This is a genomic window from Pseudomonas alkylphenolica (assembly GCF_000746525.1).
GTDB lineage: Bacteria > Pseudomonadota > Gammaproteobacteria > Pseudomonadales > Pseudomonadaceae > Aquipseudomonas > Aquipseudomonas alkylphenolica.
Genome location: NZ_CP009048.1, coordinates 215172 through 270866, shown reverse-complemented (window position 1 = coordinate 270866; position 55695 = coordinate 215172). Strand labels below are relative to the sequence as shown.

53 protein-coding genes and 2 pseudogenes (2 of these 55 running past the window's edge) are annotated in these 55695 nt (G+C 61.7%); 18 read left to right on the top strand and 37 right to left on the bottom strand.

Annotated features, from left to right (window positions below; all coding sequences use genetic code 11):
* The 4 genes in view from PSAKL28_RS01235 to PSAKL28_RS01220 are tightly spaced (at most 1 nt apart) and all read left to right on the top strand, a layout consistent with a single transcriptional unit that may run on beyond the window.
* Positions 1-488 carry the end of an LLM class flavin-dependent oxidoreductase gene (locus tag PSAKL28_RS01235; RefSeq protein WP_038605556.1) on the top strand. 898 nt of this gene lie to the left of the window's left edge, so 488 of the gene's 1386 nt are visible here — the last part of the coding sequence; its start codon lies beyond the left edge, outside the window; its stop codon occupies positions 486-488.
* A complete protein-coding gene (locus PSAKL28_RS01230; protein WP_038605553.1) occupies positions 481-1284 on the top strand; it encodes a MetQ/NlpA family ABC transporter substrate-binding protein in 804 nt (267 codons plus the stop codon). The genes PSAKL28_RS01235 and PSAKL28_RS01230 overlap by 8 nt, the downstream gene beginning before the upstream one ends.
* Position 1285: 1 nt before the next feature.
* Positions 1286-2413: a methionine ABC transporter ATP-binding protein gene (locus PSAKL28_RS01225; protein WP_038605550.1), complete on the top strand. Its 1128-nt coding sequence runs from the start codon at positions 1286-1288 to the stop codon at positions 2411-2413.
* On the top strand, positions 2403-3047 hold the full coding sequence (locus tag PSAKL28_RS01220) for a methionine ABC transporter permease (RefSeq protein ID WP_038605546.1): 645 nt from the start codon (positions 2403-2405) through the stop codon (positions 3045-3047). Before PSAKL28_RS01225 ends, PSAKL28_RS01220 begins: the two co-directional genes overlap by 11 nt.
* Before the next feature lie 100 nt (positions 3048-3147).
* On the opposite strand, the gene PSAKL28_RS01215 is transcribed toward PSAKL28_RS01220, so the two are convergent.
* Positions 3148-4203 (bottom strand): HAD family hydrolase, encoded by a 1056-nt coding sequence (locus tag PSAKL28_RS01215; protein WP_038605542.1) that lies wholly within the window; start codon positions 4201-4203, stop codon positions 3148-3150.
* 241 nt (positions 4204-4444) lie between these two features.
* On the opposite strand from PSAKL28_RS01215, the gene PSAKL28_RS01210 reads away from it, so the two are divergent.
* Complete coding sequence (locus PSAKL28_RS01210) at positions 4445-5836, top strand: L-cystine transporter (RefSeq protein WP_038605539.1); 1392 nt, start codon at positions 4445-4447, stop codon at positions 5834-5836.
* 74 nt (positions 5837-5910) lie between these two features.
* Here the strand turns inward: PSAKL28_RS01210 and PSAKL28_RS01205 are convergent, their stop codons facing one another.
* Positions 5911-6429 carry a dihydrofolate reductase gene (locus PSAKL28_RS01205; RefSeq protein WP_038605537.1) on the bottom strand — a complete coding sequence of 173 codons (519 nt, stop codon included), beginning with the start codon at positions 6427-6429 and terminating at the stop codon, positions 5911-5913.
* Between the two features lie 75 nt (positions 6430-6504).
* On the opposite strand from PSAKL28_RS01205, the gene PSAKL28_RS01200 reads away from it, so the two are divergent.
* Complete coding sequence (locus tag PSAKL28_RS01200; protein ID WP_038605534.1) at positions 6505-7884, top strand: DUF2868 domain-containing protein; 1380 nt, start codon at positions 6505-6507, stop codon at positions 7882-7884.
* Positions 7877-9241: a GTPase/DUF3482 domain-containing protein gene (locus PSAKL28_RS01195; RefSeq protein ID WP_038605533.1), complete on the top strand. Its 1365-nt coding sequence runs from the start codon at positions 7877-7879 to the stop codon at positions 9239-9241. The genes PSAKL28_RS01200 and PSAKL28_RS01195 overlap by 8 nt, the downstream gene beginning before the upstream one ends.
* Positions 9242-9328: 87 nt before the next feature.
* Here the strand turns inward: PSAKL28_RS01195 and PSAKL28_RS26635 are convergent.
* The 7 genes and pseudogenes from PSAKL28_RS26635 to PSAKL28_RS01160 all read right to left on the bottom strand — a co-directional run.
* A pseudogene (locus PSAKL28_RS26635) lies at positions 9329-9874 on the bottom strand (phosphonate degradation HD-domain oxygenase); the annotation flags it as partial.
* Between the two features lie 10 nt (positions 9875-9884).
* Complete coding sequence (locus PSAKL28_RS01185; protein ID WP_038605528.1) at positions 9885-11012, bottom strand: TIGR03364 family FAD-dependent oxidoreductase; 1128 nt, start codon at positions 11010-11012, stop codon at positions 9885-9887.
* A gap of 89 nt (positions 11013-11101) precedes the next feature.
* On the bottom strand, positions 11102-12127 hold the full coding sequence (locus tag PSAKL28_RS01180) for a putative 2-aminoethylphosphonate ABC transporter substrate-binding protein (protein WP_038605526.1): 1026 nt from the start codon (positions 12125-12127) through the stop codon (positions 11102-11104).
* Between the two features lie 41 nt (positions 12128-12168).
* Positions 12169-13893 (bottom strand): putative 2-aminoethylphosphonate ABC transporter permease subunit, encoded by a 1725-nt coding sequence (locus tag PSAKL28_RS01175; protein ID WP_038605523.1) that lies wholly within the window; start codon positions 13891-13893, stop codon positions 12169-12171.
* A 1-nt stretch (position 13894) separates the two neighbouring features.
* Positions 13895-14959 (bottom strand): putative 2-aminoethylphosphonate ABC transporter ATP-binding protein, encoded by a 1065-nt coding sequence (locus tag PSAKL28_RS01170; RefSeq protein ID WP_038605521.1) that lies wholly within the window; start codon positions 14957-14959, stop codon positions 13895-13897.
* 189 nt (positions 14960-15148) lie between these two features.
* Complete coding sequence (locus PSAKL28_RS01165; protein WP_038605520.1) at positions 15149-16018, bottom strand: LysR family transcriptional regulator; 870 nt, start codon at positions 16016-16018, stop codon at positions 15149-15151.
* A gap of 7 nt (positions 16019-16025) precedes the next feature.
* The gene (locus tag PSAKL28_RS01160) at positions 16026-18269 is read right to left on the bottom strand and encodes a heavy metal translocating P-type ATPase (RefSeq protein WP_038605519.1); all 2244 of its coding nucleotides are present in this window, start codon (positions 18267-18269) and stop codon (positions 16026-16028) included.
* An 82-nt stretch (positions 18270-18351) separates the two neighbouring features.
* Here PSAKL28_RS01160 and cadR point away from each other — a divergent pair, with 82 nt between their 5' ends.
* From cadR to PSAKL28_RS01145, 3 genes are all read left to right on the top strand, one after another.
* Positions 18352-18795 (top strand): Cd(II)/Pb(II)-responsive transcriptional regulator, encoded by a 444-nt coding sequence (gene cadR, locus PSAKL28_RS01155; protein ID WP_038605518.1) that lies wholly within the window; start codon positions 18352-18354, stop codon positions 18793-18795.
* Positions 18796-19197: 402 nt separating this feature from the next.
* The gene (locus PSAKL28_RS01150; protein WP_038605516.1) at positions 19198-19458 is read left to right on the top strand and encodes a hypothetical protein; all 261 of its coding nucleotides are present in this window, start codon (positions 19198-19200) and stop codon (positions 19456-19458) included.
* Positions 19455-19718, top strand: coding sequence for a DUF3077 domain-containing protein (locus PSAKL28_RS01145; protein ID WP_051939128.1), 264 nt, complete (start codon positions 19455-19457; stop codon positions 19716-19718). Before PSAKL28_RS01150 ends, PSAKL28_RS01145 begins: the two co-directional genes overlap by 4 nt.
* A 110-nt stretch (positions 19719-19828) precedes the next feature.
* On the opposite strand, the gene PSAKL28_RS01140 is transcribed toward PSAKL28_RS01145, so the two are convergent.
* From PSAKL28_RS01140 to PSAKL28_RS01130, 3 genes are read right to left on the bottom strand one after another with little or no spacing between them, the layout of a single operon-like run.
* Positions 19829-20800, bottom strand: coding sequence for a thymidylate synthase (locus tag PSAKL28_RS01140; RefSeq protein ID WP_038605514.1), 972 nt, complete (start codon positions 20798-20800; stop codon positions 19829-19831).
* Positions 20801-20847: 47 nt separating this feature from the next.
* Positions 20848-21657, bottom strand: a complete 810-nt coding sequence (lgt, locus tag PSAKL28_RS01135; RefSeq protein WP_038605512.1) for a prolipoprotein diacylglyceryl transferase — start codon at positions 21655-21657, stop codon at positions 20848-20850.
* A 14-nt stretch (positions 21658-21671) separates the two neighbouring features.
* Positions 21672-22454, bottom strand: a complete 783-nt coding sequence (locus tag PSAKL28_RS01130; RefSeq protein ID WP_038605510.1) for a sulfite exporter TauE/SafE family protein — start codon at positions 22452-22454, stop codon at positions 21672-21674.
* Between the two features lie 129 nt (positions 22455-22583).
* Between PSAKL28_RS01130 and PSAKL28_RS01125 the strand changes: the two genes are divergently transcribed.
* On the top strand, positions 22584-23330 hold the full coding sequence (locus PSAKL28_RS01125; protein WP_038605508.1) for an NRDE family protein: 747 nt from the start codon (positions 22584-22586) through the stop codon (positions 23328-23330).
* Between the two features lie 75 nt (positions 23331-23405).
* Here the strand turns inward: PSAKL28_RS01125 and ptsP are convergent, their stop codons facing one another.
* Together ptsP and PSAKL28_RS01115 are read right to left on the bottom strand one after the other, a co-directional pair.
* The gene (ptsP, locus tag PSAKL28_RS01120; RefSeq protein ID WP_038605506.1) at positions 23406-25685 is read right to left on the bottom strand and encodes a phosphoenolpyruvate--protein phosphotransferase; all 2280 of its coding nucleotides are present in this window, start codon (positions 25683-25685) and stop codon (positions 23406-23408) included.
* Between the two features lie 22 nt (positions 25686-25707).
* Positions 25708-26187: an RNA pyrophosphohydrolase gene (locus tag PSAKL28_RS01115; protein WP_010222140.1), complete on the bottom strand. Its 480-nt coding sequence runs from the start codon at positions 26185-26187 to the stop codon at positions 25708-25710.
* 140 nt (positions 26188-26327) lie between these two features.
* Between PSAKL28_RS01115 and PSAKL28_RS01110 the strand changes: the two genes are divergently transcribed.
* On the top strand, positions 26328-26984 hold the full coding sequence (locus tag PSAKL28_RS01110; protein ID WP_038605503.1) for a histidinol-phosphatase: 657 nt from the start codon (positions 26328-26330) through the stop codon (positions 26982-26984).
* A gap of 109 nt (positions 26985-27093) precedes the next feature.
* On the opposite strand, the gene PSAKL28_RS01105 is transcribed toward PSAKL28_RS01110, so the two are convergent.
* Both PSAKL28_RS01105 and ilvA read right to left on the bottom strand, forming a co-directional pair.
* On the bottom strand, positions 27094-27522 hold the full coding sequence (locus tag PSAKL28_RS01105) for a DUF2269 domain-containing protein (RefSeq protein WP_038605500.1): 429 nt from the start codon (positions 27520-27522) through the stop codon (positions 27094-27096).
* Positions 27523-27560: 38 nt separating this feature from the next.
* A complete protein-coding gene (gene ilvA / locus PSAKL28_RS01100; RefSeq protein WP_038605497.1) occupies positions 27561-29075 on the bottom strand; it encodes a threonine ammonia-lyase, biosynthetic in 1515 nt (504 codons plus the stop codon).
* Positions 29076-29210: 135 nt separating this feature from the next.
* Between ilvA and rpiA the strand changes: the two genes are divergently transcribed.
* Positions 29211-29882, top strand: coding sequence for a ribose-5-phosphate isomerase RpiA (gene rpiA / locus PSAKL28_RS01095; RefSeq protein WP_038605494.1), 672 nt, complete (start codon positions 29211-29213; stop codon positions 29880-29882).
* Positions 29883-29940: 58 nt separating this feature from the next.
* Here rpiA and PSAKL28_RS01090 read toward each other — a convergent pair whose 3' ends face one another.
* From PSAKL28_RS01090 to PSAKL28_RS01075, 4 genes are all read right to left on the bottom strand, one after another.
* On the bottom strand, positions 29941-30852 hold the full coding sequence (locus tag PSAKL28_RS01090) for an SdiA-regulated domain-containing protein (RefSeq protein ID WP_038605493.1): 912 nt from the start codon (positions 30850-30852) through the stop codon (positions 29941-29943).
* 68 nt (positions 30853-30920) lie between these two features.
* The gene (locus PSAKL28_RS01085) at positions 30921-31853 is read right to left on the bottom strand and encodes an SdiA-regulated domain-containing protein (RefSeq protein ID WP_038605491.1); all 933 of its coding nucleotides are present in this window, start codon (positions 31851-31853) and stop codon (positions 30921-30923) included.
* 149 nt (positions 31854-32002) lie between these two features.
* Positions 32003-32668, bottom strand: a complete 666-nt coding sequence (locus PSAKL28_RS01080; RefSeq protein ID WP_038605490.1) for a fumarylacetoacetate hydrolase family protein — start codon at positions 32666-32668, stop codon at positions 32003-32005.
* Between the two features lie 41 nt (positions 32669-32709).
* Positions 32710-34107: a D-2-hydroxyglutarate dehydrogenase gene (locus tag PSAKL28_RS01075; RefSeq protein ID WP_038605488.1), complete on the bottom strand. Its 1398-nt coding sequence runs from the start codon at positions 34105-34107 to the stop codon at positions 32710-32712.
* Positions 34108-34279: 172 nt separating this feature from the next.
* On the opposite strand from PSAKL28_RS01075, the gene serA reads away from it, so the two are divergent.
* Positions 34280-35509 carry a phosphoglycerate dehydrogenase gene (gene serA, locus PSAKL28_RS01070; protein ID WP_038605485.1) on the top strand — a complete coding sequence of 410 codons (1230 nt, stop codon included), beginning with the start codon at positions 34280-34282 and terminating at the stop codon, positions 35507-35509.
* A gap of 91 nt (positions 35510-35600) precedes the next feature.
* Here serA and PSAKL28_RS01065 read toward each other — a convergent pair whose 3' ends face one another.
* On the bottom strand, positions 35601-36077 hold the full coding sequence (locus tag PSAKL28_RS01065) for a DUF4399 domain-containing protein (protein WP_038605482.1): 477 nt from the start codon (positions 36075-36077) through the stop codon (positions 35601-35603).
* A gap of 225 nt (positions 36078-36302) precedes the next feature.
* Here PSAKL28_RS01065 and PSAKL28_RS01060 point away from each other — a divergent pair, with 225 nt between their 5' ends.
* On the top strand, positions 36303-37070 hold the full coding sequence (locus tag PSAKL28_RS01060; RefSeq protein WP_038605479.1) for a transporter substrate-binding domain-containing protein: 768 nt from the start codon (positions 36303-36305) through the stop codon (positions 37068-37070).
* Between the two features lie 47 nt (positions 37071-37117).
* Here PSAKL28_RS01060 and PSAKL28_RS01055 read toward each other — a convergent pair whose 3' ends face one another.
* Both PSAKL28_RS01055 and PSAKL28_RS01050 read right to left on the bottom strand, forming a co-directional pair.
* Entirely contained in the window at positions 37118-37600 is a 483-nt protein-coding gene (locus PSAKL28_RS01055) for a 2-thiouracil desulfurase family protein (RefSeq protein ID WP_038605475.1), read from the bottom strand.
* Position 37601: 1 nt separating this feature from the next.
* Complete coding sequence (locus PSAKL28_RS01050; RefSeq protein ID WP_038605473.1) at positions 37602-38234, bottom strand: 2OG-Fe(II) oxygenase; 633 nt, start codon at positions 38232-38234, stop codon at positions 37602-37604.
* Positions 38235-38347: 113 nt separating this feature from the next.
* Here PSAKL28_RS01050 and PSAKL28_RS01045 point away from each other — a divergent pair, with 113 nt between their 5' ends.
* Entirely contained in the window at positions 38348-39097 is a 750-nt protein-coding gene (locus PSAKL28_RS01045; RefSeq protein WP_038605470.1) for a DUF2059 domain-containing protein, read from the top strand.
* Here the strand turns inward: PSAKL28_RS01045 and bipL are convergent, their stop codons facing one another.
* Positions 39098-40039 carry a phospholipase BipL gene (gene bipL / locus PSAKL28_RS01040; RefSeq protein WP_038605467.1) on the bottom strand — a complete coding sequence of 314 codons (942 nt, stop codon included), beginning with the start codon at positions 40037-40039 and terminating at the stop codon, positions 39098-39100. It lies immediately after the preceding gene.
* 99 nt (positions 40040-40138) lie between these two features.
* Between bipL and PSAKL28_RS01035 the strand changes: the two genes are divergently transcribed.
* Both PSAKL28_RS01035 and PSAKL28_RS01030 read left to right on the top strand, forming a co-directional pair.
* Positions 40139-40708 (top strand): DUF6436 domain-containing protein, encoded by a 570-nt coding sequence (locus tag PSAKL28_RS01035; protein WP_051939125.1) that lies wholly within the window; start codon positions 40139-40141, stop codon positions 40706-40708.
* Positions 40709-40790: 82 nt separating this feature from the next.
* Positions 40791-43160, top strand: a complete 2370-nt coding sequence (locus PSAKL28_RS01030) for a penicillin acylase family protein (RefSeq protein ID WP_038605465.1) — start codon at positions 40791-40793, stop codon at positions 43158-43160.
* Positions 43161-43281: 121 nt separating this feature from the next.
* Here the strand turns inward: PSAKL28_RS01030 and PSAKL28_RS01025 are convergent, their stop codons facing one another.
* The 13 genes and pseudogenes from PSAKL28_RS01025 to PSAKL28_RS00965 all read right to left on the bottom strand — a co-directional run.
* Complete coding sequence (locus tag PSAKL28_RS01025; protein WP_038605462.1) at positions 43282-43779, bottom strand: hypothetical protein; 498 nt, start codon at positions 43777-43779, stop codon at positions 43282-43284.
* A gap of 422 nt (positions 43780-44201) precedes the next feature.
* Complete coding sequence (locus tag PSAKL28_RS01020; protein ID WP_038605460.1) at positions 44202-45080, bottom strand: transporter substrate-binding domain-containing protein; 879 nt, start codon at positions 45078-45080, stop codon at positions 44202-44204.
* Positions 45077-45850, bottom strand: a complete 774-nt coding sequence (locus PSAKL28_RS01015; RefSeq protein ID WP_038605457.1) for an amino acid ABC transporter ATP-binding protein — start codon at positions 45848-45850, stop codon at positions 45077-45079. The genes PSAKL28_RS01020 and PSAKL28_RS01015 overlap by 4 nt, the downstream gene beginning before the upstream one ends.
* Positions 45847-46506, bottom strand: a complete 660-nt coding sequence (locus PSAKL28_RS01010) for an amino acid ABC transporter permease (protein WP_038605454.1) — start codon at positions 46504-46506, stop codon at positions 45847-45849. Before PSAKL28_RS01010 ends, PSAKL28_RS01015 begins: the two co-directional genes overlap by 4 nt.
* Positions 46487-47152, bottom strand: a complete 666-nt coding sequence (locus PSAKL28_RS01005; RefSeq protein WP_038605451.1) for an amino acid ABC transporter permease — start codon at positions 47150-47152, stop codon at positions 46487-46489. The genes PSAKL28_RS01010 and PSAKL28_RS01005 overlap by 20 nt, the downstream gene beginning before the upstream one ends.
* 267 nt (positions 47153-47419) lie before the next feature.
* Positions 47420-48205 (bottom strand): MetQ/NlpA family ABC transporter substrate-binding protein, encoded by a 786-nt coding sequence (locus PSAKL28_RS01000; protein WP_038605448.1) that lies wholly within the window; start codon positions 48203-48205, stop codon positions 47420-47422.
* 160 nt (positions 48206-48365) lie between these two features.
* Positions 48366-49307 carry a sigma 54-interacting transcriptional regulator gene (locus PSAKL28_RS00995; RefSeq protein WP_038605443.1) on the bottom strand — a complete coding sequence of 314 codons (942 nt, stop codon included), beginning with the start codon at positions 49305-49307 and terminating at the stop codon, positions 48366-48368.
* A gap of 65 nt (positions 49308-49372) precedes the next feature.
* Positions 49373-49954 carry an alpha/beta hydrolase gene (locus PSAKL28_RS00990; protein WP_038605440.1) on the bottom strand — a complete coding sequence of 194 codons (582 nt, stop codon included), beginning with the start codon at positions 49952-49954 and terminating at the stop codon, positions 49373-49375.
* A 249-nt stretch (positions 49955-50203) separates the two neighbouring features.
* The gene (locus PSAKL28_RS00985; protein ID WP_038605438.1) at positions 50204-50605 is read right to left on the bottom strand and encodes an ExbD/TolR family protein; all 402 of its coding nucleotides are present in this window, start codon (positions 50603-50605) and stop codon (positions 50204-50206) included.
* Between the two features lies 1 nt (position 50606).
* Positions 50607-51329 (bottom strand): MotA/TolQ/ExbB proton channel family protein, encoded by a 723-nt coding sequence (locus PSAKL28_RS00980; RefSeq protein WP_038605437.1) that lies wholly within the window; start codon positions 51327-51329, stop codon positions 50607-50609.
* Positions 51330-51356: 27 nt separating this feature from the next.
* Positions 51357-52126 (bottom strand): annotated as a pseudogene (locus tag PSAKL28_RS00975) (energy transducer TonB).
* 245 nt (positions 52127-52371) lie between these two features.
* Positions 52372-54714: a TonB-dependent receptor gene (locus tag PSAKL28_RS00970; RefSeq protein ID WP_038605435.1), complete on the bottom strand. Its 2343-nt coding sequence runs from the start codon at positions 54712-54714 to the stop codon at positions 52372-52374.
* Between the two features lie 302 nt (positions 54715-55016).
* On the bottom strand, positions 55017-55695 hold the 3' portion of the coding sequence (locus tag PSAKL28_RS00965; RefSeq protein WP_038605432.1) for a sulfate/molybdate ABC transporter ATP-binding protein. 311 nt of this gene lie beyond the right edge of the window; the window shows 679 of its 990 coding nt (coding positions 312-990); its start codon lies off the right edge, out of view; the stop codon is at positions 55017-55019.

Here is a 55695-nt window from a genome sequence, read left to right as displayed (position 1 = left end):
ACCTGCGTTACGCCAGCGCCGAAGCAGGGGTTGCGCACTTCGCCAGCTCCACGGGTATCGACTTCTCGGCCTACGCACTGGACGAACCGATCCAGTACGTCAAAAGCAACGCCATCCAGTCGGCAACCAAGACCTTGCAGAACAACGACTGGACCCGGCGCAAGCTGCTCGACCAGCACGCCCTCGGCGGTCGCTACATCACCCTGGTTGGCTCACCGACCCAGGTCGCCGACGAGCTGGAAAGCTGGATCGCCGAAACCGGTCTGGACGGCTTCAACCTGACCCGCACCGTGACCCCGGAAAGCTATGTCGACTTCATCGACCTGGTGATCCCCGAGCTGCAGCGTCGCGGCTCGTACAAGACCGCCTACGAACACGGCACCCTGCGCGAAAAGCTCTTCGCCAGTGACCAGCCCCTGCTGCCCGCCGAGCACCCCGGCGCCAGCTATCGCCACACCACCCCGAGCGGAGCGCTACAGCATGCTTAAGACCTTTCTTGCCCGCCCCGTCGCGGCGCTGGCCCTGACCCTCGGCCTGTTTTCCACCACCCAGGCCGCCGATGCGTTAAAGGTCGGCACCACCGCAGCCTTCGCCATCCCGCTGGAAGCGGCGGTCAGCGAAGCGAAGAAGCAGGGGCTGGATGTCGAACTGATCGAGTTCAGCGACTGGATCGCGCCAAACGTCAGCCTGGCCAGCGGCGACATCGACGTGAATTACTTCCAGCACATCCCGTTCCTGGAAAACGCCAAGGCGGCGGCCGGTTTTGACCTGGTGCCCTATGCATCGGGGATCATCAACAACGTCGGCCTGTACTCGAAAAAGTACAAAAGCTTTGACGCGTTGCCACAAGGCGCCAGCGTGGCCATCGCCAATGACCCGATCAACAGCGGCCGCGGCCTGCAGCTGCTGGCCAAGGCCGGCCTGATCACCCTCAAACCCGGTGTGGGCTACAAGGCCACTGAAGAGGATATCGTCGCCAATCCCAAACAGTTGAAGATCCTCCAGGTCGAAGCCGTGCAACTGGTGCGGGCCTACGATGATGCCGACCTGGTCCAGGGTTATCCGGCCTACATCCGCCTGGCCAATACCTTCGATGCCACCTCGGCCCTGCTGTTCGACGGCCTCGATCACAAGGAATACGTAATCCAGTTCGTCATCCGCCCGCAGAACAAGGACGATCCGCGTCTGGCCAAATTCATCGACATCTATCAGCACTCGCCAGCCGTGCGTGCCGCGCTCGACAAAGCCCATGGCAAGCTTTACCAACCGGGCTGGGAGAGCTGAGATGAGCGCCGCCACCGCCCTCCTGGCGCCGGAGGAGTCCTCCTTTGCGCCGCTGCAGCAGGCCCGGCAACGGGCCCTGCACCCTGAGCTGGGCAACGCCCATGTGCGCTTTATCGGCCTGGGCAAAACCTATCCGGGGCAAACCGCCCCGGCGCTGGAAGGTATCGACCTGAACATTCAGCGCGGCGAAATTTTCGGCATCATCGGCCGCAGCGGCGCGGGCAAGTCGTCGCTGATCCGTACCATCAATCGTCTTGAGCAGCCTAGCGCCGGTCGTGTGCTGATCGATCAGGTCGATATTGGCGAGTTCGATGAAGACCGCTTGGTGCGCCTGCGTCGGCGCATCGGCATGATCTTCCAGCACTTCAACCTGATGTCGGCCAAGACCGTGTGGCAGAACGTCGAGCTGCCGCTCAAGGTCGCCGGCGTACCCAAGGCGCAACGCCAGCGCAAGGTTGCCGAGTTGCTGGAACTGGTCGGCCTTGAACAGAAGCAGCATGCCTATCCCGCGCAATTGTCGGGCGGGCAGAAGCAGCGCGTCGGCATCGCCCGGGCGCTGGTTCACGACCCGGACATTCTCCTCTGCGATGAAGCGACCTCGGCCCTCGACCCGGAAACCACCGCGTCGATTCTTGAGCTGCTGCGCGACATCAACCAGCGCCTGGGCCTGACCATCATCCTGATCACCCACGAAATGGCAATGATCCGCGACATCTGCCAGCGGGTGGTGGTACTGGAACGCGGACGTATCGTCGAGCAAGGCGCGGTCTGGCAGGTCTTCGGCAATCCCCGCCACGCCGTCAGCAAGACCCTGCTCGCGCCCTTGCAAGCCGCCGTGCCGGCCACGTTGCAGGCCCGCCTGCAGCCGCAACCGGGCAGTGCCGAAGCGGCGCTGGTGCTGAACCTCAAAGTCAGCGGCACTGAACGCCAGGCACCGGAGTTATCCACATTGTTCGCCAGCCTCGGTGGCCGGATCAGCTTGCTGCAAGGCGGTATCGAGCCGATCCAGGGGCGGCCGCTGGGGCAATTGCTGGTGTCGGTGGCGAACTCGCCGCACAGCCATGAACAGGTCATCGAACGTGCCCGGCAGTGGGCCACGCAGGTAGAGGTACTGGGTTATGTGGACTGATCGCTTGCTCCAGGGCGTACTCGATACCCTGTTGATGGTCGGGGTGTCGTCGCTGATCGCCCTGCTGGCCGGGATTCCGTTGGCGGTGATCCTGGTCACCAGCGGCAAGGGCGGGATTTACCAGGCGCCGACCCTGAACCGGGTGCTCGGGGCCTTCGTTAATCTGTTCCGCTCGATCCCGTTTCTGATCCTGATGGTCGCGCTGATCCCCTTTACCCGCCTGATTGTCGGTACCACCTATGGGGTCTGGGCGGCGGTGGTGCCACTGACCATTGCCGCCACACCGTTCTTTGCGCGGATCGCCGAAGTCAGCCTGCGCGAAGTCGACCATGGCCTGATCGAAGCCGCCCAGGCCATGGGCTGCCGACGCTGGCATATCGTCTGGCACGTACTGCTGCCCGAGGCCCTGCCGGGCATCGTCGGCGGTTTCACCATCACCCTGGTGACCATGATCAACTCCTCGGCCATGGCCGGTGCCATCGGTGCTGGCGGCCTGGGCGATATCGCCTACCGCTACGGCTACCAGCGTTTCGACAGCCAGATCATGCTCACCGTGATTGTCATGCTGGTGGTGTTGGTGGCCTTGATCCAGCTGGGTGGTGACCGGCTGGCCAAGGGTTTGAATAAACGCTGATCCCCCTGTGGGAGGGGCTACCGGTGGGAGCGGGCTTGCCCCGCGATAGCGGTCTGTCTGCCACACAGCATCGCGGGGCAAGCCCGCTCCCACAGGGTCCCTATTGAATCTGCTCAGGAGTAACAATCACCCAGTTCTTGTCCGCCGTCACCGGCAAGCCCTCTTTGGCCTGGGCGGCCGCGTTCTGGGCGATCATGCCGTTGAGCTGGTCCATGTACTTGGCTTTGCGATTTATCCACAGGTGAATACCGCCCTTGCCGACATCGACACTGTGGAACTGCATGTAGCCGTCACTGGTGGGTGTATCGCCACCAACCAGTACCGGCTTCTTCCATTGATCGATGTAGGTCAGGATCGCCGCCTGTTTGCCCGCCATCCAGGTTGCCGGGGTCCATAGATAAGGGGTCAGTTCCAGGCCCAGGTTGGCCTGCGGGTCATAACTGCCCGCGCTGATCTGTTTGCGCGCGGTGGTCAAAGCGCCATTCTCGCGATCCTTGAGCAGCAGGCTGACACCGATGACATTCTGCGGTTTGACGTTGTAGCCGTATTTGGGGTCGGAGGCGACCATGCGCACCAGCTCTTCGGAGGCGGCGGTCATCACATACACCTCGATGCCGCTGGCCATCAGCTTGTTGAACAGCTCGGTCTGGCCGGTGAAGATTTTCGGTGGCTGTACCTCGATGGTCTTGACCTGATCGCCCTCGTAGTAGGTGCTGGGGATCGGTTTGCCCGAGGCCATCAGCTCATCGACATAGCCCTTGAGCTGCTTGAGAGTGAAGCCGGAAAACACCTGGGCGACCCAGGGATAGCAGACCATGTCGTCGATTTCACAGAGCCGGTAGTAGTAGCTGAACAGGCTTTCCTTATGTTCGGCAGTGTCTTTGAACGGCATCAGCTTCAACGACGGATCAAGCTTTTCCCGGCTGAGCAGGCCCTTGTTTTCCATGAACGGCAACAGCGACTCTTCGAGGTCGAAGCGATAGCTGGTGTTGTCCATGTCGAACACCGCGTAGTTACCCTGGTTGGCATTGGCCGCGATCATCGTGTCCAGCTGCCTGGCAGCGTCAGCAGGCCAATGCTTGAGTTCGCTGGCCCAGGTTTGACCGGTCAGCAGCAGTGCCAGACCGGCAGCGAGTACTTTCGGAGCAGACGTCATGTGCATTTCTCCAGAAAAGAGGCTCGCCCACGCTAGCCAAAGCAAAGCGCTGAGGACGACCTGACAACGACGCCAACACACTCCTCAGCGGCGTTGCACATGCCATTTGCGACATTCCTATATTCCAAAAACGACTATGCAAATTACCTTTTGATATAAATTCGTTCGTTTTCATGCTGTTAGCATTTCTGTTCGCAATCGCACACAGAGGCGATGCCCCCGCCTTTTCTCTGGAGCTTCAATGAATCTGCCGCTGTCACTCAATCTGCTGGCGTTCCTGGCATTGCTGCTAGGCCTGGCTCAAACCCGTCATGGCAACTGGAGTCTGGCCAAGAAAGTTCTGGTCGGCCTGGTCCTCGGTGTGCTGTTCGGGGCTGCCCTGCACGCCATCTATGGCGCGGGTAACCCGATCCTCAAGGCCACCATCAGCTGGCTCGATCTGGTCGGTAACGGCTATGTGCAGTTGCTGCAGATGATCGTCATGCCGCTGATCTTCGCCTCGATCCTCAGCGCCGTGGCTCGCCTGCACAACGCCTCGTCGCTCGGCAGAATCAGCTTCCTGACCATCGGCACCCTGCTGTTCACTACGGCCATTGCCGCGCTGATCGGTATCGTCCTGACCAACCTGTTCGGTCTGACCGCCGAAGGCCTGGTTGCCGGCACCGCCGAAACCGCGCGGATGCAGGCGATCCAGAGCGACTACGTGGGCAAGGTCGCCGAGCTGAATATCCCGCAACTGCTGCTGTCGTTCATCCCCAGCAACCCGGTAGGCGACCTGGCCCGGGCCAAGCCGACGTCGATCATCAGCGTGGTGATCTTTGCCGTGTTCCTCGGCATGGCTGCCCTGCAGCTGCTCAAGGATGACGCGGAAAAGGGCAACCGCGCCCTGGCCGCCATCGACACCCTGCAAGCCTGGGTGATGCGTCTGGTGCGCCTGGTGATGAAGCTCACCCCGTATGGCGTGCTGGCGCTGATGACCAAGGTGGTCGCCAGCTCGAACCTGGACGACATCCTCAAGCTCGGCAGCTTTGTCGTGGTGTCTTACATCGGCCTGGGCCTGATGTTCGTGGTGCACGGCGTGCTGCTGGCGATCAGCGGCGTCAATCCGCTACGTTTCTTCCGCAAGGTCTGGCCGGTACTGACCTTTGCCTTCACCAGCCGCTCCAGCGCCGCCAGCATCCCGCTGAGCATCGAGGCACAAACCCTGCGCCTGGGTATTCCGCAGTCGATTGCCAGCTTCGCCGCTTCGTTCGGCGCGACCATCGGCCAGAACGGTTGTGCCGGTCTGTACCCGGCAATGCTGGCGGTGATGGTGGCTCCGGCCGTCGGCATCAACCCGCTGGATCCGCTGTGGATTGCCACGCTGGTGGCCATCGTGACCCTGAGTTCGGCCGGCGTGGCCGGGGTGGGCGGCGGTGCGACTTTCGCCGCGCTGATCGTGTTGCCGGCCATGGGCTTGCCGGTCGAGCTGGTGGCGTTACTGATCTCGGTTGAACCGCTGATCGACATGGGCCGCACGGCGCTGAACGTGAATGGTTCGATGACGGCGGGGGCGATTACCAGCCAGATGCTCAAGCAGACTGACAAGTCAGTGCTGGAGACTCAGGAGCATGCGCAGCTGACGCATTCCTGAGGAAATCGCGGGGCAAGCCCGCTCCCACAGAGATCATCAACCTCCTGTGGGAGCGGGCTTGCCCCGCGATGCTTTCAAACCTTCTCCCAAACCTCGAAGTGATACGCCGGCTTCTCTCCCTCCGCCGGATTCTCCTGGCTCGACGCCAACGTCCACTGCGCCGCATCAAACTCAGGGAACCACGCGTCCCCTTCCGGGCTCAATTCGACCCGCGTCAGATACAGCCGATCCGCCAGGCCACGCTCAATCGCCTGGGTATACAGCTGCGCGCCACCAATCAGCATCAGCTCATCGACACCCTGCGCCAGCGCCCACTGCTCGGCGCGCAGCATGGCCTCGTCGAGCGAAGCGAACACTTCGGCACCTTCGAGCTGCAGCCCGGGCTGGCGGCTGACCACCAGGTTCAAACGCCCAGGCAATGGCCGGCCCAACGAATCCCAGGTCTTGCGCCCCATGATGATCGGCTTGCCCAGGGTGGTGGCCTTGAAATACTTGAAATCCCCCGGCAGGTGCCAGGGCATGCTGTTGTCGATGCCGATTACGCGGTTCTCGGCGAGCGCCGCGATCAGGCTGAGGGGGAGTGATGTTTTCATGTCGGCGAGGATAGCAAAGCCCGATCTTCGATGCCTGGGTTATGCTTTGGGCTGACTTGATCAATGGAAGACTGTGTGACTGCACTGACTGACCTGGACAAACGCTGGCTCACTGAGGCGGTACGCCTGCGCGAGGAACATGCAGGCCCCCTGGAGGATCAGGAAGCCAATCGCCGCGCCCGGCAACTGGGTGGCGATCTGCCGATGCGCATCGAACAGCGCGCCCTGTGGCTGGCCGAACGCGACGGCATGCGCAGCGCCCTGCAGCACTGGAAACAAGGTGCGCGCCTGGCCCTGGCGCTGTTGCTGGTGCTGGCAATTTTCAGCGGCGCCGGTCTGGCCCTGGCCGCTCTGGGCGACAGCCAGCGTCCGGTGAATGTGTTCTGGGCGCTGGGCAGCCTGCTGGGCTTGAACCTGTTGTTGCTGGCCGGCTGGGCCGTGGGCTTTATCTTCGCCGGTGAGCAAGGCGCGACCTTGGGCAGGCTGTGGTTATGGCTCAGCGAAAAATTCGCCCGTGATGCCCAGGCTGCACATTTAGCCCCCGCCCTGCTGGTGTTGCTGCAACGCCAGAAGCTCAACCGCTGGCTGCTCGGGCTGCTGGTTCACAGCCTATGGCTGGTCGCCTTGGGCACAGCGCTGATGATGATGCTGATTCTGCTCGCCACCCGGCGTTACGGTTTCGTCTGGGAGACCACCATTCTCGGCGCCGACACCTTCGTCGGCCTGACCCAGGCCCTCGGCGCCCTGCCTGCCTTGCTCGGCTTCAATGTGCCGGACATCGACATGATCCGCGCCAGTGGCGACAGCCAACCCGCGCTTGAACTGGCCCGCCAGGCCTGGGCCAGCTGGCTGCTCGGGGTGTTGCTGGTATTCGGCATCCTTCCACGTTTGCTGCTCGCCGCCTTGTGCCTGTGGCGCTGGCGCAGCGGCCGCAAGCGCCTGGGCCTGGACCTCAATCTCCCCGGCTACAGCCAGTTGCGCGAAGCGCTGATGCCCAGCAGCGAACGCCTTGGTGTCAACGATGCCGCGCCGGATGCCTTGCCGCAGATTGTCCGTGGCGTGGGTGATGAACACAGTGACGGCGCCTTGCTGGTCGGCCTGGAGCTGGACGACCAGCGCCCCTGGCCGCCCGTCTTGCCCGCCACGGTCAGCAACGCCGGCGTGCTCGACAGCCGCGAGTCGCGCAACAAATTGCTCGAACAACTCAGCCGCTTCCCGCCGGCGCGCCTGGCCATCGCCTGCGACCCGCGTCGCTCGCCAGACCGTGGCAGCCTGGCGCTGCTCGCCGAACTTGCGCGCAATGCCGGCGCCACCCGCATCTGGCTGTTGCAGGCCCTGCCCGGCCAGGCCCTGGATGCCGATCGCCTCGGCGACTGGCATCAGGCGCTCGACCAGCTTGGGCTCGAGCACGCCGACAGCGCCCCTCTGAACTGGCTGGAGCATGGCCATGACTAAGCCGCTGAAACTGGCCGTGGTCGGCCACACCAACGTCGGCAAGACGTCACTGTTGCGCACCCTGACCCGTGATGTCGGCTTTGGCGAAGTCTCCCATCGGCCCAGCACCACCCGCCATGTCGAAGGTGCGCGGCTGTCGGTGGATGGCGAACCGCTGCTGGAGCTCTATGACACTCCCGGCCTGGAAGACGCCATTGCCCTGCTCGACTACCTCGAACGCCTGGAACGACCGGGCGAACGCCTCGACGGTCCGGCGCGCCTGGAACGTTTTCTTCAGGGCAGCGAAGCGCGCCAGCGTTTCGAGCAGGAAGCCAAGGTGCTGCGCCAGCTGCTGGCCAGCGATGCCGGCCTGTATGTGATCGATGCCCGCGAACCGGTGCTGGCCAAATACCGGGATGAACTGGAAGTGCTCGCCAGCTGCGGTAAACCGCTGCTGCCGGTGCTCAACTTTGTCGCCAGCAGCGACCACCGCGAGCCTGACTGGCGTGAAGCGCTAGCCCGGCTTGGTCTTCATGCGCTGGTGCGTTTCGACAGCGTCGCGCCCCCGGAAGATGGTGAACGGCGCCTCTACGAAAGCCTGGCGCTGATGCTCGAAAAGTCCCGCCCGGCCCTGCAACGCCTGATCGACGATCAACAGGCCCAGCGTCTGGCCCGCCAGCTCAGTGGCAAACGCCTGATTGCCGAATTGCTGCTCGATTGCGCCGCCTGCCGTCGTAGCGTGGTGGCCGAGCCGGGTGCTGAAGCAATCGCTATCGAAGCCTTGCGCAAGGAGGTTCGCCAGCGTGAACAACGTTGCGTCGAGGCCTTGCTCAAGCTGTATGCGTTTCGCAAGGATGACGCCAGTGCCAGCGAATTGCCGCTGCTGGACGGGCGTTGGGGTGATGACCTGTTCAATCCCGAGACCCTTAAATTGCTGGGCGTACGCCTTGGTAGCGGGGTGGCCGCCGGCGCGGCGGCGGGTGCCGGTGTCGATCTGCTGGTCGGTGGCCTGACCCTGGGTGCTGCGGCGCTGGCCGGGGCCATTGCCGGTGGTGCATTGCAGACTGCGCGCAGCTACGGTTCACGCCTGCTGGGCAAGCTCAAGGGACAGCGGGAATTAACGGTAGATGACAGCGTGTTGCGCCTGTTGGCCCTGCGTCAGCATCAGCTGATCCAGGCGCTGGACAGCCGCGGGCATGCGGCGATGGAGCGGATCAAGCTGAGCGCGCCGCAGGAGCAGAGCTGGCGTGAAGGCAAGCTGCCGGACGCCTTGAGCAAAGCCCGGGCGCATCCGCAGTGGTCGTCGCTCAATCCCGGTGCGCGACTCAATCAGGCCGAGCGCCAGGAGCAGATCGACCTGTTGGTGCGGGAGCTTTAGGGCCTTTTCGCGGGGCAAGCCCGCTCCCACAGGGTATTGATTCAACCCGGTGGGAGCGGGCTTGCCCCGCGAAATACACTCAATGCAAAGCGCCAAGGCCTTGGCCTTGAGCACGTCCAGATCAATCACCGGCACATGCATCTCCTTGGCCAGCTCATCCCATTCGCGCATGCGCAGGCTCACCTTGCACAGCGGATCGTGCTCGAAGGCATCGGCCTCAGCCTCGCTCATCACCCCGCCCTGATACTCCAGGGTGCGCCGGCTGGCTTCGCTCAATCGCTGGTAATAGCCCGGTTTACGCAAAGTCAGATAACGCTTGGCCTCGACGTGGTATTGCACCAGCTTGGCCAGTCGCTCGCTGAAACCGCAGCGCAGCAGATAGTTGGCGCCAACCTGCTCATGGCTGACCACACCGTAGCCACCCATGTCGCCTTCGGCACCACCACAGATGTGGCCGATGTCGTGGAAGAACGCCGCCAGCACCACCTCATCATCAAAACCTTCATCCAGCGCCAGCTGCGCCGCCTGGGACATGTGCTCCAGCTGCGACACCGGCTCGCCGATATAGTCTTCATCACCATGCTGCTGGTACAGGGCGAATATTTCGCTGACAACCTGTTCGGCCGTTCTCATCGTTATCCCCTCAAGCGCTTTCGTTGAACAGTCGAGCGATATGCCGCTCGGCCAGGGCCGGTCCGACGCTCATGCCGACGCCACTGTGCATCAGCGCCGCGCTGATACCCGGCGCCACCTGCAACAGCGAAAACGGTCCGCGACCGCCAGAACCATAGACGCCCTGCCAGCGTTCGACCACCTCGATCCGGCCGCCGAGGGTGTGCTCGGCCAGTTCGATCATCCAGTTGTCGACCTGTTCGGCATTGAACGGCGCGGCATCGCTGCCATAGGCGTGCGAGTCGCCGATGATCAGCTCGCCATGGGGCGTGGGGCTGATCAGCAAGTGAATGCCATGCTCCATCAGGTGCGGACTGTCGCTAAGCAATTGCGTCTTGAGGGCCTGGGCCTGAGGCAGGTCGGCGAAGGCGCCGTAATGCACGCAGCTCAGCCCGGTCAGCAGGGCATGCTGCAAGTCCAGTTTGAAACGCGGGCGGGCACGCAGCATCTGCAAGCGGCAGACCTGTGGTTGCAGCTTGGCGATGGGTTCGGCGAGCAGGGTCTGATAATCATGCCCGGAACAGACCACGATCTGCGTGGCGCTGAAGTCGCCTGCGGTGGTCGAGACTTTGCCTGGTTCAATATCGCGAACCAGGGTGGAGAAATGAAACTGCACATCCAGTTCCTGCTGCAGGAAGCGGATCAGTGTGGGGATGGCTTCACGGGAGTACAGCTGCTGGTCGTCCAGCCCACGCAACGCCGCGCGGTGGTGCCGAAACTGGCCACCGTAAAGATCGTTGAGGGCAGCACCTGACAACAGCTCGACCTTGTAACCGTGCTCTACGGCCCGTTCGGCGCAAAAGGCTTCGAGCAGTTCCTGTTCAAGGGCAGTACGGGCGAAAAATAGCGAACCATTGCTCTTCAATTCGAAGCCGGCCTGACGCGACCAGTGCGCCCAGATTCCGCGGCTGGCCTTGGCCAGCTCCAGCATTTCACCCGGTGGCTGGCCGGTGACCAGCGCCTGGCCGAAGTTGCGTACCGAGGCACCCAACGGGGTAGCGGTGCGTTCGAAAACACGCACCTTGAGGCCGCGCCGGGCGGCGGCGTAGGCATGGGACAGGCCTAGAATGCCGGCGCCGACGATTAGTAGATCGGTCATTGGGATCTCCTTGAGGATCGCGGGGCAAGCCCGCTCCCACCGGGACTGTGTAATCCCCTGTGGGAGCGGGCTTGCCCCGCGATGCGGTCTTACTGCTGCGCCACCTTCTCCGACTTGCCGTCATAGCGCTTGCGCCATTCAGCGAGGATGCTGTCGCGGTTCTGCGAGGCCCAGGCAAAGTCGTTCTTGATCAAGCGCTGCTCGTAGTCGGCCGGCAGCTCGGTCTGCGGCTTGGCGATACCCGGCTGAGCGAGCACAGCAAAGTTTTCCTTGTACAGCTCCATCGCTGCCGGGCTTGCCGAGAAATCGGCCAGACGCTTGGCGGCATCTTCATGCTTGCTGCCCTTGAGCACGGCGGTGGCTTCGATTTCCCAGCCCAGGCCTTCCTTCGGCAGAACGATGTCCAGCGGCGCGCCCTGACGCTTGAGCTGCACGGCCGGGTATTCAAAGGAGATACCGATCGGGAACTCACCGGCCGCCGCCAGCTTGCACGGCTTGGAACCGGAATGAACATACTGGCCGATGTTCTGGTGCAGGCCGTCCATGTACGCCCAGCCCTGCTTCTCGCCAAAGGTCTGCAACCAGGCGCTGACATCGAGGAAGCCGGTGCCGGACGATGCCGGGTTCGGCATGACGATCTTGCCCTTGTACTCAGGCTTGGTCAGGTCCTGCCAGCTCACCGGCTTGGTCAGGCCCTGCTTCTCGGCTTCGATGGTGTTGAAGCAGATGGTCGCCGCCCAGACGTCCATACCGACCCAGGCTGGTGGATTGGCGGCATCGCGGTAGTTGCCGCCGATCTTGTCCAGATCCTTCGGTGCGTAGCTTTGCAGCATGCCCTGCTGGTCGAGGATCGCCAGGCTGGAAGCGGCCAGGCCCCACACCGCATCAGCCTGCGGGCGGTCTTTTTCGGCCAGCAGCTTGGCGGTGATGATGCCGGTGGAATCGCGTACCCACTTGATCTCGATATCCGGGTTGGCCTTTTCGAAGGCCTGCTTGTAGCTCTTGAGTTGTTCGGCTTCAAGCGCGGTATAAACCGTCAGCTGGGTGTCAGCGGCAGTGGCCTGCAGACTGAACGCAGTGAGGACGGCAGCGGCAAGAGCAAGTGGCTTGAACATGATGCGGTTCCTTTGAACGGTACGAGGGATGGGTAAGGCAATCACTGGCCCGGCGCGCGCTGGCGCCAGGCTTGGGAACGTTGCAGCAGGCCGCGCGAGGCCCAGGCCAGGAGCAGCGAAACGCTGGCGCTGGTCAGCAGGATCAGGGTCGACATCGCCGCCGCGCCGCCGACATTGCCGGCATCGTCCATGTTCAACACGGCGACGGCGGCTAGGATGGTGTCCGGGCTGTAGAGGAAGATCGCCGCCGACACCGTGGTCATCGCCGACACGAACAGGTAGCGGATGATGTCCAGCAGTGCCGGCAGGCAGATCGGTACGGTGACCCGCAGAAAGTGCCGGTACAACGGCGCCTTGAGCGACAGCGCAGCGGCTTCGAACTCACCGTCGAGCTGGCGCAGGGCGGTGGTCGCGGTCATGTTTGCGGTGGTCAAATAGTGAGCAATGGTGCACACCACCAGCAGCGCCATGCTGCCGTAGAACACATGCAGCGGGTTGCTGGTCAGGTTGAAGAAGAACACGTAGCCCAGGCCCAGAACCAAACCGGGTACCGCCATCGGCACGAAGCTGAGCAAGCGCAGCAGCAGATTGAGTGAACGCTGGCCCTTGGTTTTTTCCATCAGGTAGGCGCCGGTGAATATCACCGCGCTGCCGATCAATGCGGTGCCCAGCGCCATGGTCAGGCTGTTGGTGTAAGCCAGCCAGCCACCACCCGCGGTTTCATCGAACTGATAGTGCTTGAGCGACAAGGTCATGTTGTACGGCCAGAAGGTCACCAGCGACGAGTACACCGCCATGCCCACCACCAACAGCAACACCGCACAGACCGTCAGCACCACAGCCAGGAACCAGGCATCGCGACGACGCGACGGCTGCGGCACGAACACCTGGGCACGACCGCTCATGGCATCACCCTGACGACGACGCAACCAGGCATCGACGGCGAAGCTGAGTAGCGCCGGCACCAGCAGGACCATGCCGATCAACGCACCGCGACCGAACTGCTGCTGACCGACCACCGCCTTATAGGCTTCCAGAGCCAGCACTTGATAGTCGCCACCGACCACCACCGGCACACCGAAATCGGTGATGGTCAGGGTGAACACCAGGCAGAACGCCGCGAACACCGCCTGACGGGTCGCCGGCCAGGTGATGCTGTGGAAGGCGCGCCAGGGACCGGCACCCATGCTCGAAGCAGCATCGAACAAGCGCGCATCGGCCAGCGACAGCGCCGACAGCAGGATCATCAGGGCATGTGGAAAGGTGTAGATGGCCTCGCCGAGGACAATGCCCCAGAAGCCATAGATATTGTCGCTGAGCAGCCCGCGCAGCAGCCCCTGGTTGCCGAACAGGTAGACCAGGGCAATGGCTGGCAACATCGACGGCGCCAGCAAGGGCAGCAGCGAGATGCCGCGCCAGATGCGCTTGCCGGGGATCAGCGTGCGTTGCAAGGCGTAGGCGAACAGGTAGGCCAGCGGCACGACAATCGCGGCGACGCTGAGAGAAACTTTGAGGCTGTTGCCCAGCAGCCAGTGAAAGTTGGCGCTGGCAAACAGTTCACGTGCGGCGACCAGACCACCGCCCTGCCCGGCATCGCTGCTGAAGCCGCGCCAGAAAATCGCCAGCAGCGGCATCAACACCGCAACCGTCAGCAGGAGCAGCAGCAACCATTTACCGCCGACCACGAACAGTCGATCACCCAGTGAAGCGCCGGAACGCTGTGCTGCCTTCGCCTGCGCGATCGGCATGGCCATTGGCGCGGCCATCTCAGGCAAACACCTGCAGGCTGCGCGGCGGCAGGGCGACCCAGATGTCCTGCGAACCCAGGCGCGGCATCGACTCGGGCGCGACCTCGGCCAGCAGCGCGTGACCCGGCAGCTCGTTGAACTCGAAACTCATGCGGCAGCGGTTACCGAGGAAGGTGATTTCGCGCACCCGCGCCGGAAACAGGTTCTCTTCATGCACCGGCGGATTGACGCTGATCGCTTCAGGACGGCAGAACAAACGACCGCTGCGCGCCTGGCCGGCACCGTCGGCCAGACGCATGTTCAAGCCGCCGACCTGGGCGTGGCTGTCGGTGTGGCGCTGGAACGGCAGCCAGTTGCCCTGGCCGACGAACTCAGCCACGAACGGCGTAGCCGGTTTGTCGTAGATTTCCTGGGGCGTAGCGTATTGCTCGACCTGACCGTTGTTCATCACCGCAATGCGGTCGGCCATGAGCATGGCTTCGTCCTGGTTGTGGGTGACCATCAGGGTGGTGATGCCCAACTGGCGTTGCAGCTGGCGCAGCTCGGTACACAGGTGCTCGCGGACGCGGGCGTCGAGGGCCGACATCGGCTCGTCAAGCAGCAGCAACGAAGGTGCCGGAGCCAGGGCACGCGCCAGGGCTACCCGTTGCTGTTGGCCACCGGAAAGCTGGCCGGGGTACTTTTTCTCGCTGCCGGTCAAACCGACCAGCTCAAGCATCTGCGCCACCCGCTGGCGCACTTCGTCACGACCGCTGCCGGCCAGGCCATAGGCGATGTTGGCCTCGACCGTCAGGTTCGGGAACAGCGCATAGGACTGGAACAGGATGCCGTAGTCACGGGCCTGGGGCGGCAACTCGGAGATATCGCGGTCGCCGATGTACAAAGTGCCTCGGTCCTGGCGTTCGAGGCCGGCGATGCAGCGCAGCAGTGTGGTCTTGCCACAGCCGGACGGGCCGAGCAGGCACACCAGTTCACCGGCGGCGATGTCGAGGGAGACATCCTGCAGGGCGGTAAAGGCGCCGAAGCGCTTGTGGATACCGCGCACTTTCATCTGTGCGCCTGGGTTTGCGACCGGAGTGTTCATGGCAGGACCTCATCGAACGAATGAGGGCCATGCTAGGGAGGTAATGCGAAGGTTCTGTGGCTGGGAAGCAAAAGATGGTGATAGTGGTATAGGCAGATTTGGGTGTAGTTCGTTTAAAAGCATCGCGGGGCAAGCCCGCTCCCACCGAGACCACTAACCTCGGTGGGAGCGGGCTTGCCCCGCGATGCTTCAAATCTCCACTGCCGACACTTCCTGCGCCAACCCCAAAAAAGCCGCAGGCAAACGCGCCTGCCTGCGTTCCTTCAGGCAATACAGGTACTCATGCATCACCGGAGCATTGTCCAGGCTCAACACCCGCAGCTCAGGGTTATGCGGCACTTCATGACGGGCAATGATGCTGATGCCGATGTTGCGCAACACCGCTTCACGGATCGACTCGCGGCTGCCGATCTCCAGCATCGAACCGACCTTGACCCCGGCCTCTTCCAGCATCTGCTCGGTCAGTTTGCGTGTCGTCGAGCCTTGCTCGCGTACCAGCAGGCAGTGCCCGGCCAGTGCCGACAGCGGCAGCGATTCACGGCTGGCCAACGGATGATTGCGATGCACCGCCACCACCAATGGATCAGTGCCCAACACCCGCCGCACCAGACGCGCATCTTCCAGCAGCTGCGAGGAAGCAGCCAGGTCCACGCGGTAGTCCTCCAGCAACTCCAGCACCTGCTGGGAGTTACCGATTTCCACCGAAACCTCCACTTGCGGCAAACGCTCGCGAAAGATCTTCACCAGATCGAGGATGTAGTACGGCGCGGTGGCAGCAATGCGCAAACTGCCCTGGCCCTGACCACTGTTGCGCAGGAAGAACTCGATATCGGCCTCCTGCTGCAACAGAGTCTTGACCATCGGCAGCAGCCGCGCGCCGTCATCGCTAAGGGTCAGGCGCCGACCGCCGCGGTAGAACAGCTCCACCGCGTACTGGCTTTCCAGGTTGCGGATCTGCGTGGTCACGGTCGGTTGGCTGAGCCCGAGTTTCTTCGCCGCCAGGGTAATGCTGCCCAGGCGGGCAACCATGTAGAAGGCTTTCAACTCGGAACTCAACATACATCCTCTATTTTCGCAGCAGGCGCAGGCCGTTGAAGACCACCAGCAAACTCACGCCCATGTCGGCGAACACCGCCATCCACATGGTTGCCATGCCGGCGAAGGTGATCGCCAGGAAGACCGCCTTGATCCCCAGCGCCAGCACGATGTTCTGGGTCAGGATCGCCGCGGTCTGACGCGAGAGCCTGACGAAGGCCGGTATTTTGCGCAAGTCATCATCCATCAGCGCCACGTCGGCGGTCTCGATCGCCGTGTCGGTACCGGCGGCAGCCATGGCAAAGCCGATCTCCGAGCGCGCCAACGCTGGAGCGTCGTTGATGCCGTCGCCGACCATGCCGACCCGGTGCCCTTGGGCGTACAAATCTTCAATAGTCTTGAGCTTGTCGGCCGGCAACAGGTTGCCATGGGCCTGGTCGATACCCACTTGAGCGGCAATGGCTTGCGCAGTGTGGGGATTGTCGCCGGTGAGCATGACAGTCTTGATACCCAGCTCATGCAGTTCGGCAATCGCCTCGCGGCTGCTGTCCTTGACGGTGTCAGCCACCGCGAACAGGGCCAGCGGGCCGGATTTATCGAGCAGCAGCACCACGGTCTTGCCCTGACGTTCCAGGGCATCGAGCTGTGCTTCGAGCTGTGGCGAGCACAGGCCGAGCTCTTCGACCAGGCGATGGTTGCCCAGGTGGTACAACTCACCGTCCACTTCGCCGCGCACACCACGACCGGCCAGGGCTTCGAACGCCGATACTTCACTCAGGGCCAGTTGCTGCTTGTTGGCATATACCGCAATGGCACGCGACACCGGGTGGTCGGATCGGTCAGCCAGGCTGGCAGCCAGCGCCTGGGCGCGGCCTTCGAACAGCGGATCAAGCACGACATGATCGGTCTGTACCGGCTTGCCGTGGGTGATGGTGCCGGTCTTGTCCAGCGCCAGAAAATCGAGCCTGCGCCCGCCTTCCAGATACACCCCGCCTTTGACCAGAATACCTTTGCGCGCCGCCGCGGCCAGACCGCTGACGATGGTCACCGGAGTGGAGATCACCAGCGCGCATGGGCAGGCCACTACCAGCAACACCAGGGCGCGGTAGATCCAGTCGAACCAGGCACCGGCCATGAACAGCGGTGGTATCACTGCAACCGCCAATGCAAAGGCAAACACCGCCGGGGTGTAGATACGCGAGAACTGGTCAACGAAACGCTGAGTCGGTGCACGGGCACCCTGGGCCTCTTCCACGGCCTTGATGATCCGCGCCAGCGTCGATTGCCCGGCAGCCGCCGTCACCCGGTATTCCAGGGCACCGGCTTGGTTGATGGTGCCAGCGAAAACCTTGTCGCCCGGGCCTTTTTCCACCGGCAGGCTTTCACCGGTAATCGGCGCCTGGTCGATGCTCGACTGGCCACTGACCACCTCGCCATCCAGGCCGATACGCTCACCGGGGCGCACCCGCACCAGCGCTCCCAGCGCTACCTGTTTGACCTCGACTTCACGCCATTGGCCATCGCTCTGCTGCACCGTGGCCATGTCCGGGCTCAGTTGCATCAGCCCGCCAATCGCATTGCGCGCCCGGTCCAGCGAGCGCGCTTCGATCAACTCGGCGACGGTAAACAGGAACATGACCATGGCCGCTTCCGGCCACTGGCCGATCAGCACGGCGCCGGTGACGGCGATGCTCATCAGCGCGTTGATGTTCAGGTTGCGGTTCTTCAGGGCGATCCAGCCCTTTTTATAGGTGCCCAGGCCACAGCTGAGGATCGACACCAACGCCACCAGCGCCACCACCCAGGAAGGCGCCAGCTCGGCGAAGTGAATGCCCTCGGCGGCAATGGCCGCAAGCCCGGACAGCGCCAACGGCCACCAGTGCTTTTTCCCCGGAGCCGGAGGCGCGGCAGGTTCTTCGCTGCTTTCGGTCAGTGGCTCGGCCTGCATGCCCAGCGAAGCGACCGCCTGCTCGATAGCCAGGGTATCGCCATGGGTGTGGCGAACCCCGAGAATGCGGTTGATCAGGTTGAACTCCAGCTGCTCGACGCCTGCCAGCTTGCCCAGTTTGTTCTGGATCAGGGTCTGTTCGGTCGGGCAATCCATGGCCTCGATACGAAAGCGGCTCAGGCGCGCATCGCCACTGGCCGCTTCACTCAGTTGCACCAGAGAGGGTGCAGCATCGTGGGAGCAGCAGCTGTGGGTATGCTTGGCATGGTCATGACTGGCGTGATCGTGGGTGTCTTTACCCGGGGTATGGCTGACAGGCTGGTTCATGGGTTCATCCTTAAATGTCCTGTTGCCAAGTGAACACCCTGTAGCCACTATAGGGTCAAGCAACCTGCCGAGGTATTTTCAGATGAAGATCGGAGAACTGGCCAAAGCCACCGACTGCGCAGTGGAAACCATCCGTTATTACGAGCGGGAAAACCTGCTGCCGGAACCGGCGCGCAGCGAGGGAAACTACCGGATGTACACCCAGGCCCACGCCGAGCGCCTGACCTTCATCCGCAACTGCCGCACCCTCGACATGACCCTGGAAGAAATCCGCAGCCTGCTGCGCCTGCGCGACAGCCCGGACGACCAGTGTGAAAGCGTCAACGCCCTGATTGACGAGCATATCCAGCACGTCAATGCGCGAATCGAAGGGTTGCAGGCGTTGCAGGCGCAACTGCTGGAACTGCGTCAGCATTGTCATTCCAAGGAAGTGCAGTGCTCGATCCTCCAGCATCTGGAGGTCAATGGTGCGGTGACGGCGCCGGAGGCGGAGCATTCACATGTAGGCAGAAGCCACGGCCACTGACGAAAAACCACCCGGTGGGAGCGGGCTTGCCCCGCGATGCGATGTGACTGACAGACCGCTATCGCGGGGCAAGCCCGCTCCCACCGAGGTTGTCGTACTCCCGGAATCAGCAAGAAAGCTTCAGATTTGGGTACTTTCGGAACTATCCTACGCACGCTGCCGTGTTTTCTCTATTGTTGAGAAAGTGCATCAGGGCTAGTTTCCTCGGGTCGTCCATATTGGCGACCGGGTGTGAGAGCCCGCCCTGACCTATTGGCAGCGTTGTCATGGCAGCCGTGCGCGGGCAGACTTTTGTCTGGCCGGGTTCCTAGGTCTTCGGTCTCTCACCCCGCGTGCGGCTGCCACCCTACTCCTGTGAGAGGGACTGGGAGGTAGCTCCTGTCTGATCCTAGGAGTTACGCCATGAAAAAGATTGTCCCAGACCCACCAAATTCCCTCATCACCACCCCCTACCTCTCCATCCACAGCGACCTCATCCCCCCAGACTCCCTGGCCTTCGCCAGCGAACTTCTCCGCGGCATCCACGAAACCACCGACGAATTCTGCCGCGCCCACGCCAATGAACCCGGTCAGGGCATGCTGGTGAATGTGCTGCATTCGGCCGAGATGGCCAGGGCGCTGGTCGAGCATGCGCTGAGCAAGCTGCAAGGAGTCCAGCCATGAGCATGGAGACCGGCAAGACGGTAGGTGTGGTGGATTTCATCCGCAGCGAGCAATCACCGATGGGGCTGTTTCGTATTGCGCCGGGCGTGCCGTGTGACTACGCGCTGGAGCAGGCTTCAACCGTGATGGGTTGTGTGCACAAGCTGATCGAGGCGGGGCTGCTGGATGAAGACGGCGAGATGATGTGGGCCGCTTATTTTCTGAACGAATTCGCCAAGGCGATCATTGATGATGTGGGGCTGGGGTTGAAGAAGGCCTGACCCCTCCGGTGGGAGCGGGCTTGCCCCGCGATGCGATGTGACTGACAGATCGCTATCGCGGGGCAAGCCCGCTCCCACTGGGTAGCCAGTTGTTGCTACAACGGCAGTGATCAGACCGCCATCGGGGCGGTCATCGGCGCATGGTGCTCGTAACCTTCAAGACTGAAGTCACTCGGCTCGACCTTCTCCAGCCACTCCGGCTCGTACACACCCGTCTTGGCATACTCAGGCACACGATCATTGATCACCAGCTTCGGTGCCGCCAGCGGCTCGCGCTTGAGCTGTTCGTTGAGCATGTCCAGGTGGTTCTCGTAGACGTGCGCATCACCGATGAAATAGGTGAACCAGCGCGGCGTGTAGCCGGTCAGGCGGCCTACCAGCGACAGCAGTGCGGCGCCTTCGGTGAGGTTGAACGGTGTGCCCAGGCCCAGGTCGTTGGAACGAATGTAGAGGGTCAGGGAGATTTCCTTGGTCTCGACATTCGGGTGGAACTGGTACAGCAGGTGGCACGGCGGCAGGGCCATTTCGTCGAGCTGCGCGCAGTTCCAGCCGTGGAACAGGATGCGGCGGCTGCCCGGGTCTTTGTGGATGGTGTCGATGCACTGGCGAATCTGGTCGATGGCCTTGTACAGCACCACAAAGGCTTCGCCGTCTTCTTCAGCTTCGGCAATCTTCTGGAAGCCCTGGCTCTGCGCCAGTTCGATCGCGGCCGGGTTGCTCAGCGGGATACGCTTGTAGGCCGGCCACTGGCGCCATTGCACGCCGTAGATCTCGCCGAGGTCGTCATGCCCCTGGCGGAACGGGTTGGCCAGCCACTGGGCGTTTTCGTTGGCATTCTGGTCCCAGACCTTGCAGCCCAGTTCACGGAACTCGCCGGCATTTTTAACACCACGCAGGAAGCCGACCATTTCACCGATGGCCGACTTGAACGCCAGCTTGCGGGTGGTAATGGCCGGAAAGCCTTTCTGCAGGTCGAAGCGCAGCATGGCGCCAGGCAGGCTGATGGTGCGGATACCGGTACGGTTACCTTGCAGGGTGCCGTTTTCGATGACGTCGCGGACCAGATCTAGATACTGTTTCATGGCTTACCTGTAGCAAAGACGGCAGGGGATCGCCCTGCCGTGGAAAATCAAACGGCGGCCTTGGCCGTGGGTTTGCGGTTGTAGGCCCACCAGATCAGGAAGATGCCACCGACAATCATCGGCACGCAAAGCAACTGACCCATGGTCAACCAGCCGAAGGCGATGTAGCCAAGCTGGGCATCGGGTACCCGCACGAACTCTACGATGAAACGGAAGATGCCGTAGAACAGCGCGAACATGCCGGAAACGGCCATGGTCGGGCGCGGTTTGCGCGAGTACAGCCAAAGGATCAGGAATAATGCCACACCTTCCAGGGCGAACTGGTAGAGCTGCGACGGGTGACGTGGCAACTGGGCCGGATCGCTGAACGGCGGGAAGACCATGGCCCACGGCACATCGGTAGCCTTGCCCCACAGTTCGGCGTTGATGAAGTTGCCGATCCGTCCGGCGCCCAGGCCGATCGGCACCAGCGGCGCGACGAAGTCCATCAGCTCGAAGAACGACTTGTTGTTGCGCTTGCCGAACCACAAGGCCGCGAGCATTACGCCGATGAAACCGCCGTGGAACGACATGCCGCCCTTCCACACTTCGAAGATCAGCGTCGGGTTGGCCAGGTAGGCGTGCAGGTCATAGAACAGCACATAGCCCAGCCGTCCGCCGACGATTACGCCCATCGACAGCCAGAACACCAGGTCCGAGAGCTTTTCACGGCTCCAGGTCGGGTCGAAGCGGTTCAGCCGCCGCGAGGCCAGCAGCCAGGCGCCGCCGATACCAACCAGGTACATCAGGCCGTACCAGTGAATTTTCAGCGGTCCCAGGGCAACGGCCACGGGATCTATCTGCGGGTAAGGCAGCATGGTGACTCCTCTCGTTAAAGCAAAAAGCTTAAGCCCACGCAGAACAGCAGCGCGGCGAACAGCCGCTTGAGCAGGCGTGGCGACAGTTTATGCGCCAGACGCGCGCCGAAGCGGGCAAAAAACATACTGGTCAGGGCGATCCCCAGCAGCGCGGGCAGGTAGACAAAGCCCAGGCTATGCGCCGGCAGGTGCGGGTCGTGCCAGCCCAGCCAGATGAAACTCAGGGCGCTGGCCACCGCAATCGGAAACCCGCAAGCCGAGGACGTTGCCACGGCCTGCTGCATCGGCAGGCTACGCCAGGTCAGAAACGGCACGGTCAACGAGCCGCCACCGATGCCGAAGATCGCCGAGGCCCAACCGATCACGCTGCCTGCCGCGGTCAACCCGGGCTTGCCGGGAATGCTGCGGCTGGCCTTGGGCTTGAGGTCCAGAGCCATTTGCGCGGCAATCACCAGGGCAAACACGCCGATGATCTTCTGCAGCATCGGCCCCTGGATCGCCGAAGCGGTCTTGGCACCGATACCGGCACCGACCAGAATCCCCAGGGTCATCCAGACAAAGATCGGCCACTGCACCGCACCCTTGCGATGGTGCTCGCGAATGGCATTGATCGAGGTAAAGACAATGGTTGCCAGCGACGTCCCCACCGCCAGGTGGGTCAACACCGAGGCATCGAAGCCCTGCAAGGTGAAACTGAACACCAGCACCGGCACGATGATGATGCCACCGCCAACGCCGAACAGCCCGGCCAGCACGCCTGCGCAGGCGCCCAGCAGCAAATAGAGCACGAATTCCATTGTCGCCCCCGTCAATTCAGTCCGGCATGGTAACGGAAGGGAGGCCTGCGGCTCTAGTGAAGACACATCAAGTCGATGGATCAGTCCGGGCGCTATGGGTAGAGTGGGCAAAAACACAGAGGTCCACCTATGTGTCTGATCGTTTTCGCCTGGCGGCCCGGGCATGCCCAGCCGCTGATCGTCGCGGCCAACCGTGATGAGTTCTATGCCCGTCCCAGCCGCATGCTGGGCGCCTGGGACGATGCACCTGGCGTCTATGCCGGGCGCGACCTGGAAGCAGGCGGTACCTGGCTGGGCGTAGGGCCAGCGGGGCGTTTTGCTGCGCTGACCAACATTCGCGACCCGCAACAAGCCTTGGGTGCACGATCCCGGGGCGAGCTGGTGGCGGCCTTTCTGCGCGGCGAGCTGGGTGTCGAAGCCTATCTGGACCAGGTCGCCAGCCGCAGCCAGCAGTATTCGGGGTTCAACCTGCTGGTGGGCGATAGCCGCACACTGGGTTACCTGAATGCCCGTGAGGCGCAGGTGCGGTTGCTGGGGGAAGGTGTCTATGGCCTGTCCAACGCCGGGCTGGATACGCCCTGGCCAAAGCTGGTCAAGGCCCGTGCCGGGCTGACACAGCATCTGGCCGATCCGCAGCCCGAAACCTTGCAGGCGTTGCTTGGGGATAACCTGCAGGCAGCGGACGGCGAACTGCCAGAGACCGGCGTAGGGCTCAGTACCGAGCGGCTACTGTCGAGTGTGTTTATCGCCAGCCAGAACTATGGGACGCGGGCCAGTACGGTGTTGATTGTCGAAGCGGACGGTCGGCGGCGGCTGGTGGAGCGCAGTTTCGGGCCGTTTGGCGGGCATCTGGGGGAAGTGGATCTGCAGGTTTGATGCTATCGCGGGGCAAGCCCGCTCCCACCGGGTTAGCACAACTCCGGTGGGAGCGGGCTTGCCCCGCGATAAGGCCTATAGATTCTTCGCCGACCCCGGATTGATCATCCGCGCCAGCCCCAGGTTCTTCAGGGCCAACTGCAGCGAGCTGTGGATAACTTGCGGGTTGTCGATGCCCATGGCCTGGGCCAACAGTTCCTGGGACTTGCTCAGGCTGACCTGACGCAGCATCCATTTCACCTTCGGCAAGTTGGTGGCGTTCATCGACAGGCTGTCGAAACCCATGGCCATCAGCAGCACCGCTGCCGCCGGATCACCGGCCATCTCGCCGCAGATACTCACCGGTTTGCCCTCGGCATGGGCATCGCGCACCACGTTCTGCAGGGCTTGCAGCACGGCCGGGTGCAGGTAGTCGTAAAGATCGGCAACCCGCGGGTTGTTGCGGTCTACCGCCAACAGGTACTGGGTCAGGTCGTTGGAGCCGACCGACAGGAAGTCCACCTGGCGCGCCAGCTCACGGGTCTGATAGACCGCTGCGGGAATTTCGATCATCACCCCCACCGGCGGCATCGGCACGTCGGTGCCTTCGTCACGCACCTCGCCCCAGGCCCGGTGGATCAGGTGCAGGGCTTCTTCGAGCTCGTGGATACCGGAAATCATCGGCAGCAGAATGCGCAGGTTGTTCAGGCCTTCACTGGCCTTGAGCATGGCCCGGGTCTGCACCAGGAAGATTTCCGGGTGGTCGAGGGTCACGCGGATACCGCGCCAGCCAAGGAAGGGGTTGTCTTCCTTGATCGGGAAATACGACAGCGCCTTGTCACCACCGATGTCCAGGCTGCGCATGGTCACCGGCAACGGGTGGAAGGCCGCCAGTTGCTCGCGATAAATCGCCAGCTGCTCCTTTTCGCTGGGGAAGCGCTGGTTGATCATGAACGGCACTTCGGTGCGGTACAGGCCGACCCCTTCGGCACCACGCTGCTGGGCGCGGGCGACATCGGCGAGCAGGCCGGTGTTGACCCACAGCGGCATGCGGTGGCCATCGAGGGTGATACACGGCAGTTCACGCAAGGCATCCAGGCCCTGGGCCAGCTGGCGCTCTTCCTCGACCACTTCGGCATACTGCTTGCGCAGCACGTCGCTAGGGTTGGTGTAGACATCGCCCTTGTAGCCATCGACGATCATGTCGATGCCGTCGACCTTCGAATACGGCAGGTCAACCAGGCCCATCACGGTCGGAATACCCATGGCCCGGGCCAGGATCGCGACGTGGGAGTTACCTGAGCCAAGTACTGAAACCAGGCCGACCAGCTTGCCTTCCGGCACTTCGCCGAGCATCGCCGGGGTCAGCTCTTCGCTGATCAGAATGGTGTTATCGGGATAGACCAGTGTCTGCTGCCGTGCTTCCTGCAGGTAGGCCAGCAGACGCCGGCCCAGATCCTTCACATCGGAAGCCCTCTCGCGCAGGTAGGCATCGTCCATCAGCTCGAAGCGGTTGACGTGCTCGCCCACCACCTGGCGCAAGGCGCCCTGGGCCCACTGCCCGGTCTTGATCACCTGCACCACTTCACCGCCCAGGGCCGCGTCTTCGAGCATCATCAGGTAGACGTCGAACAACGCGCGCTCTTCCGGGCGCAGCTGGGTGGCGAGTTTGGCGGACAGGCTGCGCATGTCGGCGCGCACGCCTTCCAGCGCATTGTTGAAGAGTGTCAGCTCGGCTTTGATGTCCTCAACGGTCTTGTCCGGCACCACGTCGAGATCGGCCGGTGGCAGCATGACCACCGCCTTGCCCACCGCCGCGCCGGGCGAACCTGGCACGCCAACGAACTTGGCCTCCTGGATGCCCTTGCCCTGACGGCCCAGACCACGGATCGAACCGGTGGCTTCGGCATGCGCAATTACGCCGGCCAATTGAGCGCTCATGGTCACCAGGAAGGCTTCTTCACCTTCATCGAACTGGCGCCGCTCTTTTTGCTGGATAACCAGAACCCCGACCACCCGCCGGTGGTGAATGATCGGCGCACCGAGGAATGAGGCGAAGCGTTCTTCACCGGTTTCGGCGAAGTAACGGTAGCGCGGGTGGTCGGCGGCGTTTTCCAGGTTCAGCGGCTCTTCCCGGGTGCCGACCAAACCGACCAGGCCCTCGTTGGGGGCCATGCTGACCTTGCCGATCGAACGCTTGTTCAAGCCTTCGGTGGCCATCAGCACGAAGCGGTTGGTCTCGGGATCGAGCAGGTAGACCGAACAGACCTGACTGCCCATGGCCTCCTTGACGCGCAACACAATGATCCCCAACGCCGTCTTGAGATCCTTGGCGGAGTTAACTTCCTGGACGATCTTGCGCAGCGTATTGAGCATGGCTCGGGGTCGAACTCCGTCGTCAGTCGCGCGCCAGCAGGCGCGGGGCAAGCTCTTTGAGAGCGCGGCGGTAAACCTCGCGCTTGAATGTCACCACCTGGCCCAGCGGATACCAATAACTGACCCAGCGCCAGCCATCGAACTCCGGTTTCCCGGTCAGATCCATCCGCACCCGCTGCTCGTTGGAGACCAGGCGCAGGAGAAACCATTTCTGTTTCTGGCCGATACACAGCGGTTGGCTGTGGGTCCGAACCAGACGTTGGGGTAAACGATAACGCAACCAGCCGCGGGTGCAGGCAAGAATTTCAACATCATCGCGCTCTAGCCCCACTTCTTCGTTCAGCTCGCGGTACAGGGCATCTTCCGGCGTCTCTTCAGGGTTGATACCGCCCTGGGGAAACTGCCAGGCATCCTGGTTGATCCGCCGAGCCCATAGCACCTGCCCAAGATCATTCGTCAGAATGATCCCGACATTGGGGCGAAAACCATCGGGGTCGATCACGGCAGCAACCTCGCAAACGCATGTCACGGCATTGTTCCACAAAGCCCACAATGCCAGCAACGCGCCTGTTTACCTTATGTGCACCGATGTGAAAAGTCCGTATTCTGTGGGACTTTTCAGATGTTATGCGAGTGACTTAAATGCGCCTGGCTTTATTCGATCTGGACAATACCCTCCTCGGCGGCGACAGCGACCACGCATGGGGCGATTACCTGTGCGAGCGCGGCATTCTCGACCCGGTGGCCTACAAGAACCGTAACGACGAGTTCTACCAGGACTACCTGGCCGGCAAGCTGGACCTCAATGCCTACCTGGAATTCACCCTGGAGATCCTGGCCAATACCGAAATGGCCCAGCTCGACGAATGGCATGCCGATTTCATGCGCGATTGCGTCGAACCGATCATCCTGCCCAAGTCCCTGGCCCTGCTGAAAAAGCACCGCGATGCCGGCGACAAGCTGGTGATCATCACCGCCACCAACCGCTTCATTACCGGGCCGATTGCCAAGCGCCTGGAAGTCGAGACGCTGCTGGCTACCGAATGCGAGATGGTTGACGGTCGCTACACCGGTCGCAGTACCGGTGTGCACTGCTTCCGTGAAGGCAAGGTGACGCGTCTGAATCAATGGCTGGAAGACAACGGCTTTAGCCTGGAAGGCAGCTATTTCTACAGCGATTCGATGAATGATCTGCCGCTGCTGGAGCAGGTGGCCAATCCGGTTGCCGTCGATCCGGACCCGAAGCTGCGCGCCGAAGCGCAAAAGCGCGGTTGGCCTGTGATCAGCCTGCGCGATTGATCGCCGCTATGGGAGCGACTGCTCGGTGGGAGCGGGCTTGCCCCGCGATGCGATGTGACTGAACAACCGCAATCGCGGGGCAAGCCCGCTCCCACCGAAGCCCGCATGATCAGACCGGCTTGGCGCCCATCAGGCCGGCGATAGCGATAAAACACACACCACTGAACAGCGCCAGCGCCAGGGTGAACTTCGGATTACCCGCAGTCGGCGCCGTGCGCAGGCGATTGACCCGCGCCAGCAGCCAGAACCAGCTGAACGCGCCGAAGGTGTAGATCACACTGGAGCCCAGCACCCAAGTCTGGCCCAGTGGCCAGCCGATCAGGTGCACCAGCCACCAGCCGGTGAACGGCATGCTTACCAGGCAGATACCCATCAACAGCCAGACAAACACCAGCGGCCGCTGCATCAGCCGGCTCGCTGCTGCCGTGTCGCCCTTACGGCGCGCCAGCCAGGTCCAGATCGCCAGACCAAGGGCACTGCCGAGCAACAGCACGGTGGCCGAGATGTGCAGGACCTTGAGCGTAGTCAGGTATTCCATGTCATTGCTTCCTTGTGAGCTGTCCTGAGCTTAGCTGCTCAGCCCAGGAACAGCCGGTACGCGGGGTTATCGGTTTCATCCCAGTACGGATAGCCGATCTTGGCCAACGCGGCAGGCACCAGATGGCGCTCATCATCCGGGACTTGCAGCCCCGCCACCACGCGACCATCGGCCGCGCCATGGTTGCGGTAATGGAACATCGAGATGTTCCAGCGCCCGCCGAGCTTGTTGAGGAAGTTGAACAACGCTCCGGGACGCTCCGGGAACTCGAAACGCAGCACCAGTTCGTCACTGACCCGCGCGGCATGGCCACCGACCATGTGACGGATATGCAGCTTGGCCAGTTCGTTGTCGGTCAGGTCGAGTACCGGGAAGCCTTGCTCGCTCAGGCTGTGGATCAGCGCACTGCGCGGATCGGTGTCCGGATGGGTCTGCACGCCAACGAAGATGTGCGCTTCACCATCGGCATGGTAGCGGTAGTTGAATTCGGTGATCTGACGCTTGCCAATCGCCTCGCAGAACGCCTTGAAGCTGCCCGGCTGCTCAGGGATGGTCACGGCAATGATGGCTTCGCGGCCTTCACCCAGCTCGGCACGCTCGGCAACATGGCGCAGGCGGTCGAAGTTGACGTTGGCGCCCGAGTCGATTGCCACCAGGGTCTGGCCGTGGACGCCATTGAGTTCGACGTACTTCTTGATCCCTGCCACGCCCAGTGCACCGGCAGGTTCGGTGATCGAGCGGGTATCGTCGTAGATATCCTTGATCGCCGCACAGATCTCATCCGTACTGACGGTCACCACTTCATCCACATAGGTTTTGCAGATGTCAAAGGTGTGCTGGCCGATCTGCGCTACGGCCACGCCATCGGCGAACAGCCCGACCTGCGGCAATACCACGCGCTCACCCGCGGCCATGGCGGCCTGCAGGCAGTTGGAGTCATCTGGCTCGACACCGATCACCTTGATCTCGGGACGCAGGTATTTCACGTAGGCGGCGATACCGGCGATCAGGCCGCCGCCGCCCACTGGAACGAAGATCGCATCCAGCTGGCCCGGGTGCTGGCGCAGGATCTCCATGGCCACCGTGCCCTGGCCGGCAATGGTGTGCGGATCGTCATAGGGGTGGATATAAACGAAGCCCTTTTCGTCGACCAGCTTCAGCGAGTAGGCCAGCGCTTCCGGGAACGAGTCGCCGTGCAGCACGACCTTGCCACCGCGCGAGCGCACGCCTTCGACCTTGATCTCCGGGGTGGTCTTGGGCATGACGATGGTCGCCTTGATCCCCAGTTCTCGCGCCGCCAGCGCCACGCCCTGGGCATGGTTGCCGGCCGAGGCGGTGACCACGCCACGGGCCAGCTCCTCTGGGGTCAGCTGGGCGAGCTTGTTGTAGGCACCGCGAATCTTGAAAGAGAACACCGGCTGCAAGTCTTCACGCTTGAGCAGGATGTTGTTGCCCAGGCGCTTGCTCAGCTGGCCGGCGGTCTGCAACGGGGTTTCGACGGCAACGTCGTAAACGCGCGAGGTGAGGATCTTCTTGACGTACTGTTCGAGCATCGGGAAAGCATCACTGAGCGGTTGGGCGGGGCTGGAAGTCTACCCCAGCGCCTTGTCGGGCGACCACAGCAAGTCCGTGGTTTTAGCCGCTATACTACGCGCCTTCACGATACTCCTCCCCGCTTCGGAGCCCGCATGACCCAGGACCAACTCAAACAGGCTGTCGCCCAGGCTGCTGTCGATTTCATTCTGCCCAAGCTCGACGACAAGAGCATCGTCGGCGTCGGCACCGGCTCGACCGCCAACTGCTTCATCGACGCCCTGGCCCAGCACAAGGCTGCCTTCGATGGTGCCGTGGCCAGCTCTGAAGCAACTGCCGCACGCCTGAAGGGTCACGGTATTCCGGTGTATGAGCTGAACACCGTCAGCGACCTGGAGTTCTATGTCGACGGCGCCGACGAGAGCGACGAGCACCTGAACCTGATCAAAGGCGGCGGCGCAGCCCTGACCCGCGAGAAGATCGTTGCCGCTGTGGCCAAGACTTTCATCTGCATCGCCGACGCCAGCAAGCTGGTGCCGGTGCTGGGCGCCTTCCCGCTGCCGGTCGAAGTGATCCCGATGGCCCGCAGCCATGTGGCGCGCCAGCTGGTCAAGCTGGGCGGCGACCCGGTCTATCGTGAAGGCGTGGTCACGGACAACGGCAACATCATCCTCGATGTGCATAACCTGCAGATCACCAACCCGGTGGAACTGGAAAGCCAGATCAACGCCATTGTCGGCGTGGTCACCAACGGTTTGTTTGCGGCACGGCCGGCGGACCTGCTGTTGCTGGGGACTTCTGAAGGGGTCAAGACTCTCAAGGTCTAAAAGCATCGCGGGGCAAGCCCGCTCCCACTGTGGGAGCGAGCTTGCCCCGCGATGAAGCTTACTCGGTCGGTTTCTTGAACACGTAAAACAGGTTCGGCTCGCTGACCAGGTAAATGGTCCCGGCATCGTCCATGGCAATGCCTTCAGCCTGCGGCACGCTCTGCTTCAGGCCCTGAAAACCCTTGCGCAGTGACAGACTGCTCAAGGGTTTACCCTTCACATCCAGCTCCAGCACCAGCTGCGACTCATCCGACAACGCCAGCAGATGGCCGCTGCGCTCATCGAACTGCAAGCTCGACAGATCGCGCACAAACAGCCGTGAATCACGCTTCTGGTCCTGCACCACATGCACCGCATAAGGCTGCTCGGGGTTTTCGTGGGGGAAGCCATGCACCTCGTAAATCAGCATCGGGTCGCGCTCCTTGGCCACGAACAGGCGCTTGCCCACCGAGTCGTAAGCCAGGCCCTCAAAGCCCTTGTTGCCGTTCAGACCGATCCCCAAGGTCAGTTGCTCGGCATCCTTGGCATCAAGCAATAGCGTGTTGTCGTTGAGCTGCACACGAATCAGGCGTTGCTCACGCTCATCGGTGATCACATAACTGCCGGGGCCGACGTATTCAACCGCCTCGGGATCGCCGAAACCGGTGAGTGGTATCCGCCGCAGTACGCGCCCGTCCAGCGTCAGCTCAATCAACTCAGAACGCTGATTGGTCACGGTGAACAGGCTGTTGCGGTCCGGATCGAAGGTGAGTGCGGAGATATCGTCATTCAGCCCTTCGAGGGGCTGTGCCTCGATCGCCACGCGATACTGGTCCAGACCGATGCTCAGCTCGGAGGGCTGCCACCAGGTCTTGAAATTGAACCAGCCGCGTTCGAACAAGCGGTAATGCTGCCCCGCCGCTGCAAGCACAAGCACAGCCAGCAGGCTGACAACCAGGAAAATCAGAGGCAGGCGGATGTAGCGACGCATTCAGGAGAACTCTATAGATGACAGCCTGAATCTAACCACACTCAACTGAAGCCAAGCTTAAATCCTGATCAGGGCTTTTTAAAACGGTAGAACAGGTCTGGTTCACTGACGATGTACAGGGTGCCCTGCTCATCCATGGCCACACCTTCGGCCCGCGGAATGCGCTTGTTCAGACCGTTGAAGCCGCCCAGCAGGGTCATGAAGCTGACCTGCTCGCCGCTCTCATCCAGCTCCAGCAACATATTGGAATCGGCAGACAGCACCAGCATATGCCCGGTACGCGGGTCGATGCCCAGGGCCGAGAGGTTGCGCAGGTCCAGTTCTTCGTTTGGCAACGGCTGCTTGTCACCGGCCAGCGGGCTATGGCCATCGCTGTTCCAGGTGAACAAGGCCGGCGGACGCTCTTCGCCAAGGACAATACGTTGCTGGCGAGGGTCCCAGGCTATCGCCTCGAACGCCTTGTTCTGGTTCTCCGACGGGCCTAGATCGTACTGCGGGAAATCAGCGATATTCAGGGAACGGGTATCGGCAGTCAGGGTAACAATGGTCAGCGAGTGATCACGTTCATCGACAATCGCCAGCCGTCCACCTTCAAGTACCGCCACACCTTCAGGGTTGCTCCAGCCTTCCAGCGGCATCTTGCGCAGCACATCACCTTCAAGGTTCAGCTCGACCAGGAAGGGGTTTTTGCCCATGACGGCGAACAGGGTTTTGCTGACCGGGTTGTAGGTCAGGTCGGAGGCTTCGTCATCTTCCATGCCCGGCAATACTTTGGCATCGATATCGACCTGGTAGTCCGGCAACCAGATGCTGGCTTGCTGCTCCGCCGGGGTCTCAAAACGCTCCTTCAGCCACAATAGCCCGCGATCATCCCAATGCATGGCAATCGCCACGCCATAACCGATGATCGCTGTCGCCGCCAACCAGGTCGACCAACGCAAGGCGAGCCCACGCTTTCGCGCAGACGGCACGGATTTACCGGATGGAACGGGAGTGGCCATGGGATCGCTGCTCTTTTTTGCCAGTTAATAACACATTACCGGCACGTTCGCAGAGCCAGATCCGCAAACATTATCCGGATTGTTTGTGAAAAAAATGACAAAAGCCGACAGCGCGCAGGGCAGCCAGTGTGACTGGCTGCCCTGACGGGTTACAACACTGTGCTTTCGAAGCGGCTGACGCCAGGCAGCTCCAGCACCAGCTCATCGCCCGGATTGAGCGGGCCGACACCCACTGGCGTACCGGTCAGAATCACATCACCGGCCTGCAGGCCGAACTGCGAAGCCATGTGCTGAATCATCGGCACGATCGGGTTGAGCATCAGCGCGCTGTTGCCGTCCTGGCGCACTTGGCCATTGATGGTCAGGCGAATACCGATATCGGCCAGGTCTTCGAAGGTGCTCCCGGCGACAAAGGGTGCCAGCACACAGGCGCCGTCGAAACACTTGGCACGCTCCCATGGCAGGCCTTTGTCCTTGAGCTGCGCCTGCAGGTCGCGCAGGGTCAGGTCCAGGGCCGGCGCGAAACCGGAAATGGCGTCGAGCACCTCTTCTTCGCTGGGCGAGGTAGACAGCGACTTGCCCAGCAACACGGCAATTTCCGCTTCGTAGTGCACCGAACCGCGCTCGGTCGGGATCTTGAAGCCACTATTGACCGGCACCACACAGCTGCCCGGTTTGATAAACAGCAGCGGCTCGGTCGGGATCGGGTTGTCCAGTTCTTTGGCGTGCTCGGCATAGTTGCGCCCGATGCACACCACCTTGCCCAGGGGAAAGTGAATACGCGTGCCGTCTACATACTGGTGCTGATAGCTCATTACCGACTCCTGGCGCTATTGGAAGCTCTTATGCCTTTGACTTACTCGACAGCGAAGATTTTGCCCGGGTTCATGATCCCGTTCGGATCAAACACCGCCTTCACCGCTTTCATGTATTGAATTTCCACGGGCGAGCGACTGTAGGTGAGGTAATCACGCTTGGTCATGCCCACCCCGTGTTCGGCTGAAATCGAGCCGTTGTACTTCTGCACGATCTCGAACACCCACTTGTTCACCGTAGCGCACTTGGCAAAGAACTCGTCCTTGCTCAGGTCATCGGGTTTGAGGATGTTCAGGTGCAGGTTGCCGTCGCCGATGTGGCCATACCAGACCACTTCGAAATCCGGATAGTTTTCTGCGACGATCGCGTCAATATCCTTGAGGAAAGCCGGTACTTTCGACACGGTGACCGATATGTCGTTCTTGTACGGAGTCCAGTGCGAGATGGTTTCGGAGATGTACTCGCGCAGCTTCCACAGGTTCTGCAGCTGTTGCTCGCTCTGGCTCATTACGCCATCGAGCACCCAACCCTGCTCCACGCAGTGTTCGAAGGTAGCCAGGGCGGCGTTGGCCACTTCCTCAGTGCTGGCTTCGAACTCCAGCAGGGCATAGAACGGGCACGGCGTTTCGAACGGCGCGGGAACATCGCCACGGCCCATGATCTTGGCCAGGGCCTTGTCAGAAAAGAACTCGAAAGCCGTCAGGTCGAGCTTGTCGCGGAAGGCGTGCAACACCGGCATGATCGAGTCGAAATCCGGCGTGCCGAGGACCATCGCGGTGAGGTTGTTCGGCGCACGATCCAGACGCATGGTCGCCTCGACCACAAAGCCCAAGGTGCCTTCGGCGCCGATAAACAGCTGACGCAGGTCGTAGCCCGTGGCGTTCTTGATCAGGTCCTTGTTCAGCTCCAGCAGGTCGCCGGTGCCGGTGACCACCTTCAGGCCGGCCACCCAGTTACGGGTCATGCCGTAGCGAATCACTTTGATTCCGCCAGCATTGGTGCCGATATTGCCGCCAATCTGGCTTGAACCTGCAGAAGCGAAGTCGACCGGATAGTACAGGCCCTTGTCTTCGGCAAAGTTCTGCAGTTGCTCAGTAACCACGCCCGGCTGGCAGACCACGCTTCGGTCGAACTCATCGAAGGCGAGGATCTGGTTCATGTAGTCGAAGGACACAACCACTTCACCATTGGCCGCCACCGCTGCCGCCGAAAGGCCGGTACGCCCGCCCGAAGGCACCAGGGCAACCTTGTGCCGGTTGGCCCAGCGCACGATCGCCTGGACCTGCTCGGTGCTCTTGGGAAACACGATGGCCAGCGGTGCTGGGGCAAAGTGTTTGGTCCAATCCTTGCCGTAAGTCTCGAGGGAATCCGCATCGGTCAGCACCTTGCCGGGCTCAACCAGGGTCATCAGCTCATCAAGCAACGCAGAATTGGTCATCGACAGAACTCTCGAACTATTCATAGTCACCCTGAGCACTCTTCACGTGCCAGGGATGGGCGTATCGGGGGGGACTCATGCTAGCATACGCCCCCCGCTGATCGAGCTTTACGCCGATGCTGCGAGAGCTTCACTTCCCTGCCATTTTTCTCCGGGACACAGGTTTACGCAGATGAGCAAGACTTCTCTCGATAAGAGCAAGATCAAGTTCCTTCTTCTCGAAGGCGTCCACCAATCCGCCGTGGACGTCCTCAAGGCCGCCGGGTATAGCAACATCGAGTACCTCACCGGTTCTCTGCCCGACGCTGAGCTGAAAGAAAAGATCGCCGATGCCCACTTCATCGGTATCCGCTCGCGCACTCAACTGACCGAAGAGGTTTTCGACTGCGCCAAGAAACTGGTCGCTGTCGGCTGTTTCTGCATCGGTACCAACCAGGTCGACCTGGACGCGGCCCGCGAGCGCGGTATCGCCGTGTTCAACGCGCCGTACTCCAACACCCGTTCGGTCGCCGAGCTGGTGCTGGCCGAAGCGATCCTGCTGCTGCGCGGCATCCCGGAGAAAAACGCTTCCTGCCACCGTGGTGGCTGGATCAAAAGCGCGGCCAACTCCTTCGAAATCCGGGGCAAAAAACTGGGTATCGTCGGTTACGGTTCGATCGGCACCCAACTGTCGGTCCTGGCCGAAAGCCTTGGCATGCAGGTGTTCTTCTTCGACCCGCTGACCAAGCTGCCACTGGGCAACGCTACCCAGGTCGCCAGCCTGAACGAGCTGCTGGGTCTGGCTGATATCGTCTCGCTGCACGTGCCTGAGCTGCCATCCACCCAGTGGATGATCGGCGAGAAAGAAATCCGCGCGATGAAGAAAGGCTCGATCCTGATCAACGCCGCCCGCGGTACCGTGGTCGAGCTGGATCACCTGGCTGCAGCGATCAAGGACAAGCACCTGATCGGCGCCGCCATCGACGTGTTCCCGGTCGAGCCGCGTTCCAATGACGAGCAGTTCGAAAGCCCGCTGCGTGGCCTGGACAACGTGATCCTGACCCCGCACATCGGTGGTTCCACCGCCGAAGCCCAGGCCAACATCGGTCTGGAAGTGGCCGAGAAACTGGTCAAGTACAGCGACAACGGTACTTCCGTTTCGTCGGTCAACTTCCCTGAAGTGGCCCTGCCGGCTCACCCGGGCAAGCACCGTCTGCTGCACATCCACGAAAACATTCCGGGCGTACTCAGCGAGATCAACAAAGTTTTCGCCGAAAACGCGATCAACATCTCCGGTCAGTTCCTGCAGACCAACGAGAAAGTCGGTTACGTAGTAATCGACGTTGACGCCGAGTACTCGGATCTGGCGCAAGAAAAACTGCAACACGTCAAGGGCACTATCCGTTCCCGCGTACTGTTCTAAGTTCTTCTAGCGACAAATCGCGGGGCAAGCCCGCTCCCACAGGTTTCCTTTAACCTGTGGGAGCGGGCTTGCCCCGCGATGCTTTTAACCCTTACTGAACAGTAACGGTAATTTTCTTCGATTCAACGCTTGGCTTGAACGGCACGTGGAACTTGTCGCCCAGCACCAGTTGCAGGGTGTGCTTGCCTGGGGTCAGGGTCAGTTCGACCTCGGTCTGCGCCTTGCCGAAGTGCAGTACTTGCGGACCGGCTGGCAGCGGCGCCTTGTTTTCCGGCAGCAGGCTGGTAGGCAATACCTGATCAGCGGTCGGCTCCTTGTCGACATCTACCAGCAGGTGGTGGTGGCCGGTGTGCGGGGTCTGGTCACCCGCTGGCTTGAGCTCCATGCCCTCGATACCGAATTTGACGGTGAAAGTCTTGTCGACCGTCGCGCCATCGGCCGGGGAAACGATGAAGACCTTGGCGTCTTTCGGCGGCTCCTGGCTCTTCAGGCCTTCGGCGGCTGCAGCAAACGCCGAAACTCCCATCAACAGGCCAACGACGGCTGCACGCGAAACTAGGCTTTTCATTCACTTCTCCTGTGATTTGCTTCTTTAACCTTGCCTGTTAAACGAAAGGCAATGGTTGGTAACCATAGATCAATTGGATCAGAACATACCCGGAAATTTGCACAGAAAATATTTCTCCGGGCGTCTAACATCCCCCTTTCGATGTTGTCCTAGTTGCGCTCGACCGTGGCATTATCAGAAAGCCGCGGCGATCTTCTTCACTGCCAATGACTTCAAGGGACTTAAATGCGCCTGACCATAGGGATACTACTTGCCGCCCTGCTTAGCCCATGGGCACATGCCGAACTGATCGATGACATGAATGACCGTGGCGAATTGCGCATTGCCGTCGAAGCCAACATGTCGCCGTTCAACTTCAAGGATGACGGCAAGCTGGCGGGGTTTGAAATCGAGCTCGGCCGGTTGCTGGCCGACGAACTGGAAGTACGCGCCGAGTTCGTGGTGACGACTCGCGACGATTTGCTGCCGGGTGTCGAGAGCGGCAAATACGACATTGCCCTGAACCAGGTCGCAGCCACCCCCGAACTCAAGGAACGTCTGGATTTCAGCGAACCCTATAGCTATTCCAGCGCCCAGTTGATCGTGCGCAAGGACGAGAAGCGCTCGCTGGCCAACCTCAGTGCACTTAAGGGCCACAGCCTCGGCGTGGTTCAGGGCAGTCAGTTCGCCGAGCAGGCGCGGAGCGTCGAAGGCGTCGATCTGCGCAGCTATCCAGACGCCAGCCAACCGATCAAGGACGTGGCCAACGAGCAGATCGATGCCGCCATCAGCGACCGTCTGCTGGTGCCTTATGCTATTCGTGACAGCCAGCAGACGGTGACCGAAGGCGCGACCGTCGGCCCGATCCTGAGCCTGGCGATTCCGTTCCAGAAGGGTAACCCGGCATTCCACAGCGCGGTGGATAAAGCCCTGCAGCGCATCAAGGCCGATGGCCGGCTCCAAGCCCTGTCGCAAAAATGGTTCGGGATGGATGCCAGCAAGCCGCCGAAGTAAGCAAAAGCATCGCGGGGCTGTGGGAGCGGGCTTGCCCCGCGATGCATTTAAAGCTGTCTCAAGGCCTGCTCTGCCGCCTCAAGCTCCAGCTCACTGAACACCTGGACCCCCTCTCGACGCAGCAAAGCGGTAGTCACCCCTTCGCCGGTGACTTTGGTGCCACTGAAGGTACCGTCATAGGTCAGCAGGTTGCCGCACGAAGGGCTACCCGACTTGAGCACCGCGATACGGATGCCATGCCGCCGCACCAGCTCCAGCGCCAACTGCGCACCGGCGAGAAACTGCGCACTGACATCCTCGCCAGCAACCGTAATCACCTGCGCATCGCCATCCAGCACAGCACTGCCCTGGCCGCCTGGGATTTCCGCCGCTGGCCGAGGCGTCGGCAAGCCGCCCGCCACTTCCGGGCACAGCGCTACGATCCGGCCTTCGCTTTGCCAGCGCTGCAACAGATCCGGGTACCCGCTGGCGCGCCCGTCATAGCGCACCGGCTGACCGAGCAGGCAGGCACTGACCAGAACCTTGTGCATCTCAGAACGGCTCGTTGCCACGACGACGGAACCAGCCGGTCAGTGACAGGCGATCGCGCTGGGCCGGCAACACCTCATGGGGTATTTCGCCGGAAAGAAACACCACCAGACACCCGCCGATCGGTTGCACGTCGTGCTCGACGTCGCCCTTGAGGGTCATGCGCAACTGGCCACCGTGTTCGGGCTGCCAGCCTTCGTTAAGGTAAATCACCGCCGAGACCATGCGCCGGTCGTCATCGCGAAATCGGTCGAGGTGCTTGAGATAGAAGGCACCCGGTTGATACAGGGCGAAATGGCACTCGAAGTCCTCAAGGCCAAGGAACAAGCCGCGGTTGAGGGCTATGCGCAAGCTGTCCATCAGCTCGAGGTAGTGGTCGCAAGGCTCGGCCTGGCCGGGCTCCAGCCACTGGATGCGATCGCCGCGAATACCCTCGCGGACCTCTTGGGCAACGCCCCGACCCACGGCTGCTGGCTCCAGCTCGCCCTCGGCGGCGCGTTTGCGGCACTCGGCCGCCAGCGCCAGGGTCAGAGACTCTGGAAGAAAGGTATTTTGCTGCGACCAGCCACGGGTGGCCAGGTCGTCGACGATGCGCAACAGCAGGGGGTCATCAGGGGATATGTGCATGTCGCGCATAGTATCCATCTGCCGCGAAATCCGACAGCGCCACTTGGCCGAGAGTATGCAATGGCTTCTCGACAAAGCCCGGCCAGGCCAAGACAATAGCGCCCTGCCGACAGGAGTCCTGAATGCGCCGTTTGTTTTTTTTGCTGATGATGATCTGTACCACGCCTGTCTGGGCAGACAGCCTCGACCAACTCTACAAGGTCGCCGGCTGGCCTGAGCAGCGCGCCCACTTTACCGATGCCCTCGATGCCGCCCAGCAGCGCTATCGCAATAGCCTGCCGCCCGCTGTTTATCAGGCATTGGTCAATAACAGTAACCAGCGCTTCCAGGCCCAGGCTGTGGACAAGCGTGCCCAGGCACAATTGCGTGCCAACCTGAGCAATCCAGGCCCTGCGCTGTCCTTCTTCCAGTCGCCGCTGGGCCGCAAGATTGTCGCCGCGGAACTGCTGGCCACCCGTCGCGACCAGCTGGCCAAGAATGCCAAGGGCTTGCCCAAGATCCAGGCCAGCGACAACCGCCTGCTGATCATCGGCCACCTGGCCCAGGCCCTGCCCGCCCGCGAAGCCGGTGCCGAAGTCAGCCTGGCGATTGCCGGGGTCGCGGCCGACAGCCTCAGCCAGATGATCCCCGGCCTGCTCGGCGGCGCTCAGGCCCAGAGCCTGCTCGACGGTCAGCGCCAGCGGCTGATGCAGCAGATCGGCAGCGAACTGAACAACACCCTGCTCTACGTGTATCGCGACTTGTCCGATGCAGAGCTGGATGAGTTCGCTACCTTTGCCGAATCGGCAGAGGGTCAGACGTACTACAAGGCTGCCCTGGCTGCGATCCGCGCCGGCCTGGCCGTCGGGCAGAACACTTCGGACCTGAAGTGATCAGCCCAGACGCTGGCCGATGAAGTCAAAATAGCGCTGACGGATCGCCGGCAGCTCGTTGGCCAGGTGATGGCGCGCCTCGGGAATCAACAGGATGTCGGGCGCGGCGAATTTCTCCTGCAGCACTTTGAGGTTGTGCGGCCAGTCCACGGTCATGTCGGACTGGCCCTGAATAATCAGCGGCCGCCGTGCACTAACCGGCGCCGCCTCGATGCGCTTGACCCACTCCACCAACGCCCCGACCCAGGCTGTCGGCAAGCACCGCGGTTGCAGCGGATCGGCTTGCAGGAACGGCAGGAAAGTCGGGTCGTTGCTGTTTTCACTGAAGCGCCGCTCGATACCCTTCACGAACGGGCGCAGCAGGTGATAGCTGAATTTCGACCAGCGCCACGCACGTGGCCGCACCAGCGGCGCCAGCAGGATCACCTGACCCTGGGCCGGGCTCTGCGCGCCACCGTGCAGCAGATGATCGATGACAATCGCCCCGCCGGTACTCTGCCCGCATAGATGCCAGGGCTGCGGCAACTCAAGGGCTCGGCCCTGCTCGAACAGCGCCTGCAGTACCTGCTGGTAGGCAGCGAAATCGTCGATGCTGGCCCGCTCGCCGCTGGACAGACCATGCCCCGGCAAGTCGCAGGCGATCACCGCGTAATCCTGATCCAGCGCCCAGTCGATCACATGGCGGTACAAGCCCATGTGGTCGTAGAAGCCATGCAACAACACCAGGGTTGCCACCGGTGCCGCTGGCAACCAGACCTGCCCGACCAGCTCGAAACCCGCCGCCTCGAAACGCCCCAGCCAGCGTTGCGCGGCAACCTTGCGGGCGGGAAAATCCAGCCCGTAGTAACGCTGATAGGCCTGGGCCTGGGTCGACAACGGCTGACGCGCCGTCATCGGCGCCAGGCTGGCGCGTAACGAGTCGGGCTGAAATGACGCAGGCATAGACGATTTCCACACAGCAAAAGCCGGATTTTGACCTGTGATATTCAGCTGTTGCCAGCAGCATGGCAAGCTAGGCGACTTTTCCCGGAAATCGCCTTCATGCTTGCGTCATCCACCCGCACCCTGCTCGGCCTGCTGATCGCCGCCCTTTGCGCCGCCGGTTTGTGGTGGGCCTACGACAGTTTCCAGAGCCGCTATCTACGCCCGTTCGATAACCAGACCGCATTGTTCTCCGGCGACCGGCTGCAGCTGCCGGCCGAAATCGCCGGGCCCGGGCCGATCCGCCTGGTGCACTTCTGGGACCCGGCCTGCCCGTGCAACGTCGGCAACCAGCAACACCTGGCGGAACTGATCGAGCATTTCGCTCCACAGGGGGTGGAGTTCTATGTGGTACAGAAACCCGGCAGCCGAGGTCAGCTGCCAGGCACCCTCAGCGCCCTCAAGCCACTGGCTGAACTGCCCGGTGCCGAACACCTGCCGGCCAGCCCTGGCGTAGCGATCTGGGATCGTCAGGGCAAGCTGGCCTACTTCGGTCCTTACAGCGAGGGGGCGACCTGCAACTCGAGCAACAGCTTTATCGAGCCGATCTTGCTGGCGCTGAGCCAGGGCCGCGCGGTCAGCGTTACCCACACGATGGCGGTAGGCTGCTATTGTCCCTGGCAGCCCTGAGGCACCCACACCGGAGCAGCCCCTGAATTCATCGCCCTTCCTTTGGGGCTATGCTATTCGCAAAAAAGCACAAGGAGTCCTGATGAAGCGCAGCCTGACCTTTCTCGCGGTGGTCATTGCCGCGGCAGCCGGCGGCGGTTACTGGTATGTGCAGGGCAAGCTGCCGCAGCGTGAAGGCGAGGTCGCCCTGACCAGCCTACAGGCCCCGGTCAGCGTGCGTTATGACGCCCGTGGCGTGCCGCACCTGCAGGCCAGCAACGAGATCGACCTGTACCGTGCCCTCGGCTATGTGCATGCCCAGGACCGACTGTTCCAGATGGAGATCATCCGCCGCCTGGCTCGCGGCGAACTGGCCGAAGTGCTCGGCAGCAAGCTGCTGCCCACCGATACCCTGTTCCGCACCCTGCGTATTCGCGAACAGGCCGAGCGCTACATCGAACGCCAGGACAAACAATCGCCCGCCTGGCTCGCATTGCAGGCCTACCTCGATGGCGTCAATGCCTGGCAGGACAGCCACCCCAAACCCATGGAATTCGATGTACTGGGCATCACGCCACGGCCGTTCACTGCCCAGGATACCCTGAGCATTGCCGGCTACATGGCCTACAGCTTTGCCGCTGCCTTTCGCACGGAACCGGCATTGACCTATGTGCGCGACCAGCTCGGCAGCGAATACCTGAACATCTTCGACCTCGACTGGAACCCTGAAGGTGCGTTGCACAGCCGCCCGCCACTGGCAGCTGCCGACTGGAAAAGCCTGGAGCAGCTGGCACTGATCAGCCAGCAAGCCCTGAGCGAGGCTGGCATTCCACAGTACGAAGGCAGCAACGCCTGGGCGCTGTCCGGCAGCCGCACCCGCAGTGGCAAACCGCTGTTGGCCGGCGATCCGCATATCAGCTTTGCCGTGCCCGCCGTGTGGTACGAAGCCGAACTGTCGGCGCCCGGTTTCAACCTCTATGGCTATCACCAGGCGCTCAACCCCTTCGCTTCGCTGGGGCACAACCGCGAGTTCGGCTGGAGCCTGACCATGTTCCAGAACGACGATGTCGACCTGATCGCCGAGCAGGTCAATCCGGCCAACCCTGACCAGGTGCGTATCAACGGCCAGTGGCAAGCGTTGACCATCACCCAGGACACTATCGCGGTGAAGGGCGAGGAGCCTGTCGCCATCACCCTGAAGCGCTCGCCACACGGCCCGATCGTCAACCAGGTGATCGGCGCCAATGCCGGGCCGACACCGATTGCCATGTGGTGGGCGTTCCTGGAAACCGACAACCCGGTGCTCGAAGGCTTCTACCAGGTCAACCGCGCCGACACCCTGGACAAGATGCGCAGCGCCGCCGCGAAGATCCAGGCCCCCGGTCTCAACCTGGTGTGGGCCAACGCCCGTGGCGACATTGGCTGGTGGGCGGCGGCGCAGCTACCGATTCGCCCGGACGGGGTAAACCCGTCGTTCATCCTCGACGGCAGCACGGCCCAGGCCGACAAACTCGGCTTTTACCCATTTAGCGCCAACCCGCAGGCGGAAAACCCGGCCAGTGGCTACATCGTCTCGGCCAACTATCAGCCGCCCGCCGCCATGCCGATTCCCGGTTACTACAACCTCGCCGACCGTGGCCAGCAGCTTGATCGCCAGCTGGCCGATGCAACGATCAAATGGGATACGCAAAACAGTCAGGCGCTGCAGCTCGACACGGCCAGCGGCTATGGCCCACGCACCCTGGCACCGTTGTTGGGGATCTTGCGAGAAGTGGCCGCGGGCGATCAGGAGAAGGAGCTGGTCGAACAGTTGGCCAGCTGGAATGGCGACTATCCGCTGGACTCGGTCAGCGCCACGCTGTTCAACCAGTTGCTCTACGACCTGGCATACGCAGCCATGCATGACGAACTGGGCGATGCCTGGTTCCAGATGCTGATCAGCACCCGCGTCATCGATGCCGCCTTGCCGCGTCTGGCTGCCGACGCCGAGTCGCCCTGGTGGGGGCTGCATGGCAGCAGCGAGCATGGTAGCCGCAGCGACGCGGTGAAACGCGCCTGGCAGGCCAGCCTGGCCCACCTGCGCGAGACACTGGGCAACGACCCGGCCGCCTGGCAATGGGGCAAGGCGCATACCTTGACCCACAACCATCCGCTCGGGCTGCAGAAGCCTCTGAACCTGCTGTTCAACGTCGGCGCTTTCGCCGCACCGGGTACGCATGAAGTGCCGAACAACCTGTCGGCGAAGATCGGCCCGGCGCCCTGGCCGGTCACCTATGGCCCTTCGACCCGGCGCCTGATCGACTTCGCCGATGCCGGGCAGGCCCTGACCATCAACCCGGTCGGGCAAAGTGGCGTGCTGTTCGACCGGCACTATGCCGATCAGGCCAAGGACTATATCGAGGGGCAGTACCACAAGGCGCAGATGGGGGTGATTCCGGCGCAGAGTACGTTGAGGTTGGTGCCCGCCCAGTAGAAAACCTGAGTTTCTGCCGACATGGCGTCTGGATAGTGGGGGATAACTCTACAACCTGCGATCTGAAGTCAGGCCGAGGGACTGCACATACTACCTCGGCCGCGGCTTTAAGCCTTATATATCAATTTTTCTTAATTGAAACCTTGCCATTAGAGAAGCTATATTCCTTCTCGCCAGAGCCGTACGTGAAATTTAAATCAGAGACCTCGAACCCGTCGCCGGACTTATTATCGATCGTAATCGTACCTTGAGAGTAACTAAGCGGAAAATCGCCTACAAGACCACCCATTACAACCCCTTTTTCTCCACCCTGCGCATCGTCAAACGTAATAATTTTAACTGGCCCGGTGTCATCGGTATAAAGATTAATCACAATCCATTCATAGATACCGGAAACGGGATCGTGATAGTCCCCTACTACCTGGTACCGCCCCCCATTATTTATACGCACGTTTTGGGCCTTGAAATTTCTCGGACCATGGCCAGGCACAGTGAGCACACCAGTGAATGTGCCAGAATACTCTGACTCTTGTTTCTTATTTTTATAAATGAAAGTCTTCCCATCGACGCCCAGAGCGTTTATTTCTCGATTTAGCTCATCTTTTGTTAAAGCACCCATTTCTCAACCCTCGCAAGTAAAAACCAGAGCAGGCATTGTTAAGTTACCTAAAAACCCGACACGTATTGCTTCACGACCAAAAACAAACATCCGCACTGTATGACACTCATAAGTATTCAAACAATGCATGCAACCTAGCCACGAGCAAATCTAGAACAGCTATCACTTATTAACAACTGACAAAAATACCAGGTACCGCTCATTTATTTGCGAGAGCAGTACTGCCCAGGTCAACACGCTTAACTGCTATCAAAGGAATATATCGAGGGGCGGTATCGCACGGTGCAGATGAGGGTGATTGCGGCTTGGAGGACGTTGAGGTTGGTACCTGGAAAGTAGGCATTATCGCGGGGCAAGCCCGCTCCCACAGGGGTAAGCACCGTCCTGTGGGAGCGGGCTTGCCCCGCGATGAGTTCAATAGATCAACCCTGCCACTTACCGCCTTCGACAATCACGCTCTCAGGCTTGGTGTCGTCGCTCAGCTCTTTGCGCACATACTGGTCATACAGCTTGAGCAGGTACTTCTGCTCTCCCAGGCGCGCCAGTTCAGCGTTGACCCAGTCACGCAGCTCGATATTGCCCTTCTTCACCGCCGGTGCGATCGGCGCTTCTTCGCCCAGTTTCTCGGCCAGCACGCGGTAACCCGGATTCTGCTTCGACCAGCTGAACAGGATCAGGTTGTCCTGGGCATAGGCATCGCCACGACCATTGGCCAGCGCTTGCAGCGACTCGGAGTTCTTCTCGAACTTGAGCAGTTTCCAGTCCGGGTGGTTCTTGGTCAGCCAGATATCGGCGGTGGTGCCGGTGGTGACGATGGTGGTCTTGTCAGCCAGGTCATCGAGCTTGTTCACACTGCTGCCTTCAGGCACCAGGGCCTGTACCGCGACGCGCAGGTTGGGGTTGGTGAACTCCACCGCCTCCTTGCGTTCCGGCGTCACGGTCATGTTGGCGAGAATCAGATCGACCTTGTCGCTCTGCAGGAACGGGATGCGGCTGGCCGGCTCAACCGCAACGAACTCGACCTTGTTCTCGTCGCCGAGCAGCGACTTGGCGAACTGGCGGCCGATGTCGGTATCGAAGCCGACATAGCGGCCGCTCTCGTCGACAAAGCCGAACGGTGGTTTGTCGGTGAACACGCCGACAATCAGCTTGTCGCGGGCCTTGATGGTTTCCAGGTAGCTGGTGGCTGGCGCCGCACCTGCACCAGCAGGCTTGGCGGGTTCTTCCGCCTTGTTGCAGCCGGCCAGCAGCGCCAGGCTGAACAGGGACAACAGCAGTTTCGAGGTTTTGGCAGTTTTCATGACAGTTCCTTTGCGGGCATTTTGGGCAGGCTTTCTACGAAGGAGAATTTCTCCAGGAACTGCTGCGCGCGTGCGGTCTGCGGGTTCGTAAAGAAGCTCTCGGGGTCGCGCTGTTCAAGGATCCTGCCGGCCTCCATGAACACGATGCGGTCGGCCACCGCGCGGGCGAAGGCCATTTCATGGGTCACGATAAGCAAGGTCATGCCGTCACGGGCCAGGCCCTGGATCACCTCCAGCACTTCCTTGACCATCTCCGGGTCGAGGGCTGCGGTGACCTCGTCGAACAGCATCACCTCAGGGTTCATGCACAGTGAGCGAACGATTGCGATGCGCTGCTGCTGGCCGCCGGAAAGCTGGCGTGGATAAGCGTCGCGCTTGTCCAGCAAGCCCACCCGCGCCAGCAGCGCTTCGGCCTGGGCCAGGGCCTCACGGCGTTCGCGCTTCTGCACCTTGAGCGGCCCCAGCAGCAGGTTGTCGAGCACGCTCATGTGGCCGAACAGGTGATAACTCTGGAACACCATACCGACCCGCTGGCGTACCTGGCGCCAGTCGGTGCGCGGCTCGAGCAGCTCTTCACCGGCCAGGCGCAAGTGGCCGCTGTGGGCGCTTTCCAGGCCGTTCAGGCAGCGCAGCAAGGTGCTTTTACCGCAGCCGCTGGGGCCGAGGATCACCACCACTTCACCGCTGCGCACTTGCAGGTCGATGTTGTTCAGCACCTGTTGCTCGCCGAAGAATTTGTTGAAGCCCTTGAACTCGATCAATGCACTCATGCGTGTGTCCAGCGGCGCTCGAGGGCGCGCGAAGCAGCCGAGAGCGGGTAGCAGATAAAAAAGAAAAACAGGAACAGCGCGCCGTAGATCAGCACCGACTCGTAGGTGCGCTCGATGATCTGCTGGCCGACCTTGATGACATCGACCACCCCGATCAGCACCGCCAGCGAGCTGGTCTTGATGATCCGTGTGTAGATGTTGATGGTCGGCGGGGTCATGCGCTTGAGTGCCTGTGGCAGCAACACATAGCCATACAACTGCCAGGCAGACAGGCCAATCGACAGGCCGGCCTCGCGCTGGCCGCGGGGCAACGAACGCAAGGCGCCGCGTACCACCTCGCCCACTTCACTGGCGCCCCACAGCGACAACACCAGCACCGCGCACCAGAAGCTGGGGATGCTCAGGGCAAAGAAAATCGGCAGGCCGAAGAACAGCAGGTACAACCAGACCAGCACCGGAATCGCCCGGAACAGCTCCAGGTACACCCGCAGCAGCAGATTCAGGCTGCGCAGGTTCAGGCTCGCCAGCACACCGTAGAGCACGCCGCCGAAAGTACTGAAGACAATCCCCAGCGCTGAGATGGCCAATGTCTGCGCGGCACCCTTGCCCAGTTGCGGCAAGGACACCAGCAGCAACTCAAGTCCCGAACTGGCCATGTTGCAGCCTCCGTTCCAGGCGGCTGAGCAGCAGCGACAATGGCAGGAACAGCAACACGCAGATCAGCGTCAGCACCGCGAGCATCTCGTAAGTCTTGTAGTACAGCGCGATGTAGCTCTTGGTGGTGTAGAGGATTTCCGGCACCGCCACCGCCGAGACCACCGTGGTTTCCTTGAGCAGGAAAACGAAGTTGGCAAACAGCGACGGCAAGCTGAGGATGCCGGCCTGAGGCAGGATCACATAACGCAGCAGTTGGCCGTCGGACAGGCCAATCGAGCGTCCCGACTCCAGCTGTGCCTGTGGCACCGCCTCGACGCCGGCGCGCAACACTTCGGTCAGGTAGGCGCCACCGAGAAAGGTCATGGTGATGATCGCGGCAGCGAAGCCGGAGATTTTCAGGCCCAGGGTCGGTAAAGCGAAATAGACGAAGAACAGCTGGATCAGCAGCGGCGTGTTGCGCGCCAGTTCCACGTACAGCTGCACCAGGCGCTGCAGGTAGGGCGTGCGGTAGACCAGGATTGCTGCGTTGATCAGCGCCACCAGCAGTGAGGTGGCAATGGCGATCAGGCCGACCTGCAGGGTAACGCCGACGGCTTTGAGAAACGCCGGTAGCGTACTAAGGACAAAAGCGACATCGAAACTCATGAGAGGATCTCGGACCGGCCCGAGGGTAAACGGGCCGCTCTACACAGGGGTTGTCAGTGCGGGTGAGCACAATGACTAAGACTCTAAAGGTATAAAAACAAATATTTAAATACCTTTATTGCATATTGATATCACCCAAACAGCTAACCAGTTTTTCCTGCGCACAAAGCAACTGTGGGAGCGGGCTTGCCCCGCGATCGCGTTGTGTCAGGCACATTGCAATCGCGGGGCAAGGCCCGCTCCCACAGGAGGTGTATCAGTTGTTGCTTAGAACGCCGGCAGTACCGCGCCGCTGTATTTCTTCTCGATGAAGGTTTTCACTTCCGGGCTGGTCAAGGCTTTGGCCAGTTTCTGGATCGCGTCGCTGTCCTTGTTGTCTGGACGGGCGACCAGGAAGTTCACGTACGGCGAGTCGGAACCTTCGATGACCAGGGCGTCTTTGGCCGGGTTCAGACCGGCTTCCAGCGCATAGTTGGTGTTGATCATGTCCAGGTCAACCTGGTCCAGAACGCGCGGCAGCATGGCCGACTCAAGCTCGCGGAACTTCAGTTTCTTCGGGTTCTCGGCGATGTCTTTCGGCGTTGCCAGGGCGTTTTTCGGATCCTTCAGTGTGATCAGACCAGCCTTCTGCAATAGCAGCAGGGCACGGCCGCTGTTGCTGCCTTCGTTAGGGATGGCAACGGTAGCGCCGTCTTTCAGCTCGCTCAGGCTTTTAACCTTCTTCGAGTAACCACCGAAAGGCTCGACGTGGACGCCGATGACCGTTTCCAGGTGAGTGCCTTTACCCTCGTTGAAGTTCTTCAGGTACGGCAGGGTCTGGAAGTAGTTGGCATCCAGACGCTTCTGGTCGACCTGCACGTTAGGCTGCACATAGTCGGTGAACACCTTGATCTCAAGGTCTACACCTTCTTTGGCCAGGGTCGGCTTGATCAGCTCAAGGATTTCAGCGTGGGGCACCGGGGTGGCGGCAACCACCAGTTTCTCGCCGGCGTGGGCGAAACCTGCAACCGACAGAGCGGCCGCCAGAGCAGTGAACAACAGAGCCTTTTTCATGCGCAGTCCTTATTCGAATACAGGGCCATCGATCGACGGCAAATCAGGTTGCCAGCCATTTGCTAGCTGGCTTGGAACGGACAATACCGAGATTTTTTATACCGGAACAATATCTTTTATTTCGCTGCTTATTCCATTTTAACCACGAAGCTGCGCCGGATTACCCGGCGCCTTGCGCCAGACGCAACAAAGCCTGTTCCAACAGGCCCTGCAGGGCGCTGCGCTCATCGGCAAGCGCCCGCTGGCACAGCTGATCAAGCTGACTGGTCAGGGCTTGCAGCGGCGTTGGCAGGTTCAAGTGCCGGGGCAGAATCTCTTCGCCACTGCTGACCAACAACGCAAAGTGAATGACGTTCTCCAGTTCTCGGGTGTTGCCCGGCCAGCTATGAAACTCCAGCACACGCTGGGCGGCCTCACTGATCAACGGCACCGGCAGGTTCAGCCGCGGGCTGTAGATACCGACGAAATACTCGGCCAGCGGCAGGATATCGCCGACTCGCTCGCGCAAGGCTGGCAGCTCCAGATGCCCTTCGCGTAGATAGTGGTAAAGCCGCTTATGGAACTTGCCGGCGCTGACCGCCTCGCCCAGGTCGATACTCGACGCTGCGACCAGACGCACATCGACTGGGTTGGGTTGCTGGGCGCCGACCCGGGTGACTTCACGGTTTTCCAGGGCAGCGAGCAACTTCGCCTGAATCGCCAGCGGCAAGTCGGCGATTTCGTCCAGGTACAGGGTGCCGCCATTGGCCGAGCCGAACCAACCGGCCCGGCTGCTGGCAGCGCCACTGTGAGCACCGGCGCTGTAGCCAAACAGCTCGGCATCGGCGTAGGTCGGGCTGATCGCCGCGCAGTTGACCGAAACGAACAGGCCGGCGCGATCACTGGCGCGATGAATCTGCCGGGCCAGCAGCTCCTTGCCGGTACCGGTCTCGCCGCGGATCAGTACCGGCAGCGCCAATGGCGCCAGCAGTTCCAGCTCCTCACGCAATTGCCGCGAGCGCGGGTCGACGAACACCAGCGCCTTGGCGCGGATGCTCAGCGGGCTCTTGTCCAGCTCAGGGAAGGTCAGCAGCGGCTGACCGAAGGTGTCGTGATTACTCATGGCAAACTCCCGCCCGAAGCACCTGGGGCCGGGCGTTGGATCAGGATAAGGTCAGCGCCTGGGGTTCAGGCGCGGCGAAGGGCGTGTTGTTCCAGACGGTTCTGCAGGCGGTACAGGTAGGCGAAGCCCTGCTCCCAGCGGCGATGCCCGGACTTGACGTTGATATGCCCGGCCCCGGCCAGAAAACCCACCTCGGCGCCCCAGGCTCGCGCCAGCTGCATGGCGCGTGGTGCACTGATTGCCGGATCGTTGTCGGAGCTGACCACCTGGCTCGGGAACGGCAACAACTGCTGGGCAATCGGCGCGAAGTTGCGCAAGGCTGGCGAGCACGTCGGGCGCTCGACATCAGCTGGCGCTACCAGCAAAGCGCCGCGCACACGACGCAGCAGGCTGGCACTGGCTTGTGCAGCCCAATGGGCGACGGTGATGCAGCCCAGGCTGTGGGCAATCAGGATCACCGGCGAATCGTCAGCGGCCACGGCCTGTTCCAGAGCCGCCACCCAGTCGTGGCGCTGCGGCGTCACCCAGTCGAGCTGTTCGACCCGCGCACTGTTGGGCAGCACTTGCTGCCAGTGACTCTGCCAATGATCTTCTGGCGAACCTTGCCAGCCCGGCACAATCAGGTAACGAATCGACGTGTTGCGCATGGGGACGCCTCCTGCTGGGTTTGCGTGCTTGAGGCCAAGTATAGGGAGGTGGTTATATTCGTAAAGGAATAAGAAGATATTTATTAATAACCAAACTATCAACTTCTACCCCGGTGGGAGCGGGCTTGCCCCGCGATGGCGGCTTGTCAGTCACATCGCATCGCGGGGCAAGCCCGCTCCCACCGGCAAAAAAAAGGGACCACCCCCTGCCCAGGAATGGCCCCTGAAGACTTGCCTGAGGTGTGTTGCTCAGCGGGCGGTGATCACCGACAGCTTGGTAATCCCCGCACGTTCGATCGAGGCCATGGCGCGCGCCACTTCCCCATAATTCACGCCATCGTCGGCCTGCAGCTGCACACGCAGTTCCGGATCCTTGGCCTTGGCGGTCTGCAGGCTGATTTCCAGCAGGTCGGGCTGGATCTCATCCTTGTTGATGAACAGTTTGCCGCCGCCATCGATGCTCACCACCAACGGGTCTTTCTGCTCCACCGGCGCCACGGCTTCGGTCTTCGGCAGGTTGATCGGGATGGCGTTGGTCAGCAGCGGAGCGGTGACGATGAACACCACCAGCAACACCAGCATCACGTCGACCAGCGGCGTCACGTTGATCTCGCTGAGTACTTCGTCACTGTCCTGGGTCGAGAAGGCCATATCAGGAAGCCTCCTTCACTTTTTGCGCGGTGCTGCTGGCCGGCTTGTAGGCTGTTGGGTGCACCAGCACGCGGAAGGCGCTCTTCTGCGCCAGGCTGTAGAAGTCGTGAGCGAAGTCATCGAGATCAGCAGCGGTCAGCTTCAGGCGCCGCAGGAAGTAGTTGTAAACCAGCACCGCCGGCACCGCGACGGCGATCCCCACACCGGTGGCGACCAGCGCCGCACCGATAGGGCCGGCAACGGTTTCAAGGCTGGCCGAGCCCGCCGCGCTGATGCCCTTGAGGGCTTCCATGATGCCCCAGACCGTACCGAACAGACCGATGAACGGCGAGGTACTGCCGATACTGGCGACCACCGCCAAGCCGCTTTCCAGCGAGCGTCGCTCACGCACGATCTGCTGGCGCAGGGCGCGCTCCAGGCGGTCCTGATGGTTGATGGCCTGGCTCAGGTCGCTGGCCTGACCGGGCTCGCCAACGGCAATGGCGGCGTAACCGGCCTGGGCCACCCGGGCAGCCGCGCCTGGCTGGGTTTCGCTCAGTTGCGCGGCGACATCCAGGCTGGAAGCGGCCCAGAAGTGTCTGTGGAAACGCTTGTCCTGGTTTTTCAGACGGACAAACTGCACACCTTTGATCAGGGCCAAACCCCAAGTGATGACAGAGAAGCCCACCAGCAGCCAGATCACCGCGCTTTCGATGGATTCGAGGGGGGATGCCAATAACGTCATGATCAATACTCTCTCTGTTAGCGCGAATTAGTGGATCTTGAATTCGATCGGCACACTGACCCAGCCGTCCACGGCCACCTCACCCTGCTTGGCCGGAACGAAGCTCCAGCGTTTGACCGCTGCCAGAGCGGCGTCGTCGAGCTGCTGGCGGCCACTGCTTTTTTGCAGCTGAATCTCACCGGGTTTGCCGCTGGCCAGGACATGCACGCGCAACATCACCGTGCCTTCCCAGCCGCGCCGGTGGGCCAGCGCCGGGTACTCCGGGGCCGGATTCTTCAGGTACCCGGCGCAGGCGGCGTCGGTGCGGCAACCGGTTGCGGTGGCGCGAGAGGCTGCTCGACCGCCTTGGGCGCAGATTTGGGCTGCGGCTTGGCCACGGGTTTTGCCACAGGCTTGGGTTTGGGTAGCGGCTTGGGTGCAGGTTTTGCCGCCAGCTCATCGACCACCGGTGGCGGTGGCGCGACCACGGTAGGTGGTGGCGCAGGCGGTGGTGGCTCGACTACGGGCGGCGCTGGCTGCGAAAACTCGATGGTCATTGGTGGAATTTCCGGCGGCACCACCGGCAGCACCGGCGTTGGCGTCTGGCTGAGCCAGTAGGCAACGCCACCGTGCAGAACCAGGGCGAAAACCCCCAGGAGGATTTTTTCCCGGCGCCCCAAGGCGCTTTTCGGCGTGCGCTGAAGACGTTGGTGCGCCAAGGGGACACGGTGCGGTCGGCCGAGATCGACCAGCTCACCGCTCGGCGTCTGGCGCCAAAGCACATTGAGCGCGGTAGCGGCGGTCTGGACATTACCCATTGATCAACTCCTGGGATCGCTATGTGTTTCACCGAAGGCAGCTCATTTGCCTTCGCTGTGTGGATCATCACTGCTGCCGGCTTATTTCTTAAAGTAATCTTTAAAGTTATGAATAGAACTTAAATGAATAACCAAAACCAACCTCTCGCTCTACCCCGCGCCATTCAAGGGCTTGGCCCAATCGCCGGGTTGACGATGCCTGCCGCGCATGAAAAGTATTCAGGGCAGGCATCGAAAAACCGTTCTCAGAAGTCGTAACGACCGGTCAGGCCCAGCGTTTTCGGTGTGCCCACCAGGCCTTCATAACCACCGTTGGCAGCGCTCCAGAGGGTGGTGTAGTAGGTCTTGTCGAAGGCGTTTTTCAGCCACAGCGAGACGTCCCACTGGCCCTGACCGAGATCGCCGCGCAAGCCGGTGGACAGGTTGACCACGGCGTAGCTGGGGATCTGTGCGAAGTCGGAGTCCTCAACCGTGCCCACTGCCTTGGAGCGGAAGGCATAGCTGGCGGTGACATAGGGCTGCAGGCCGTTGTCCAGATCCCACTGGTACTGGCCGTTGGCATTGCCGATCCATTTCGAGGCGCCGACCACCTGATGCCCGGTGAGGTCGCAGGAAGCCGGTGCCCCTGGCTGCAAGGCGACTTCCGGGGCGCACGGGGCGTCTTTGTAGGACAGGTAACGCACATCGTTGTAGGAGCCGTTGAGGTTCAAGGTCAGGCCGCGGATCGGTACCAGGGTGCTCTCCACTTCGACCCCGCGCGAGCGCACGGAACCTGCGTTGGTCAGGTACTGCACACGGTTGGCTTCGTCGTAGGCGTTGGTCTGGTAGCCATGCACTTCGGTCCAGAACAGGTTGGCGTTGAGCTGCAGACGGCGATCCCAGAGGGTGCTCTTCAGACCCAGTTCGGCATTGTTGGCCCGCTCGGTACCGACCAGCAGCGAGTCGGCACCGGCCACCGGCGCGGTCGCCACCGTCAGGTTGACGCCGCCGGACTTCTCGCCATGGGACAAGGTGGCATAGCCGAGCAGATCATCGGTAAAGCGATAGCTCAGGTTGAGCAGGCCCGAGGGGCTGAAGGTGTACTGGTTCAGATCACCCGAGTCGTACGCCCCCACCCGGCCCTGACGGACAGCGGCCGCAGCGCCGCTGACAGCAGCACCGCCGACGGGGGCTGCGCGATCGACCCAGGCGCTTTTCTCTTCATAGGTGCCACGGATACCGGCGGTGAAGTCCAGGCGCTCGGTCAGGTGCCAGGTGCCTTGGCCGAACAGGGCAAAGCTGTCGGTCTCGATATGGCCCTTGCCGAGCGTGGTGACATTGGCCAGGGCACCGGCCGGGGTGCCATTCCAGATATCCGCCTGGGGACCGTAATAGACGAAGGATTTGTTATCCAGATCGGAACCGAAGTAATAGGCGCCCAGTACGTAGTCAAAGAAGCCACCGGTGGGTGACGCCAGGCGAAATTCCTGCGAGTACTGCTTGTCGCGCACCGAAACCCCGGAGTTGAACGCCGCAGGCACGTTCAGGCCCTCGTCGTTGCGCGGGGTGAAGTCCCACCAGCGGTAGGAACTGACAGACGTGAGGGTGAAATCGTTGTCCAGGGTCCAGTTGGCCTCAAGCGAGGTCCCACCCTGGAACACCGTGACCTGTTGGTCGCTGTCCAGGTTGACCTTGCGCGTGCTGCCATCGATCAGCGTGGCACCTGCCGCCTTGGCCCGGGCTTCGTAGCGATTGACACCGTTGATGGTCGGCCCGGTGCTGTACAGCAAACGCGTGCCGGCACTGGAATCCTCTTCGTTGTAGTCGCCGATCCAGCGCAGGTTGAACTGCTCGCTGGGCTTGTATAGCAGCTGACCACGAAAGCCCTGGCGCGAACCGCCATTGAGGGTATGGCCGTCGAACTCGTTCTTGATGTCGCCGTCGCTGCGGGTCCGGTAGGCCGAAATGCGCCCGGCCAGCGTCTCGCTCAAGGGCCCGGACAGGGTGCCCTTGGTCTGGAAGTAGCCATCCTCGCCCACCGAAGTTTCGATGCTGCGCTCGGGGGTAAAGCTCGGTGCGCGGGTGCTGATGTTGATCACCCCGGCGGTGGTGTTCTTGCCGAACAGGGTACCTTGCGGACCGCGCAGTACTTCCAGTTGCTCGATGTCCATCAGGTCGAACACCGCCATGCCCGGACGGCCGAGGTAGACGTTGTCCAGGTACAGGCCGACGCTGCCTTCCAGGCCATCACTGGCAGGGTTGTTGCCCAGACCGCGAATCGACACGCTGGACTGGCGCGCATGCATGTAGGCAACGTTGACGCTCGGCACCAGTTGCTGCAGGTCTTGTATGCGGTACACGCGCTGGGTTTCCAGCGCCTGGCCATCGATCACACTCATCGGTGTCGGCACGTCCTGGGCACTCTCCTCGCGACGCCGGGCGGTCACGGTGACGGTCTTGAGCTGGCTGTCGCTGGCTTTCACCGCAGTCTGTTGCGGTTCGGCGGCCTGGGCCGGCAACCAGTGCGTACTGCCGGCCAGCAGCAGGGCCAGGGGCAGGCGCTGGAGCCGCCGTGAAGAGAGAGGTGCAAGGCGATGGGTCGGGCTCATGGGCGGCTCCTGGCCAGGAATGCATATTCCTGTTAGCTATTTATTTATTAGTTGAAATAGATTTATCGAATAGGAGATGACCTTTATAAGGAGTGCGGCAGAGGTAGGGCAAATGCCTTTGGCCGATACTTTTTATGAGAAAAATGCATATGCCGCGCAGGCGTGAACGAGCACCTAACGCGTGCTAGATGTGGTGCTTGTTGGGGGTTCAGGGAGGGGAAATGCGATCGCGGGGCAAGCCCGCTCCCACAGGTGTTTTACATACCCTGTGGGAGCGGGCTTGCCCCGCGATTGAGGATGACTCAGATATTGGCGACTTTCTGCCAGACCTTGGGCTTGAAGAACAGGGTCTCGCCACGCGCCAGGCCACTCAGGCTGTCATGGTCCTTGACCACTTCAGCCTCGATCAGCTCGCTCTGCCCTTCGACCTTCAAGGTCACCCGGGTAGTTGCGCCCAGCGGCCGGATATCACGTACTTCAGCCGCATGATGCCCCTCAATTTCATGCCGCGACAGCGACACTTCATGAGGCCGGAACAGCACGTGGTGACCTTCGCTCAGGTGCAGGCGGTTGGAGTCACCGAGGAAGTGGTAAACGAAATCACTGGCCGGGTTTTCGTACACCTCGCCCGGCGAACCGATCTGCTCGATCACGCCTTTATTCATCACCACAATACGGTCGGCAACTTCCATCGCCTCTTCCTGGTCGTGGGTCACAAACACCGACGTCAGGTTGATATCTTCGTGCAGACGCGCCAGCCAGCGGCGCAGCTCTTTACGCACCTTGGCATCGAGGGCGCCGAACGGCTCGTCGAGCAGCAGCACCTTGGGCTCAACGGCCAGGGCGCGCGCCAGGGCGATACGCTGGCGCTGACCACCGGAAAGCTGCTCGGGATAACGGTCGCTGAGCCAGTCGAGCTGAACCATGTTCAACAGCTCATGGACCTTCTCGGCAATCTTGCTCTCGCTCGGCCGCTCGGCC

Bases quoted from the DNA above. Each gene is read 5' to 3' on its own strand.
- PSAKL28_RS01230 (WP_038605553.1), top strand. From the start codon at position 481: ATGCTTAAGACCTTTCTTGCCCGCCCCGTCGCGGCGCTGGCCCTGACC.
- PSAKL28_RS01225 (WP_038605550.1), top strand. From the start codon at position 1,286: ATGAGCGCCGCCACCGCCCTCCTGGCGCCGGAGGAGTCCTCCTTTGCG.
- PSAKL28_RS01220 (WP_038605546.1), top strand. From the start codon at position 2,403: ATGTGGACTGATCGCTTGCTCCAGGGCGTACTCGATACCCTGTTGATG.
- PSAKL28_RS01215 (WP_038605542.1), bottom strand. From the start codon at position 4,203: ATGACGTCTGCTCCGAAAGTACTCGCTGCCGGTCTGGCACTGCTGCTG.
- PSAKL28_RS01210 (WP_038605539.1), top strand. From the start codon at position 4,445: ATGAATCTGCCGCTGTCACTCAATCTGCTGGCGTTCCTGGCATTGCTG.
- PSAKL28_RS01205 (WP_038605537.1), bottom strand. From the start codon at position 6,429: ATGAAAACATCACTCCCCCTCAGCCTGATCGCGGCGCTCGCCGAGAAC.
- PSAKL28_RS01195 (WP_038605533.1), top strand. From the start codon at position 7,877: ATGACTAAGCCGCTGAAACTGGCCGTGGTCGGCCACACCAACGTCGGC.
- PSAKL28_RS01185 (WP_038605528.1), bottom strand. From the start codon at position 11,012: ATGACCGATCTACTAATCGTCGGCGCCGGCATTCTAGGCCTGTCCCAT.
- PSAKL28_RS01180 (WP_038605526.1), bottom strand. From the start codon at position 12,127: ATGTTCAAGCCACTTGCTCTTGCCGCTGCCGTCCTCACTGCGTTCAGT.
- PSAKL28_RS01175 (WP_038605523.1), bottom strand. From the start codon at position 13,893: ATGGCCGCGCCAATGGCCATGCCGATCGCGCAGGCGAAGGCAGCACAG.
- PSAKL28_RS01170 (WP_038605521.1), bottom strand. From the start codon at position 14,959: ATGAACACTCCGGTCGCAAACCCAGGCGCACAGATGAAAGTGCGCGGT.
- PSAKL28_RS01165 (WP_038605520.1), bottom strand. From the start codon at position 16,018: ATGTTGAGTTCCGAGTTGAAAGCCTTCTACATGGTTGCCCGCCTGGGC.
- PSAKL28_RS01160 (WP_038605519.1), bottom strand. From the start codon at position 18,269: ATGAACCAGCCTGTCAGCCATACCCCGGGTAAAGACACCCACGATCAC.
- cadR (WP_038605518.1), top strand. From the start codon at position 18,352: ATGAAGATCGGAGAACTGGCCAAAGCCACCGACTGCGCAGTGGAAACC.
- PSAKL28_RS01150 (WP_038605516.1), top strand. From the start codon at position 19,198: ATGAAAAAGATTGTCCCAGACCCACCAAATTCCCTCATCACCACCCCC.
- PSAKL28_RS01145 (WP_051939128.1), top strand. From the start codon at position 19,455: ATGAGCATGGAGACCGGCAAGACGGTAGGTGTGGTGGATTTCATCCGC.
- PSAKL28_RS01140 (WP_038605514.1), bottom strand. From the start codon at position 20,800: ATGAAACAGTATCTAGATCTGGTCCGCGACGTCATCGAAAACGGCACC.
- lgt (WP_038605512.1), bottom strand. From the start codon at position 21,657: ATGCTGCCTTACCCGCAGATAGATCCCGTGGCCGTTGCCCTGGGACCG.
- PSAKL28_RS01130 (WP_038605510.1), bottom strand. From the start codon at position 22,454: ATGGAATTCGTGCTCTATTTGCTGCTGGGCGCCTGCGCAGGCGTGCTG.
- PSAKL28_RS01125 (WP_038605508.1), top strand. From the start codon at position 22,584: ATGTGTCTGATCGTTTTCGCCTGGCGGCCCGGGCATGCCCAGCCGCTG.
- ptsP (WP_038605506.1), bottom strand. From the start codon at position 25,685: ATGCTCAATACGCTGCGCAAGATCGTCCAGGAAGTTAACTCCGCCAAG.
- PSAKL28_RS01110 (WP_038605503.1), top strand. From the start codon at position 26,328: ATGCGCCTGGCTTTATTCGATCTGGACAATACCCTCCTCGGCGGCGAC.
- PSAKL28_RS01105 (WP_038605500.1), bottom strand. From the start codon at position 27,522: ATGGAATACCTGACTACGCTCAAGGTCCTGCACATCTCGGCCACCGTG.
- ilvA (WP_038605497.1), bottom strand. From the start codon at position 29,075: ATGCTCGAACAGTACGTCAAGAAGATCCTCACCTCGCGCGTTTACGAC.
- rpiA (WP_038605494.1), top strand. From the start codon at position 29,211: ATGACCCAGGACCAACTCAAACAGGCTGTCGCCCAGGCTGCTGTCGAT.
- PSAKL28_RS01090 (WP_038605493.1), bottom strand. From the start codon at position 30,852: ATGCGTCGCTACATCCGCCTGCCTCTGATTTTCCTGGTTGTCAGCCTG.
- PSAKL28_RS01085 (WP_038605491.1), bottom strand. From the start codon at position 31,853: ATGGCCACTCCCGTTCCATCCGGTAAATCCGTGCCGTCTGCGCGAAAG.
- PSAKL28_RS01080 (WP_038605490.1), bottom strand. From the start codon at position 32,668: ATGAGCTATCAGCACCAGTATGTAGACGGCACGCGTATTCACTTTCCC.
- PSAKL28_RS01075 (WP_038605488.1), bottom strand. From the start codon at position 34,107: ATGACCAATTCTGCGTTGCTTGATGAGCTGATGACCCTGGTTGAGCCC.
- serA (WP_038605485.1), top strand. From the start codon at position 34,280: ATGAGCAAGACTTCTCTCGATAAGAGCAAGATCAAGTTCCTTCTTCTC.
- PSAKL28_RS01065 (WP_038605482.1), bottom strand. From the start codon at position 36,077: ATGAAAAGCCTAGTTTCGCGTGCAGCCGTCGTTGGCCTGTTGATGGGA.
- PSAKL28_RS01060 (WP_038605479.1), top strand. From the start codon at position 36,303: ATGCGCCTGACCATAGGGATACTACTTGCCGCCCTGCTTAGCCCATGG.
- PSAKL28_RS01055 (WP_038605475.1), bottom strand. From the start codon at position 37,600: ATGCACAAGGTTCTGGTCAGTGCCTGCCTGCTCGGTCAGCCGGTGCGC.
- PSAKL28_RS01050 (WP_038605473.1), bottom strand. From the start codon at position 38,234: ATGCGCGACATGCACATATCCCCTGATGACCCCCTGCTGTTGCGCATC.
- PSAKL28_RS01045 (WP_038605470.1), top strand. From the start codon at position 38,348: ATGCGCCGTTTGTTTTTTTTGCTGATGATGATCTGTACCACGCCTGTC.
- bipL (WP_038605467.1), bottom strand. From the start codon at position 40,039: ATGCCTGCGTCATTTCAGCCCGACTCGTTACGCGCCAGCCTGGCGCCG.
- PSAKL28_RS01035 (WP_051939125.1), top strand. From the start codon at position 40,139: ATGCTTGCGTCATCCACCCGCACCCTGCTCGGCCTGCTGATCGCCGCC.
- PSAKL28_RS01030 (WP_038605465.1), top strand. From the start codon at position 40,791: ATGAAGCGCAGCCTGACCTTTCTCGCGGTGGTCATTGCCGCGGCAGCC.
- PSAKL28_RS01025 (WP_038605462.1), bottom strand. From the start codon at position 43,779: ATGGGTGCTTTAACAAAAGATGAGCTAAATCGAGAAATAAACGCTCTG.
- PSAKL28_RS01020 (WP_038605460.1), bottom strand. From the start codon at position 45,080: ATGAAAACTGCCAAAACCTCGAAACTGCTGTTGTCCCTGTTCAGCCTG.
- PSAKL28_RS01015 (WP_038605457.1), bottom strand. From the start codon at position 45,850: ATGAGTGCATTGATCGAGTTCAAGGGCTTCAACAAATTCTTCGGCGAG.
- PSAKL28_RS01010 (WP_038605454.1), bottom strand. From the start codon at position 46,506: ATGGCCAGTTCGGGACTTGAGTTGCTGCTGGTGTCCTTGCCGCAACTG.
- PSAKL28_RS01005 (WP_038605451.1), bottom strand. From the start codon at position 47,152: ATGAGTTTCGATGTCGCTTTTGTCCTTAGTACGCTACCGGCGTTTCTC.
- PSAKL28_RS01000 (WP_038605448.1), bottom strand. From the start codon at position 48,205: ATGAAAAAGGCTCTGTTGTTCACTGCTCTGGCGGCCGCTCTGTCGGTT.
- PSAKL28_RS00995 (WP_038605443.1), bottom strand. From the start codon at position 49,307: ATGAGTAATCACGACACCTTCGGTCAGCCGCTGCTGACCTTCCCTGAG.
- PSAKL28_RS00990 (WP_038605440.1), bottom strand. From the start codon at position 49,954: ATGCGCAACACGTCGATTCGTTACCTGATTGTGCCGGGCTGGCAAGGT.
- PSAKL28_RS00985 (WP_038605438.1), bottom strand. From the start codon at position 50,605: ATGGCCTTCTCGACCCAGGACAGTGACGAAGTACTCAGCGAGATCAAC.
- PSAKL28_RS00980 (WP_038605437.1), bottom strand. From the start codon at position 51,329: ATGACGTTATTGGCATCCCCCCTCGAATCCATCGAAAGCGCGGTGATC.
- PSAKL28_RS00970 (WP_038605435.1), bottom strand. From the start codon at position 54,714: ATGAGCCCGACCCATCGCCTTGCACCTCTCTCTTCACGGCGGCTCCAG.